This window comes from Lachnoclostridium phytofermentans ISDg (genome assembly GCF_000018685.1).
In the GTDB taxonomy this organism is placed as follows: domain Bacteria; phylum Bacillota; class Clostridia; order Lachnospirales; family Lachnospiraceae; genus Lachnoclostridium; species Lachnoclostridium phytofermentans.
The window spans coordinates 565343-623013 of record NC_010001.1; the positions used below are offsets into that span (position 1 = coordinate 565343).

The window sequence follows — 57671 nt, forward strand, 5'->3', positions numbered from 1 at the left end:
TTTTGAGCCAATACAGGAACTTGCAGAACAGTTTGGTACACTGCAGTCTGCCATGGCTTCCGCGGAGAAGATATTTACTATATTGGATGAACCGATAATTGTAAAGAATCCTGAGAATCCGACTTTGGTGGAAGAAATCAAAGGGCGCATCGAGTTTGAGCATGTTTGGTTTGCGTACGAAGGGGAGAACTGGATTCTCAAAGATGTTAGCTTTGTAATTGAACCTGGGCAAAGTGTAGCCTTTGTTGGTGCAACGGGTGCAGGAAAATCTTCTATTTTAAACTTAATCGGAAGATATTATGACATTCAACAAGGACGTATTCTTGTAGATGGCATAGATATCAAGGAGTTAAAAACAGAAGATTTGCGTAAGGCGATTGGACAAGTACAGCAGGATGTGTTTATCTTTACTGGCGATGTTATGAGTAATATTCGTTTGAAGAGCGACACGATAACGGAAGAGGAGGCGATTAAAGCTGCAAAGTATGTAAACGCAGATCACTTTATTGAGAACTTAAATAACACTTATTATGAAGCAGTTACGGAACGAGGAGCAACATTTTCCGCAGGTCAGCGTCAGTTGCTATCCTTTGCAAGAACGCTAGCCTATAATCCTTCGATCTTAGTTATGGACGAAGCAACCGCAAATATTGATACGGAAACAGAACAATTAATCCAAGAAGCATTAGAAAAATTAATGCAAGGAAGAACAACTATTATGGTCGCCCATCGCTTATCAACCATACAGCATGCGAATAAAATTATCGTAATGCATAAGGGAGAGCTAAGAGAAATGGGAACTCATCAAGAGTTATTAGAGAATAATGGTATTTATAAGAAATTATATGAGTTACAATTAGCAGGAGAGCATTAAAGCAAGTAAAAGTTGAAAAGGCTTTGCTTGTTTGAAGAAGAAAGAGACTTCTTTAGAGGTTTACTAGGGAAGTCTCTTTTTTATATTCATCTCAAAAACGGAATCGTATCCTTAGAAAAGGTTTTCAATGCCTGAAGGTATAGAAAAAGGATCTAAAAGTGATAATAGTATAACTATAAGTAGAAAACATATAAAGAGGTAAAATTTTATTACCTCTTTATCTAAATAGAAAGAGATAACAAAGGAGTGATGTTATGTTACAACATAGAATTTTAAACGAGGAAGAAATTAGTAAAGTTTATGAGGAGCATTTAATAAAGGATTTTCCGCCCGAAGAATTAAAGCCCTTATCATTACTACTAAGCTTAAAAAAACAAGGAATCTATTGTTGTTATGGTTTGTATGATAATGAGGAATTTGTAGCTTATGCTTTTTTTGCAAAACCTGAAACGATTGATTATTTATTGCTTGATTATCTTGCTGTCTGTAAAAATCATCGTTCCAAACAGTATGGAAGCAAATTCTTGAAATTACTACAAAAGGAATTAAAAGAATACCAAGGAATTCTATTTGAAGTTGAGAGTGGTGCTGATGCAAAGAATGAAAAAGAGAAACAGATTTGTGAACGTAGGATTGCTTTTTATCTGCGAAATGGTCTGACAAAAACCAAAATTAATGTGAAGCTCTTTGGAGTGGATATGATTTTGTTATATTTAGAAATTCAAGGAACACCAAGTGAAAAAATATTAAGCGAATCATTAAATCATATTTATGATCTCGTATTTGGAGAAGAAACACACCGTAGAGAAATTTTTTGTAAGATAGTTGAAGAGTAAAGAGGGTATTATAAAAGTAGCTTTTCTTACCAAAAGCCTTGGCGAAACGTGGGAATAAACTTAGGAAAACACTGGAATACCTTGTAATTGTAGAATTCTTCCGATATACTTAGCGTATCCTTATTGTCGACAAATTGGGATAGAATAAAGACAATCTATGAAGATGAGAACAGAAACGTTATAAGATGTTTGCAAAAATCAGCAGGCGCTTAATAACGCATGGAGGTTAGCATGAGTAAAAAACTGCTTCTTATTTCTGTGTTAGCATTGTTCTTGACTGCATGCGGCAATACGAAAGAGACTAGCAAGGAAATTTCGGATGCCCTACAATCAAAAGATGCAGAGATAATAAACAATTTGGATGAAACGAATCAACAAGTAACTAATTCACCAGAGAATCAGAACATAAACGAATCTGATAACGATAAACTAACTCAAAATCTTCCGGGTGAAAATCAGGACGTACCATCAATACAAAATCAACAAGATGGTAGCGAAGGAAATTTATCCGATAAAGTTACAACATACGATAATTCACAAACAGACAACTCTACTAATTCACGAACAGATAACCCCCAAAACAAAGATTCCTCTACGGGAAATACAGGAGATCAATCACCTTCCATAGGTAATGATTCCTCTAACAAGGACGATAACGAGGCTTCTACAGTACCTACCGGCGTACCTAAGACCCCTGAGGTGACAAGTACACCGACCAAGGCACCAGACATAGTGCCAATCCATACACCGGTACCAACTAGAACTCCTATTATTACACCAACTAGAATTCCAACCCCAACCAAAACACCACAACCTACTAAGGTACCAACGGTTACAGTAGCACCGACGAAAGTACCCGTGGCTACACCGTCACCAACGAAGGTGCCAGCTCCAACGAAGACTCCTACGGTAACCCCACCATCGAATGTGAGTGGTGCAGACAGTATTTCGGTTCGTGGGAAGACGATATCCATTGGAGATAGTAAAAGTGATGTAGTAAGTGCTTTTGGTTCACCAAACCGAACAGATGATACGGAATATAATTATGATTTTATGGTTTATAATGATAATTATAAAAAGTTTATGATGATTGCGATTGCAGATAGCAAAGTAGTTGGATGGTATACTGATTCAACAGATTTTTCCTATCAAGGACTTAGCACATCCTCCAAGGTTTCTTCCATTAATTCTGTCTTTGGAAAAAGTTCGTCACTAAGCGATACAATTTCTATTTCAGATAGTGGAAATAAAATAACCTTCTTTATGGATAGCATTGGAGATGGTACCATTGATGGTATTTCAGTATTTGATAACAGTGTGTCCAAAGGAAGTACAAGTAAAACTGTACTAAAAGCTTGGGAAAAAGAAATCCTCGACTTAACGAACTCTTTCCGAGCTCGCAATGGCTTAAGTGCCTTAAGTTGGTCAGATGCTGCGGGGACTTCAGCAAGATTACACAGTGAAGATATGGCAAAGAACAATTACTTTAATCACACTGGACTTGATGGCTCCTCACCTGGGGATCGAATGAAAGCACAAGGTATTAGTTATCGAAGCAATGGAGAGAATATTATCGGCGGATATGGTAATGCGCTGTTTTCCTCCAATGGTTGGATGAACTCTAGTGGACATAGATCAAATATGTTAAATAAAGGTTTTACGTATCTTGGAGTAGGATATGCATTAGGCGGTTCCTACGGAAATTATGCAACACAGAACTTTTATTCTAATTAATAAGTATTGAGTTAGTTTAGCGATCGATAAATTAAATAATGAGCTATTCAAGTTCTAATAATAGCAAATCTTTTTGGGGTGTCACGCGAATGATGTGGCACCCCAACTTTTATCATGGGAAGGTAAGGCCTACTAAGTGCTTTTTCTTATTGAATAGTTTTGTGTTGTAATTGACCAAAGCAGACGAGCTCCCATATAACATTGTGTTCTAATTTAACTTTAACTTAACAGGTTGCATTGTAAATGGTAAAATATATAAAAATTATGTTGTCGGAGGAGAGTATGAAGAAACAAATCGCTATTGTAACTGGAGCTAGTGGTGGAATAGGAAAAGAATTTGAGAAGGAGTTATTAAAAGAAGAGCTGGGATAGGGAAAGAGGAGGTGCCGTATGAAAATTACAGCATTGATTGAAAATATTTCGAAAGGAGGCTTATTAAATGAGCACGGGTTGTGTGTGCATATTGCATATGAAGGAAAGAACTACTTATTAGATACCGGAGCGTCTGACCTGTTTATAAAGAATGCAGAAGCTTTAAATATTAATCTAGAAGAGGTAGATGCAGGAATATTATCTCATGCGCATAGGGACCATTCTGGTGGGTATGAGGCTTTTTTTAAGTACAATCAGAAAGCCAAGGTTTATCTAAGGAAAGAATCAAGGGAACAATATTATATCAAAAAATTGTGTATTAAAAAGTACATTGGTATTCCAGATGATATCTTAATAAAATATCCGAAACGCTTTACTTATGTAACAGGGGATTACAGAATAGATAAGGGCGTATCTTTAATAGCTCATAAAACAAATGACATGGAAAAGCGCGGAAAGGCAATGAATATGTTCCGCAAGGTAGATGGTCATTTTCAGTTAGATGATTTTTCACATGAGCAGAGTCTTGTTTTTGAAGCTGAGAAAGGGCTTGTGATACTAAATAGCTGTAGTCATGGTGGAATAGAAAATATTATTAAAGAAGTAAAAGAGTCTTATCCTAATCGAGAGATACTAGCTGTAATAGGAGGATTTCATCTAATGGGGCTACTTGGTACTAGCACGATGCGTCTTAGTGAGGGTGAAGTTAGGAAGCTTGGGAAAGATCTTTTAGATTCAGGCGTAAAAAATATCTATACCTGTCATTGTACTGGTAATAAGGCATTTGCATTATTAAAAGAAGAGTTAGGGGACCGTTTGCATTATTTTCAGACTGGTGACTGTTTGGAATTTTAATAGTCTTAGAGTAATGGAAAGTTATTTTATGAAATTTGGATTCCTGTTATGAAAAAGGCAGCAGTAAAACGACAAAAAACTAAAAAATGTCATTGACAGTAACGATTTTTTGTTATATAATATAAAAGCTTTGATACAGAAAAGAAAGTATCGAGCATAGCAAGTAGAGTATCCACTCTCACCCCAAGCAATAGGCGAACGGGTTACAATTTTCTTAAGTACACAATGATAGAACTAGGTTCTAAGATAGATTGTGTCGTTTATGAGATTTGAAAGTGGATAGCGTGCTATTCACTTTTTTTGTATGTTAAGGAAAAAAATAAACCGTAACAATTGTTATAATCCTATGGAGGTGCAGAACTATTAGCGAATTAATGATTAATGAGCAAATCAGAGACAGAGAAGTTCGTCTGGTTGGAGAAGACGGAGAGCAACTTGGTGTTATGTCAGCAAAAGACGCATTGAAGATGGCGCAGGACGCAAATCTTGACTTAGTAAAGATTGCTCCGACAGCAAAGCCACCAGTATGCAAGATTGTTGATTACGGTAAATACCGCTATGAGCTTGCTAGAAAAGAAAAAGAAGCCAAGAAGAAGCAAAAAGTGACTGACGTGAAAGAAATCCGTTTAACGCCGAATATCGATGACAATGATTTGAACACAAAAGCCAATCAAGCAAGAAAGTTCATCACCAAGGGGGATAAAGTTAAGGTATCTCTACGCTTCCGTGGAAGAGAGATGGCCCACATTAACTCCAGTAAGCAAATTCTCGACAGTTTCTTCGAGAAGCTTCAAGATGTTGCAGTTGTCGAGAAACCAGCGAAAATGGAAGGCAGAAGCATATTTATGTTTTTGACTGAAAAACGATAGAACAGTAGGAACACATAGTGTAACCCTATTGTCATTATAAAATCAAAGGTTAGTGCATTATGTGCAACCTAATTTTAAGGAGGAAATATCATGCCTAAATTAAAGACAAGCAAAGCTGCAGCTAAGCGTTTTAAGGTAACCGGTACAGGTAAATTAAAGAGAATGAAAGCTGGAAAACAGCATATCTTGACTAAGAAGTCCCAAAAAACAAAGAGAAATCTTAGAAAAGCAACAATGATGGATCCAAGTAACGAAAAGAACATGAAGAAGATTTTACCATATCTCTAAGATTAGGTAACAAGGAGGGAATAGACGATGGCAAGAATTAAAGGCGGCTTAAACGCTAAGAAGAAGCATAATAAAGTATTAAAGCTTGCAAAAGGTTACAGAGGTGCCAGAAGTAAGCAGTATAGAGTAGCAAAGCAGTCCGTTATGAGAGCTTTAACTTCCGCTTTCGCAGGACGTAAAGAGAGAAAGAGACAGTTCAGACAGTTATGGATCGCTAGAATCAATGCAGCTGCAAGAATGAATGGTCTTTCTTACAGCAAATTCATGTACGGCTTAAAGTTAGCTGAAGTTTCTGTTAATAGAAAAATGTTAGCTGAACTTGCTGTAAATGATGCAGAAGGCTTCAAGGCTTTAGTTGAAGTTGCAAAATCTAAATTAGCTTAATAACACTTCGGTGATTTTATAGGTAGGAGCATTTACAAGATAACTTTAAAAGTTATGTTGTAAATGCTTCTTCTTTTTTATTATAAAATTGAGCACCTTTCTTTTTATATGGCTATTTGTCAAATATTGGGGTAGAATACACGGAATCCTGCTACATTTAGACTAAATATTTATTTATTGCAAATACCTAAAACCTTTCTTGCTTCTCAATATTCTCAATATTATTACAAAAACTAGTAATAGTATTTACATAAATTGACTTTACTACAATAAAATAGTATATTATTTCTGTAGCGTATAATAAAAAATTGAAGTGAGGAGAGTCTATGTATTGTCAACATTGTGGGAAATTCACAGAGAATGTCGATGGTGTATGTGAATCGTGCCGTGATACTCTAGAGGTAACAAAAGAGCTAGTGGAAGAATCGCGGGATTTAACGGAAAATACACAAGATTCCAAAGCAATTTTGGGAGAAAATCAAAACGGAGAAAAAACATTAGAAGGAAAGATAACTTCTAACCGAGAGTCTTTCTTAGAAACGAAAGAGTTTATTCTAGAAGAAAAAACAGATGAAAATGGCTTGGAGCAAAAGGGGGAGAAGGATGATACTGGTGGCCTTAAGAAGGAACTCCCTCCAAGATTAAAAAAGATTCAGAAGATAGGAACTGATAAGTGGAATGATTTCATTGAGAACACTGGAAAAGAGATGATTACAGTGTCGACAATAAAGGAATCGACTTTTTTTCTTGTTTTAACTTTATGTGTATCAATGCTATTATCGGTTGTTATAATGTTGATAGCTAATACAATCTTTAAGAATCAAATCAATTCAATCTGGGGGCAGATGGTAGGATCATACATGGGAAAATCACAGGGTGGTTTCCTAACCGCGTATAGGCTTTTCCGTATGTCTTATTTGCATTCCTTGAAATTAACGGCTTCGGCAATCGGCGTAAGAACAGTAATGCATATGAATGTGCATCTATTGATATTAGCCTTGATTCCATTTGTTTCAATACTGATCTCATGGAAACTATTGAGCCACCAAAAGATAAGGGCTTCTTTAAAATTTATATTCTCTGATGACACTGTTTTTAATAAAAGAAAAGTACTTCCAATAACGTTAAATGTGAGCTTTACGTTAGCTATACTTTTCTTTATCACATCGTTTATCCCGTCAAATTTGATTAAGAATGAATTATTATCATTAAAATTATCCTATGGTGCGTTTAGTTCGATAGTTGGAACGATACTGATCACGCTTTTGTTTTGTTATCTTATTACTGGTATATTAAAATTAAGAGAGGGTAAAAAATCAACAAGTAGCATTTTGTGGTGTCTACGACAGTATTATATGAAGTACAGCATTGGTGTTATAGTTGTATCTATCCTTCTTATGTTAATTGCCTTAATACGCTCCAACATGTGGAAGCAAATAGGGGCTTTTTTGCTCGCTCTACCGAATATAATCCTAATCTTAGCGAATGCATTATCCTTCGGAGGATTACAAACGATTAACTCAGGAGATGTTTATAATTTAAGAAGTTCTCTGAGCGGATTTCAAGTTGCATGTTCCGTTATTTTAGCATTAACATGGTGTATCTTTCTTTGGTATGTTCTTTATCAGATTTATCTAAAGTTAGAAAAGTCGAATGCAAAGGATTACATAAAAAATGTAGGAATCATATCTGGAATCACTCTGGTGATTCAATCGGTGTTTTATTATCTTTCAAAAGTGGAAATTTCTCTACGTGCATTGGGAGAGGCAGAGGTAGGAACTGCGATTAAGACAAATATCTTCCTTAGTTTATTTGTACTCGCTCTAATTTCCGCTGGTGCTGCAGCTTGTGCTTATTATTTCCCAAATTTACTTTATAAAAAAGGTAGTAAGGAGGAAGTGCTCTTATTAGGCTCATGGAAGCGCCTTGATATGGCGGTATTAATAGCGCTTTCAATCTTTGTATCTATTACATTTCTTAGCATGACTAAGGTTCTGAACCGCTCAGTTGAAAGCAGTTCAATTATTGGAGGAAACAATAGCTCCGTAAAAGAATCCTACTCGATGGTCCATCTGGATGAAATTAGGGTTTTTAATGGTGGAATTGTATTTCGTGATTATGATAAGATGTACACTTACCAAAAAGAAAAAGTAAAAAAAATTAACTTTGATGAGTATTTAACTTCTTATTATAGTAATACCGAATATTATTACTCTAAAACCTCAGACCGTATATTGAAAGTGAATCAAAACGATGCAATGTTAGTAGATAGTAAGGGAAAAGAGTTATACAAGCAAAAAGTTAACTTTGATCGATTACTTTCTGCCACCAAAGAGTTTGATAAATTGCTGTTTTTAGTTGATGATGAAATTACGTTATATAGTAAAAAAGAAAGCAACTTTAGTATTTTAGACGGCATTACATACTATGAATACAGCGATTTTTATTTTGATGATTCAGAAGAATATATCTATCTTGTGGGCAATTCTATTAGTCGCTACGACCTGAAGTCAAAAAAGCTTGAAGTAGTGAAGGAACAAACACCAGAATATATATTAGATTCCGAAGAAAAATTAACAGCTAAGTTGTATATATTTAAGGAAGGTAAATTAGTTCCACCGGTTGGAGATAGCAACAAAAAATATTATGTTAAGGATATGATAAGAGAGTATCAAACATACAGCGTCATCATAGAAAATGGAAAGGATAGCCCTGTTTCCCTTCCAGATATGGTTTCAGCAGAAGCTATCGATACAGAGGGCACCAAGTTTTTGGTTACCTTTACAGAGTATGGAGATTACTATTTATATGATGCGGCTAAAGCAGAATTGACGAATATCTCTACTCAGATTCGCTATCTAACATCAAACGGAAAAGTTGAGGCGTAAAGATGAAAGAATTAATTCTTTCATCCGAAGATTTGTGCTATGCACAAAGTTTCCATACTTTGAAAGGGGCTGATTATTAATATGAAAAAAATACAACTTTTTTTAGTTTCTCTATTCTGTATGCTTGTGCTTTCTGCCTGTGGTGCTGAAATCACGACAACAACGAATTTAAATAAAGACGGTTCCGGAGAGCTTATCGTAACTGCAGTAGCTTCCTCTTCGGATGAGAAGTACCTTAATGGCGGTTATGAGGCATTAAATCAATTATTATTGGAGAAGGCGCCAGAAGGATTGGAGTTATCTGTTGTTTATGATGAAACCAATTCTAATTATACATATTCTTATAAAATAGGATTTCAGGATGCAAATGATTATAACAATAAGATAGCAGCACTTTTTGGGACGCAAGGACTAGCTGAATTTTCGGATACCACCGATAATTTAACTCATACAACGAAATATCAGGATTTGACGGATAAGGCACTTTTTATTGATTGGGCTCTAAATGCAATCGATGAATCAGGAATATGCAGTTATGCTTCCTCTGAAATCTATTCTTGGGGGTACCGCTATTTAAATTACAATGGAGAAGAAGTAAATTACGGATATAAAGACCCTTCGATGAAGAAGACTACAACAGTAGGTGTTTTAAAGGTTAAGTGTTTTTCTGAGTATGATATTTATTCAGATGCCACAAAGACGATAGAAATTTATCTTAACACTTCGGATCTTGTAGGAATAGAGGAAGAAGACATACTTTCCTACTTTCGTAAATTTGATCAAGATGTTGAATACAATGCTACAGCAGGTACAATTATTTATCGATTCGATAGTTTAGAGAAAATCAATCAGTTTTTATTATCTGTAATGAATTCAGATGGAGAAACTAATATAACGGAATCACCAGTTAAGTTATCAATAACCGATTCCTCTATTTTTTCGTTCACCTTTGAATTAGAGGAATATTATAACTTGGGAAATCTCTTTAAAACATTAAGAATGGATACCGATTATATCGATGTTTATTTATCGATTCCAGAAGATCTTGCGTATGGATGGTACCATTTTACTTCCTATAAAGATGCCAGTGAAGTAGCTGATGCAAAATACAATTTTCAAGGTGCATGTTATTACGATAGTTCATTTAACAGTAGCTTTAAAGTAAATCAGTCCGTTACGGTTAAGAATATAGATGTTAAGTGTATTCTTGAAAATGATATGTCGGGAAAGCTAACTACCGAGTTTTCTTTTCTGCCAAATGGTTGTAATATTGATGAGGCCAAATGTAAGGAATTTTATAAAGACCTAGGACAGGAGTTAACTTATCGAGAGCAAGGAGACACTGTAGTTGTTGCCTTTACGAAAAATTTTCATAAAGGAGAGAGTTATATCGATAAATCCAATGTCATTCAACTAAAAGAGTCTTCCTTGTCAAACCGAAAAACTAAGATCTATACACTTGATCATGTATTTATGCTATCGGGATTAGTTCCTATGAAAGATTGTGAAGTGAATTACAAAATCATGGTTCCGGATTCCTTAAAAGTAACTTTCTTGCATTCGAATGACGATATTCTTACAGGAAAAAAGATTGAAAAGATTCAAAAAAATGGATATTATACAGAGAGCTTATCCACCTATCGAGGAACCGTATCAGTTTCGGTAGCAATAGAAAAAACGAATGTATTATATTATGTTATTGTAATTGCGATAGTTGTAGCAGCAGTGGCTGGTGTTGCAATTACTACTGTTATTATAATTAAAAATAAAAAAGGACTAAAAAGAGAAGCGGCTACTACAAGTGATACTGCGCCTACTAATGAAGTTGCACCTACTGATGAAGCTACTCCTACAAATGAAGTTGCACCTACTGATGAAGCTACTCCTACAAATGAAGTTGCACCTACTGATGAAGCTACTCCTACAAATGAAGTTGCACCTACTGATGAAGCTACTCCTACAAATGAAGTTTCACCTACTCATGAAGCTACAACTATGAATGAAACTGCAACATCGAATGAAGCTGCACCTACGAAGGAAGCGGCAGTTACGAGTGATACTGCAACTACATATGAAACTGTAATTCCTAATGAAACTGTAGCTGCGAAAGATACTGCTAATAATCCGTAAAGTGAATTTAAGGAACTACATAGAATAAATCTCATCCATATTATAAGTAAAAGATGGAAAGTTCCTTGAAAGAGAAAACAGAATAGATTTATAAAATCAGCGAGAATATCTTGATATTATATTAAGAAGCAAATATGCTTCCAATGAAATCAAGCAGTGTTCTCGCTTTTTAATGATTCTAATAGAATTCTAACTTGCAAGAAATGGGGTGCTGTAATAATATGATTACAGAAGAAGATAGTTCGTGTAGGGTGAAAGAAAATAGATTTTATGAAGTTTTTGCCTGAATAAAATAGTGAGGAGGAATGTTATGCGGTATCGGATATCGAATGTATTATGGGGCTTATTTTGGATGTCTCTTGGTGTTATAATCGCGGGTAATGTATTTCAATGGTGGGATATATCTTTATTTTTCCCTGGATGGTGGACCTTATTTTTGATAGTACCTTGTAGTATTTCAATTATTCGCAATGGATTTGGGGGATTTTCTCTCATTGGTCTTGTAGTTGGTATTATGCTACTATTAAATAGTCAAGGAATTTTCTTGGCAGATACCGTACGTAAGCTTATTGTTCCGGTTGTTTTAATTATTATTGGGCTTAATATTTTAATGCGTTCTGCATTTAATGGAAGTAGCAAAGTGAAGATTCCGATACCAAAGGAATGTAGCTATGCGGCAACTTTTAGTGGTAATACGGTACAATTTCCAAACCAACGATTTGAAGGAGCTGAACTAAACTCTATCTTCGGAGGCGTTAGACTAGATTTAAGAAGTGCGATTATTGAGGAAAATGTTTGTATTGATGCAACCTCAATCTTTGGTGGTATTGATATATTTGTACCAGAGAATGTTCGTGTTAAGGTATCTTCTAGTTCCTTCTTTGGCGGAGTAAGTAATCACCGTAGACGTATATCGGGAGAAGTTCCGACAATCTATATTAATGCAACTTGTATGTTTGGAGGTGTAGATATCCGATGAGTCCTTTTCAAAAAATTATCAAATATTTTGCTATGGGGTTTGCTGCATTTCTTATGGTAGGCATTTTAACAAGCATTGTTGCTGTAGTTTCTGGATTGGGTTCCGGAATCGATACTTATGAAATTAATAAAAATTACGTTAGTTTTACAAAGGATTTTGATAATGTTAAAAATCTTAATTTCTCTAATGGCGATAAGAAACTTACTCTAGTAAGTGGTGATACAGATAAGGTTATTGTTGAAGCAAAAAATGTACCAGATTCCCTAGAGGTAAAGGTTACCTCTGATGGTACGTTAACAATTAAGGATAGGGATAGATTCCATATTTCATGGATAATTGGGTGGTCAGGGAATTGGAATAGTGATATGGAAATCATTGTGACAGTACCTCGCGATTTTACTGTTGGTAAAGTTGAGCTTGATAGTGGGTCTGCTAACATGGAGGTTAATGATTTAACCGCTGATAATATGATTATTGATGGTGGATCTGGTAGCTTCATAGGACGTAATCTATCTGCTAAGAAGGCAAATATAAGTTTAGGCTCTGGTTCAACTAGGCTAGATTATGTGAAATTCGAAAAAGGTAAGATGGATTGTGGCTCTGGCGATGTAAAAATAGAGAATGCAATTTTTAGAGATGTAGATTTTGACGGAGGTTCAGGTTCCATCTCTTATTCTGGTCAGTTATCTGGCAAGACGTCCCTTAATTGTGGAAGTGGCAGAATATCTTTTGAATTAGAGGGAAAACGTGAAGATTATAACATTAACTCAGATAGTGGTTCTGGAGGTATTTGGATTGATGGAACGAGAGCAGATAACTATAAAGAGCGTAATAGTGATGTAAACAATGAAATAAAAATTGATGGTGGTTCTGGACGTGTTTTAATTAATTTCTATAGTGAATAACATCTATTGCAGTTGGTATGTTAATTCCTAAGGATAAGTATGAGAAGGCAAGTGGAATGGATTCTTTCAGCCGTAATTTAGTTACAGTTTCATCACCTATGTTAGCAGCTGTAATATTATCTACGTTTGGTATGGGTGGGATTATATTAATTGATCTTATTTCATTTCTTTTTGCAGTGATTGTTTTGATTTTCTTTATACCAATCAAAGAAGAAAGAGCAGTTAGCGTAAAAAAGAAAGAACCTTTTTTTGCTGGATTTCAGGAAGGAATTGATTTCCTAAAGAAACACAAAATATTATTTTATAACAGAACCATGGAAAGAAAAGAACCAAATTGTTGATAAGTAGCAAAGAAAAATTCCAAATTGTTGACAAGTAACAGAATATAAAGATAAACTAAAATATTGTTAAGGAATCTTAATGAATTTTATAACTGTCTTAAATTATTGTATAATCTAAGGGGGAAAGAGTTTCTATACTTTTCCGCATTAGGTATATTCAATTTTTTAAGACAGTTTTTTTACGTTAAGGAAAAGTTTGAAAGCGTTTTCTGGTGTCTAAACTATCCATGAGGATGCTCTAATTTGTTTTAAGGTTTTTTCACATCTTGTGAACAAATTCATACCAAGATTGCTTTTTTATGGATATCATGATAAAATACGCGTACACAGTAGCGAAAGAAGGTTTGATTTATGAGCAAATATAATTTTGATAAATGGATAGAACGAGCAGGTACCAATTGTGTCAAATATGATTTTGCAAAGGAATCGGGATATTCTGGTGAGGAGTTGTCACTTTGGGTAGCAGATATGGATTTTGAGACTGTACCAGAAATCACAGAGGCCTTAGTGGAACGTGCAAAGCATGGAATCTATGGATACACCATGCCAAAAGAAGATTATTGGAATACTGTTATCTCTTATATGGAAAAAGAACATAATTACAAAACAAAAATAGAGTGGTATGTAAATGCACCTGGAATAGTTTTCGCCATAGCGCTTGCGATACGTGCACTAACCAAAGAGGGAGATTCTGTCATAATACAGAGACCTGTATATCATCCATTTACAAGGATGGTGGAAGCAAACAACAGGAAATTAATTAATTCTCCTTTAAAAGAAGTAATGCTAAATGGTTCTATACATTATGAGATGGACTTAATAGATTTTGAAGAAAAAATTAAGCGACATAATGTAAAATTATTTATTCTATGTAATCCACATAATCCAGTAGGACGAGTATGGACGAAGGACGAATTAATTGCGATAGGTGAAATCTGCAGAAGAAATGGCGTAGTCGTTGTTTCCGATGAGATTCATTTTGATTTTGTATATCCAGGTTTTACACATACCTGTTTCGCATCGATTAGTAAAGAATTTGAGGACATGACGATTACATGTACTTCACCAACAAAAACGTTTAACTTAGCTGGGCTTCAAATCTCAAATGTTATAATTGAAAATCAAGAGATTCGTGAAAAGGTGAGCGAGGAGATTAAAAAAAGTGGATATGATGAGCCAAATATCTTTGGAATGGTTGCTTGCAAAGCCGCTTATGAGTTTGGGAAACCATGGTTAGAGGAGCTAAATGAGTATCTACTAGGAAATCTTAAATTTGTGAGAGAGTTTGTGAAGGAACATTTACCTAAGATATCTTTGATAGAGCCTGAGGGCACTTATCTTACTTGGCTTGACTTTAGGGCGTATCAATTAACAAAGGATGAGCTTGAGCAAAAGATTGTAAAAGAAGCAAAGCTAAGATTGAATGCAGGTTCGATGTTTGGAGAAGAAGGAGAAGGATTTGCAAGAGTTAACATAGCAACTCCTAGAGCGTATCTAGAAAAGGCGATGAAACAATTAGAGCAAGCTTTTGTCGATTTAAGGTAAAAACATCGAAAACAGAAGCAGATTTAACAAAACATCAATACAAACTTAATGGATAGTTCAAAATTAGGTGTTATACTATGGGTCAAAGTCCTTAGGTTAGGGGCCAGTTCGGGAGAGATTTTTTGGAATATACCTGAAAAAAGGATTGATATAAGAAGCGAGAGTAAGTAAATAACAGTTAGTAATGTATGAATAAACGGAGGTTTCAATATGAAGAAAGAGAGAGAGAAATCATTCCTATGGAATCATAAGTTAAAGTGCATCATAGCGCTTTTTACTTTCATGGTAGTATTTGCTATTACAGGGTGTAGTGATAAAAAGAATAAGCAGACCTCAGTAGATGATACACTTATTACTCCAGAGGCAAATAACAATATAACGACTACGCCACTGCCAACACCAGTAGCGATGACTCCAGCGCCTGGGATTACATTAACTCCAACTCCAGAGGTGACAGTTACACCAACGCCAACGAAGACACCACTTGGTGACATTTCAGAGGAAGAAGCTCAGAAACTTGTTTTGGCAAAACTAGATACTTCAAAGTATAGTATAGATTTGTCGGACGATCACCTAAGTATTGATGGTGAAACCTACTATGTTTATGTTGTGTCAGATTCTAATGGTATCCTAGAGCCAGCGATTATTGTTAACAAGAAGAGCAGAAATCTATATAGCTATGATGTTAATGGGAATGTAACCCCATTTACAAAGTTCCCATTAGATAACGTAGAAAGTGTAAATCAAAATGAAGATACAATAACACAAGCAGAGGCTTTGGAGCAGTTAAAGAAGGTCAAAAAGGAGAAACTTGGCTTGGTAAATACTCTATCTCATTATAATGTGGTTGCAGATACTTGGACTACCGTGGTTGCCGGAGAAGATTGCTATTGTTTCAATGTGTTTGAAGGCCGTGCAGAGAATCAATTGGTAGGTATGTATTACGTTTCTGTTTCCGGAGAGAACATTTACCGTTTCGAAGAGGAAAGTTCAGATTTTATTAAAATAAATTAATCAGGGGAGTCAAATAAACTTCCTTAGTATACGAGAACAGTTCGAGTTAGTTTTATACATGAACTGTTCTCGTTTTTTCCATACGGTTTTTTGTAAATTAATGATATACAAGTCTTAATATAATAAATGTTATACAGTTTCTTGCATAATTGATGAGGTCTTCGTAAATTAGATGATAAATAGGTTTCGTAAAATCCATGATATAGGCTTTCATAAAACTGATAATGAGGTCTTCGTAAATTAGATGAAATAGGTTATCGTAAAATCCATGATATAGGTTTTCAAAAATTGATTATGAGGTCTTCGTAAACAGATAAATATAGGCTATCGTGAAATCAGTAATATACAGATTTCCTTAAAATTGTTGATTGTTGAAAAGATTGTCACAAAATGTTATAATTGTTGGAATAATGATGTGGTAAAAAGGCATGGGGTGAAACGATGAAAGAGAAGATTGAGCAATTAGCAAAGGGTGTATTTATCTATAACTTACCTGAGGTTATCCTCTCAGAAGAATCGCTAGAACTTTATGTGGAGTGTGGGAGTATTTATCGTGGGTCCTTTACGATTCAAAATAATCAAAATACTAGGATGAAAGGTGTCTTATACTCCTCCAATCAAAACTTACATATCGAAAACGATCGGTTTATTGGCGAAGTTTCAACGATAGAATATTATTTTACAGCTGAGTATCTGGAGACTCTGACAAGCTATGAGGAGACGATTCATATTATTTCAGATTGCGGTGAATTTGTACTACCTGTTATCATACATATTACATCACCAAGTTGTGAATCTTCGGTAGGAAAGATAAAGAACTTATTTGAGTTTGCAGGGCTTGCACAGACAAATTGGGAAGAAGCAAAAGAAGTTTTTCAATCAGAGAAGTTCGGACAGGTGATTGCTTATTATGACAATCAATATCTATTACTCTACCAAGCACTTAAAAAGAGCAGTTCTGCCAGTCAGGCACTCGAAGAATTCTTAATCGCTACCCACAAAAAGGTACCAGCTTCCTATCAAGTAGATAAAACAGAACTTCAATATGAGGCAGGTTCTTATAACTTCATGGATAAGTTACTTATCAAAAAAGAGGGATGGGGACATTCTGAGGTCATTATAAAATCAGATGCTAAATTCCTTCAACCGCAAATGAATACATTACGTATGGAGAGTTTTGCAGATGGTGAGGCAGAGCTTAATTTTGTTGTACAAACGGAGGGAATGAAGGAAGGATTACATTATGGTAATATTACTATTGATGTTGCCTTACAGAGATTTGTAATAAAGGTTTCCGTTCATTGTAGAAGACAAAACGTTGTTAGGCGAATAACCTTACAAAAAGAGAAGTCTTGTTATGTAAAACTAACGAAAAACTATTTGGATTTTCGTTTGGACAGGATATCCTTATCCAAATATGTGAGTGATGCAGAGAGTATTTTACTTACTTTACTATCTGGAGAAAAAGAAAGTATTTTTTATGAGTTGTTCCACCTTCATCTTAAATTAATTTCTGGGAAAGAAGGAATGGTGACATCAACCTTTGAGGCACTGGAACAAAAGGAAGAAGAACTTAAGAAGACAGAACCAGTAGCATATGGAATTTATCTATATTTAAAAACATTAAGAAAAAAATCAAATCAGGATGCACTTAGTGTATTTCAAGAAGTAATGGAGTTATCGGAACAATATCCAAAGGAATTATTCCTATTTTGGTGTCAGCTATACTTGAATAAGTCCTATACTTCAAATCCTGCACAGAAATTAAAAGACTTGAAGGATCGATTCCAGCAAGGAATTCATAGCCCAATCTTATATTACGAAGCAGCTCTCTTACTTCGTGAAGATACCCTTTTGTTACGAGAGTTAGACTCCTTTGAATTACAGGTGATATCTTTTGCACTTAGAAATCATTTTTTAAAGAAAGAAACTGCAACTACAGTAGCATATTTGGCGAGTAAGTGTAAAGTTCCTCATAGGCATCTTCTTCGTATTTTGGATGAGATTTATGAACAATATGGATTAAAGGATGCTCTTTATGCGATCATTAGTATATTGATTCGTGGGCATAAAAGAGAGACTCGTTATCATCGCTATTATAGGCTTGGAATGGAAAAGCAATTAAGAATTACTGAACTTCCAGAGTATTATATCTATAGTATGGGGGAGGAGTATCAAGAGATACATCCTGCGGTAATATCTTATTTTACTTATGAGAATAAACTTCCGGATAGAAAAAGAGCTTTTTACTATGCTTGTTTACTGACGAAGCATAGAGAAAATATGACTATCATGGAACACCACCGTGTGGAAATGTTGCAGTTTTTAAAACGTCAGTTATTTGCTGGTGTGTTTCATCGCCATTTGACAGTTATAGCAGATGCATTACTTCCTGATACATCAGTGGATACAGAGCTTGCAGAATTAATACCTAAAATTTCGTTTGTTCATGAGGTGGTATGTGAAAATCCAAAGATTAAGAGCGTAGCCATTGTGCACAAGGAATTGCAGGAGGAATGCATTGTTCCATTAACAGAAGGACAAGCATTTATTAATCTTTATACAGAGCAAGCACAGATTTTCTTTATCGACCATAAAGAGCAACGTTATTACACATTGGCGTCTTATACCTTGAAGAAATTAACTCATTTGACACCGCTACTAGAAAACTGTTATGCAATAAATCCGGATCAGGCAGAATTAATTATATATTTATCAGAAAAAGATCAATTTTATCAAAAGTTTGATGAGTACACAATTGAGTTAAGAAAGAGAATAGTGCAGCAGTCAACCTTAACGAAGGAATATCGAAGGGAGTTTGTTCAAACCCTAATTCATTATTATTATGATAATTTTGAAGGAGAGATTTTAGAAAGCTATTTAAAAAATATTGATTTAAAGGTATTCGAACAACAAAGCCGTTATAAAATGATTGAATTTATGATACTTCGTGAAATGTATCCGTTAGCACTCCGAGCAATGGAGGAGCTAGGTTATGAGGGAGTAGAAATAAAAAGACTTCAAAGGTTATGCAATCATCTATTAGCAAGTCCTGATGAAGTATCGAGGTATCAAGAGATCTTATTACAGATTGCTTTTTATTTATTTACAAAGGGTTATTACGAGGAAGTAACTCTCTCTTATTTAGTGAAATATTTCTATGGCACAACAGCACAGATGTATGACTTATGGAAAATGGCGAAGGAGAAAAGTATTGATACTTTAGATTTAGAGGAGCGTCTACTTGGACAAATGCTGTTTGCAGAAAGTTATCTTGGAAATGCCATTCAGGTATTTTTATCTTTTTATAATAAAGGTTGCAATCGAAAGTTAACTCGTGCATTTATATCCTTCTACAGCTATAAATATCTGCTGCGAGACCGTGTTACGGAACCAGAATTGTTTGAGGTCATTCGTAAGGAGCTAAATTATGAGGAGAATGACGTAGCGCTACGAGCTTTATTAAAACACTACTCTACGAAGGAACAATTAACGGATGACGAAGTGAAATTTATTGATTATCATTTGAGTAGATTAGTTCAAAAGGGAGTAGTACTGCCATTTTTTAAAGAGTTTAAGAGAAATATGAGAATTCCACAGCATATGTACGATAAATGTTATGTGGAATATCATACAAATCCTAAAAATCGCGTTGTGATACACTACTCTTATGGATATGAGAGCGGAGAGAAAGATTTTGCCGTAGAAGAGATGCAAAATCAGTGTTATGGTATCTTCGTTAAGGAATTTATATTGTTTTATAACGAGGAACTACAATATTATATTACGGAGATTACAGAACAAGGGGAAGAAGTAACGGAAAGTAAAACGATTATTGGAACAATGGAAGAAGAGGCATCCGGAGAAGATTGTTATATTCAATTAAATCATATTATGGAGGCCAAAGAGTTAAAGGATGATGCAACGGTACTTCGACTATTAGATAATTATGTAAAGCAAAAGTTTACAATTGACACTTTATTTAAAGCAATTGATTAAAGAAAGGAGGAAACCATGGGGGAGAATAAGCAATTATTAATTGGCTTCGAAATCACGAATGAAACATCACAAATTTATTATTATCAAGCGCAGACTGGTGATGCAGTTCCGATTTTTTTAACACAAAATCAATCGAATCCATTGTTTCCTACCTGCTTAGCAGTAAAGGAATCTAACAAGGAATGGATGATTGGTGAAGAAGCAATACGTATCTCGAGCCTTGGAGGATCATTTTTAATAGAAAATTTACTAGAAAATTTGGAACATCAGGAAAGCATAACGATTTACGGGGCAATCTTTACCCCGGTAATGCTATTAACTAAATTTTTTAAAAAAGCATTCATGGTAGTAAGGCAGCAGTTCCTAAATAGTAGTATACAAGAACTAGTGATTACCGTACCTAATCTTACTCCTAACATGACAGAGATGATTTATCTTAGTTTAGAAGAATTAGGGCTTTTGAGGGATAGAGTTCATATTATAAGTCAAGTGCAAAGCTATATGTATTATGTTCTAAGCCAGAAGCCAGAGATTTGGATGCATGATGTTTCTTTGTTTACTTACGATGAGACTGGGTTGTTTTATTATAATCTTACAGTAAATAGAAGGATGCAGCCTTTTACTGTAATAGTGGATCTCATGGATTTAAGCAATGAGCTGACACATGAAATTTTTGAACAAGAACCAATAGAGCGGATTTTGTATCGTCTTGAAAAACTTATGAACCAAGTATTATATAGGCGTTTAACAAGTGCTGTGTTTGTAACTGGGAGAGGGTTCGAGGGAAACTGGGTTCGAGATGTGTTAGTTCGTTTAAGCAGTTCCCGTCGAGTATTTTTAGGGCAGAACCTGTATGCAAAGGGGGCTTGTTTAGCTGCGAAAGGTTTTCTTGACGATAGCTTTCAAAATTATTTATTCTTAAATGACGAGATGATTACATCAAACATTTCTTTACGACTTTATGAAAATGCAAAAGAAGTAGATTTTTGTTTGGTAAAAGCAGGGATTCCGTGGCGGAAAGCCAATAATACGGTGACAGTAATACTTGATCAGACCAAGGAATTAGCATTTATAGTAACAAATCTTTTAAATAGGGAACCACTTTATGAGGTGTTATCCCTAGATGGGTTAATGGAAAGAGAGAATAAGACGATCAGGCTTTCGGTTACAGTTCACTTTATTGATCGAGAGACCGCGATAGTAACAGTTCGTGATGTTGGATTTGGCGTATTTTATGAAACAAATTATCGTATTTGGGAGCAAACGCTTACCTTATAGTAATGTGAAAGAAAAACGCTTTCACAGGGTGGTTTGTGTTTCACACAAAATTGGCAGACTTTTGAAGAATGGAGATTATTATGGGAAAATTAATTCTTTGTGCAGGAAGAACAGCCGAGAAACCATATTGTTTCAAGCTAACAGGTACTCCCGTCTATACGATTGAAGAGCTATGCTACTATATCTATCATAATTTGGAATCTGTTAGTGAGGAACTATTTAACCAAGAGTTAATTGACTTTATTGGGGAGGATTTAGGACTTAAGGAGAGGGCGAACTTCCTAGAAGAATTACTAAGAAAGAAGTCAGGGATTAAGGATCTAGTCGTTAGTATTCTTTGTAGCTGTGACCTATATGATAAAACTGAAATTAATCAATTATTAGCGGAAATTGATATTTTATTTCGATTAACCCCTATACAAAGGAAAAAAAGACAAGCGGATTTTTGCTTATCCCATCATAAGTATAAAGAGGCAATGAAAGAGTACTTGGCAATTCTTAATAGCAGGGAGTTTACGGATTTAACCAGTGAGGAATATGGAGATATCCTACATAATATGGGGGTATTAGAAGCGAGAACAGGGGCTTTTACGGTAGCCGCAGATAAGTTTCGTGGGGCTTACGAGCGTAATCACAATGAAAAATCACTAAAGCAATATCTTTATGCGTTAAAGTGCAGTAAACAGGAGACTTTGTATGAAAGAGAAGTCAAAATTCTTGTAGGTAATCGTGAATTGCTAATGCAAATGGAGGAGGAGCTTTATCATGCGTGGGATGCATCAGAATATACAGGCCTTTATGCAGAGGTAGTTAGGCTCTCAGAATTAAAAGAAAACGGAAAATACACAGAGTTCTATGAACGTTTAAATGAACTTGTAAAGCAGTTAAAAATAGAATATCGCAAGGATAGCATATAGAAAAGAGGAATGGTATGGGTTTATTTTCATCTCGAAAGAAGAATAAAGAAGACAAACGTATAAATAACACAGACTTTGTTCAAATGTCAGTGGAGGAGGCACTAGAAAAACTTTCTGGCTCTTCCGTGGCTCAAACTCCATTTAACATTGAGGAGGAGAATCTTTCTTTTTTAGAGAAGAAGAGAAGGAAAAAAGAGCAAGCGAAAAATAAGAAAAGCAATAATGTAGAAGGAAAAGGCATAAATCCATATCAAGGGGAAATTAAAGAGGAAAACATTAACGATGTAATTAAGGGGCATAAAAGCCAGATACTTGAGTTGACTGCTCAGTTGGAAGAAACGAAACAGGAATATGAAGCAGTAACCTCATATCTATCTGATATACAAAAAATTGAGCAAATTCCGGATGGCCAAAAAAAGCCTTATTTGGACGCTGCAAATAAAATTATAAATTTTGAAAAAGAAAGAAAAAAATATTTAAATATAGATCGTAAGCTATCAGAAGCTCAGTTTGCGGAGATGAATAGACTAGAAGATGATATTAAAAGGGAGCTTCCAAAGCTAAAGGATCAAGAGCATTATCAACAGCTTATTAAAGAAGATTTACGTCAGCTTGAAGGAGAAAAAGGTGTATTAAATTACGATAGAGAGCAGGCAATATCGAAGGTAAAATTTTTAAAACAATTAGCAATCGGGGGATTTGTAATGATTCTATTATTATTTGCTGGATTGTTTTTATTGGATAATGCAGTAGAGGCGGATTTGTCATTACCAATTCTTATGACTGTTTTTTTGGGAGTGATTTTAGTTGCATATATTATCTATGATACAAGAAGATGTTCCTACAAGCAAAAGATGGCGGAACTTAAGCTAAATCGTGCGGTTTCATTAATTAATAAAGTGAAGCTTAAGTATGTAAATTGTACAGCGATGCTTGACTATTCCTATGAGAAATATCATACCACTGGACATCAGGAACTTATGGCTAGGTACCAGTTGTTTTTAAAAGAGAGAGAAGAATTAGAGCGATTAGAACAAAATACCGAGTTGTTAGGTTATTACCAAGAAGAGCTAGTGATAGAACTTAGAAAACATGGGATTGACGATGCAGAAGTCTGGGGATATCAAGCAGAAGCCTTACTTGATAAAAAAGAAATGGTTGAGGTTCGACACCGCTTAAACGGTCGTAGACAAAAGCTTCGTGAGCATATTGATTTATGTGCTAAACAATTGGATTTAGTACGTAATTCACTGGAGGGTATCCGTACAAGAAATCCGGAATATGAAAGTGAAATGGTGTAGGGGATAAGATTTATTAAAAATGAAATAATATAGTAGTAAAATTTTTAGAATAGTAAGTATAGTAAATGATTTAGTGATGAAATAATTAACATTAAATAAGAACTTATGAAAGAAAATTAAAAGAACTTATAAAAGGTAGTAAGTACCTTCTATAAGTTCTTTTTGTTGGTATTTATAGGTGCAGCTTGCATCAGCATATTCTTATGATAAGTGAATTGGTTTTCCAATTCACTTATTTAAGTAGTCATAGACTGTGAGATTGTTCTACTAGTTTGATTAGTCTGTGAGCTTGTTCTAATAGTTGGATTAGATGCAGTTGCTTGATTAACTTTCGAGTTGTTTGGAACATAGTTCATAATAGCAGTATTTGATAATTGGTAGATAAGAGTTGCCATCTCATTACTTTTAATATTATAGTCGCATTGAATCCAATGTTGAATTACACTTAGACTTCCCATGATTACGTAATTATAAATATATTCTGATATGTCAGGAGGGCAGTTTAGCATGACAGCAGCTTTTAGGTGAGCTAATATATCCTTCATGAATTTAGTCTGGAAGGATAGGTTTTCCTGTGGACGAAGTAAGGTATTAAATATCATAGAGTTATCTTTTATATAATCTAAAAATGTGATTAGATAGGGAAGTGAATCTTGATTAGAGTCCACTTTCCCAAGAAATATTTTTGCATTATCTAATACTTCATTCTCTAATTCAGCCAACAACGAAACAGGATCAGTATAGTAAAGATAGAAGGTAGAACGATTAATTCCTGCATTTTCGCAGAGTTCTTTTATTGTGATTTTTTCTACTGGTTTTTCATGCATTATTTGGATAAGGCTATTCTTTAATAGCATTTTTGACAACTTCACTCTTTGGTTATTTTTCTCTGCCATGTAGGAATCCTCCATACAATAAAAATAATTTCTGCTCGCAATACGACATATGAAACGTGTTTGTCGAGCTAACAACAGATGAAGCTAAACTGATGGTTGTTAATCCAACACAGTGTAGATATGATAAAGGTAAGAAAATAGAAAAACTTGCTAATTAATTCTATGTTATTCATGATAGTAGAAATAGATGGAACTGTCAACGGGGATAACAAACCCTATTTAAAGTTCGAGAAGCTCTTTTTCTTTAATACACGTGCCAGAGCACGCAGAAAGGAGTTACTATGAGAAAGACGAGAATCTTATTAACAGGGGCTACTGGAACCATGGGATATTCCGTTCTTAAAGAATTGGTTAATGAACTAGATAAATTTGAGCTTATACTTCTGGTTCGTGATACGGATAATAAGAAAGAGTTAATTCAGCCCTACAAAAAGTTAAGTGGTGTAACTATATATTGGGGAGACCTAACAAATTATAAGGATGTATTTGAATGTGTGAGGCATGCAGATATCATCCTACATGTTGCAGCCTTTGTTTCACCTGCTGCAGACTATTATCCGTTACTTGCTATGAAAACGAACTATGGCTCTACTAAAAATATTTTAACTGCAATACGAGAGCAAGGTCGGATGGAGAAAGTAAAACTTGTGTATATAGGCACGGTTGCAGAGACGGGGGATCGAATACCGCCAATTCATTGGGGAAGAGTAGGGGATCCGATAAAGCCAAGTATCTTTGATTACTATGCGGTATCTAAGGTAGCAGCAGAACGTATTGTAATTGAGTCAGGATTAACATACTGGGTTAGCCTTAGGCAAACTGGGATTATGGGGCCAGCAATGAGTAAGATAAATGACCCAATCTTATTTCATAATGGGCTTGATAATGTTTTGGAGTATGTATCCGATCGTGATTCTGGGAGATTACTACGAAATCTTTGTTCGCTGGATTACGAAGAGGAATTAAGTCCAGAGTTTTGGAATCACATTTACAATATTGGTGGTGGTGAGAGCTGCCGTGTTGATACCTACTCAATGTTTGAAGATATATTCGGCGCTATCGGAATCAAGGATTTAGACTATGTGATTAGCCCAAGATGGTTTGCTACAAAGAACTTTCACGGACAATATTATTTGGATTCAGATAAGCTTGAGGAATTTCTTCATTTTCGTCAAGATTCCATGCAGTATTTTTATGAAGAGTATATTAAGAATTTAGGAGTAACTGCTTCTTTATCAAAGGTCATCTGTAAGATTCCAGGTGGTCAGAAGATAATGGGAAGTATCTTAAAAAAAGTATTTCTTAAGATGGCAAGAACAGAACATGGAACGGTACATTTTGTAGAAAATAATATGGAGAATCAGATTTCTGCTTATTGGGGGAGTAAGGATAAGTGGAAGCAGTTACCAACATCGATTCATGACCTTGAAAGACCAAAGGATTGGAACCGAGTAATTGTATTAGATCATGGATATGAGGAAGAAAAACCAGAAAACAAGCTAGATCTTAGCGATATAAAAGAAGCTGCTGTCTTTCGTGGTGGTAAAGTAAATTCTATAAGCATGCAAGTAGGAGACTTAAGAACACCGCTTACACTTACATGCGCTTTTGGGCATACTTTTGAGGCAAGTCCTAGACTTATTTTAGAAGGTGGTCATTGGTGTCCTGTGTGTGAAAGAGAAAGCTGGAATTATGGAAGGAGGGCAAAGATAGATCCGTTCTTTGCTCAAGTGTGGGATCCGCTTCATGAGGGTGAGGCGTCATTTATGGAGTATAAAAAAGAAGTGAATGAGCTTATGGTTTAAAACCAAATACCCAGTAGAATATCACTCAAAAGAGACGTGATTGTTCTACTGGGTTTCTGCTTTAGCTTTTAAGGGGATCGGATTATTATGTCCCTTTATTTATTTTATTCAATAGATTTATAACACCAATACCAATCCTTACATTCTAAACCTTCACCCGTTGGATTGCTTTCTCTTTCTACCAATTGTTCATATGTGGCAGGAGCAGGAACCATAGCTGGTTCGCCAGGTTGCCAACACGCAGGTGTAACGACATTGAATTCATCTGTAGTCTGAAGTGCTTGTAATAGACGAAGAATTTCAGAGATACAACGTCCATTGGTGAGAGGGTAGATTAAGATTGCCCGAATTATTTGTTTAGGATCGATAAAAAATACGTTACGTACAGTTTGAGTGGTACTTACATCGGGAGCGAGCATTCCGTATAAACGTGCAATATCACCGGAACGATCCGCTATTACCGGGAATGGAACCTGGACTCCGGTATTTAGGTAAATGCTATTCACCCAAGCAAGATGCGAGGGATTACTATCAATACTAAGCCCAACCAGATTAGCATTTAGTTTATCAAATTCTGGAGCATTCTGGGCGAATGCGAGAAATTCAGAAGTGCAAACAGGTGTAAAATCTCCAGGATGTGAAAACAAAACAACCCAACGCCCTTTAAAATCGGACATTTTTAACGGTCCAAAAGTAGTAACAGCTGTGAAATCTGGTGCAGTCATACCGATACTAAGATGATTAATTTCCAAGGAAGTGCCTCCAAAGAATAGCTTATCAGTAATATGATATGCAGGGGAGGGGAAGCCGTTACTAGAAGATTTGACATTAATTTACATTAGGGCTATTATGATTATAATAGTAATATTTCCGTAATTTGATTGTGTTTATTATTTGATTAGGCTTCTAACAAAAAAACAAATAATATTAATTTTAGAAAGGAATCAAAATAATGCCCTTTTTTGAATGGAAACAAGAGCTTTATAGTATTCTGTGTCTTATAGTAAACCCAATAGTCTGCTGTACTATTTTCTTTTTGGTTCGCCCTAAAAGAATCTGGTTTTCACCATTAGTAATATTATGTGTTTTCTGGATAATAACTGCAATTTTCTTTCCATATTTAATTAAGGATTTATTCGGAACAGACTACGATTTTACTACAATATATTGGCTTATATTCTTTAGCCCTTTTCAAATTGTCTCAGCTTTATTTTTTACTGGGATTACATATATTATTATCAAAATGCGAAGTAGATGAAGCCGCTATAAATACGTTTTTCGATATTCCCGTGGTGTTGTATTTACAAGCTGTAAAAACACGCGATTAAATGAACGCTGTGTTGCAAATCCGCATTCATAAGCTATTTCGGTGATGGACTTTTCTGTATTTTGTAATAAATGTTTTGCATAGTTAACTCTCAACTCCATCACATAATGAGTTAAGGTACAATGAACTCGTTCAGAAAACAACCGTGATACATAGGAAGGATTAAAACCTAAATGAGAAGCTAGATCCTCCAGAGAAAACTGCTCTAAGTAATGCTCGTCAACATACAGTAATATGGATGGAAGGATATCTTCATAAGTGGAAGTTGCTTTTTCTGTGAAGGTCGTATTTTTTAGGATAAGTGAGAAAATAACGGAGAGGTAGCTTATCATGAGTTCTTGATTTCGATCATTTTCCCATTCCTCTAATAGCATCCTAACAAAGGGTGTTATTTTTTTTGTTTGGTCCATTTGTAGAAATGGAGTAGTAAACTCTTTTTGAAAATAAGGCTTAAACAGTGGAAGTGTACTTGGAGACAGAATACAGAGAATGTATTCACAGTATTCCTTAGTTTCATACGAATGTATTGTATTTGGTAATGCTATCATTATGTCAGATTCTTCTAGAAGTAAGGTCTGCCCATTACAGGTTGCTTCAACAACTCCTTTTTGACAAATAAGAATCTCGATTTCTTTATGTAGATGAGGAGGAAAGGTCATATTAGTACCTTGATATAAATTAAAAGTTCGTGACTTATTTTCATAAAACAGCTTCACTGTAGGTCCTCCATGTATCGTCGTTCACGTAAAATAGCTCTATTATTCATTCCTCATGAAGCGTCATTGATTATTCATGATAAGGAAAAGTTGGCGAAGTAAACTTTATTTTTCATTATACATAAAAAGTTTAGGAGTTACAATATCTTATAGGTAAAAATATGACTACTTTATCTAAGCTATTTTCTTTTCATCAATACCTTTCATTGCTATACTAAGAATTATCAAAGGTGCCAATGTATTTTTCATTGGAAAGTAAAGCAACTATCATTATTAATGCACGAAAGTGCAGAAAATGAGATATCTTGATTTGTAGGATACAGAAGGGAGTTATGATGAAAAAAGTATTAATGGTTCAAGGTGGATGGGACGGACATGAACCGGTGTTAGTAAGCCAGGTATTTCAGAAAATGTTAGAAAAGGAAGGTTCTTCGGTAGAAGTACATGATACACTGGAATGCCTTTCGGATGCTGAGAAGTTAAAAAGTTATGACTTGATTGTTCCAATTTGGACGATGGGAACAATTCCATCAAATTATGTACATAATGTGTCAGTTGCAGTTGCTTCTGGTACAGGACTTGCAGGATGTCATGGAGGGATGTGTGATGCGTTCCGTAATGAAGTAGAGTGGCAGTTTATGACGGGTGCTCAGTGGGTAGCTCATCCAGGGAATGATGGAGTAGAGTATATGGTACATGTGTCAAATGATGACTACTTTACGAAAGGACTTTCTGATTTTAAAGTTTGTTCCGAACAATATTATATTCATATTGATCCTGCAATCAAAATTTATGCGACTACCACATTTCCTGTTGTGGATGGACCACATGCTTCCAATGGGAATGTAGAAATTCCTGTTGTATATACCAAGATGTGGGGAGAAGGAAAAGTATTCTATACATCACTCGGACATCATGCAGATATTTTTGACATTCCTGAAGCGTATGAGATTATGAGACGTGGATTTCTTTATGCAGTGAGATAATAATACAAAATTAAGATTAATACAAACTTTTGCCTATAGAATGTAAGCTCAGAAAAACTTATAAGAATTGGGGGATCTCATGGAGAAAGTTAATGTTGCAGTTATTGGATGCGGTAACATTAGTGATATTTATATGCAAAATATCACTAATCTATTTGTGAATTTAAATCTTTATGCAGTTTGTGACTTAGAGGTAGAGAAAGCGAAGGCAGCAGCAGAAAAATTTCAGATAGAGAATGTGCTAACCTATGATGAAATAATGCAATCACCAGAAATAACGGTTATTTTAAATCTAACCACACCAAAGAGCCATTACTCCATATGTAAAGATGCGTTATTAGCAGGAAAACATGTCTATGTGGAAAAACCTCTTTCCTTAAAATTAGAAGAAGGAAAGGAGTTAGTTTCCTTAGCGAAAGAAAAGAAACGTTTGCTTGGTTGTGCACCAGATACCTTTTTAGGAGCAGGTATTCAAACTTGTATTAAAGCAATTAACGATGGCTACATAGGAGAGGTGATAGGAGCTACTGCTTTTATGATGTGCCATGGCCATGAAAGCTGGCATCCAGATCCAGAATTTTATTATCAAATAGGTGGTGGTCCGATGTTTGATATGGGACCTTACTATTTGACAGCTCTTGTTTCTATGATAGGACCGGTAAAAGAAGTTGTCGGAATGAATTCGATTTCGTTTCCAACAAGAACAATTACCAGTGAGAAAAAGTTTGGAGAGATAGTTCCAGTAGAAGTTCCAACCCATGTCACCGGATTGCTTCGATTTGAAAATGGAGCCATTGGTAATATAATTACAAGCTTTGATGTTTGGGGTTCAACGTTGCCAAGAATAGAGGTTTATGGTACCAGAGGAAGCTTGATAGTACCTGATCCGAATTGTTTTGACGGAGAAGTTCTTATCAAACAGTATTTTTCAAAATCCTTTGAAGCTTTTCCGTTAAGCAGTATCTATAATATGAATAGCCGTGGAGCAGGATTATCAGAGATGGCAAATTGTATAATAAATCAGACAGATAACAACCGTGCCAGTGGAGAATTAGCATGCCACGTTTTAGAAATTATGCATGCATTGCATACTAGTCAAGAGACAAAATCTTTTGTAGAGTTATCGACATGCTGTGAATCTCCAAGGCCATTGGAAATGAATTTGATTAAGGGAAGTATATCATAGTGGCAACGAGGTTATGAGCAAATAGCGTTAGCGGATTGCGAATATCCGCTTTGACATAATGAGCCTAATGGTTAGGATTCAAAGTAAAGTATCAAAAAGCAAGATATCAAAAAGCAAGATATCAAAAAGCAAGATATCAAAAAGCAAGATATCAAAAAGCAAGATATCAAAAAGCAAGATATCAAAAAGCAAGATATTATAAAGCAAGATATAATAGAGTACGTTATTGAATAATATATGAATAAAAAGATAGAGTTAAAAGGGAGAATTTTGATAGGATTTATGGAGAATCTACCTTTTAACTCTTTTCTTATTGGCTTGCTTTTTGATTCAGATACAAGTTATAATAAGCCTATAATTATAAATGTAGTTATAGGGATTTAAAGAGAAAAAGAAGCGTAGGATTTTACTAATTGAACAAGGATTCTTCAATTAGCACTTTACGCTGGTAACCTAAGATATTATGAAAAAGATTAAGATACTTTTAACATGTTGATTAATATGTATGCATACACACATAGATTGGAGTTATTATGAAAGTAACCTATATTTATCACAGCTGCTTTACAGTGGAAGAAAAGGATGTTGTATTAATATTTGACTATTTTAAAGGGGACTTACCTAAGTTTGATAGCGAAAAGAAAATATATGTTTTTTCCAGTCATAAGCATGCGGATCATTTCAGTAGAATAATATTTGACCTTGTGAAAGGTTATAAGAATATTTCATTTTTGTTATCCAATGATATAAAAATGAATGAAAAATACATGGAGCGGGTTCAAATTCCAGAAGAAGCAAGAGATAAAATACAAAATTTACGTAAGAATGAAACTTATCAAATAACAGAAGATCTGAAGGTTGAAACATTAACCTCTACGGATCAAGGAGTAGCTTTTGTGGTTACCTTATTTGGCAAGACAATTTACTTTGCAGGCGATTTAAATTGGTGGACCTGGAAAGGAGAAACGGAAGAAGAATATCAGGATATGACAAAGCGATTCCTCACAGAAATTGAAAAATTAAAGGGTCGTCATCTTGATTTGGCATTTTTACCGCTGGATGGTAGACAGGAAGAGAGATTTTATCTTGGATTTGACCATGTTATGCGGGAAGCTGAAGTTATCAATGCATTTCCAATGCATTACTGGGAAAAACCAGATGTAATACAGAGACTAAAGGAAATGGAAGTTTCGAAAGATTATCGAGATAGGATTTTCGATGTAATGGAACCAGGGCAAGTGTTTGAGTGTTAACAGATCAATACATGTAATCTTTCTATATCAATTAGATTTATCAGGTAAGTCTAAAGTAGGTTTAAATTTTCCAAAGAATAATAAAACTGATTTTAAGATTGAACGTCACAAAATTAATATACCTACACTTAAATGGGTTAGACTTAAAGAATTTGGATATATCAAGGCCAATGCAAACGTCATTAGTGGTACGGTCACAGAACAAGCAGGAAAATATTATATCTCAATTGTTTGTGAAATAGAAGAAGTTAAGAACTCCTTGCCTAAAGCAGAGCCATTAGGACTAGATTTAGGAATAAAAGCTTTTGTCATTTTTAGTAATGAAATAGTTAAGAAGAACATCAATAAGACTTCAAGAGTAAAGAAATTAGAAAAGAAGTTAAAACGTGAACAAGTAAGGCTTTCAAGGAAATATGAATGTCTTAAAAAACAAAATAAAATTGGAAAAGGAGAAACCACTAGACAGAATATTCATAAGCAAATAGTCAGAGTACAAAGACTTCATCAAAGATTAGCGAACATTCGCACTGATTACATTAATAAATGTGTGTCTGAAATAGTTGGACAAAAACCAAGTTCAATAACTATTGAAGATTTGAATGTAAAAGGAATGATGAAAAATCGCCACTTATCAAAAGCAGTTGCTGGGCAAAAGTTTTATAAGTTCAGAACAAAAATTACCAACAAGTGTAAACAAAACGATATTGAACTTAGAATAGTAGATAGATGGTATCCATCTTCTAAGCTCTGCTCATGTTGTGGAAATGTCAAAAAAGACTTAAAACTTTCTGACAGAATTTATGTTTGTAAAGAGTGTGGTTTAGTAATTGATAGGGATTTACAAGCTAGTATTAATCTTAGAGAAGCAAAAACTTACAAGATAGCATAATTACTGTAAGTATGTACCCAAGGCTATTTGGGGAATTTACGCCCTCGGAGTGTTATAGCAAATGAGAGTAGTGTATTATAACCAATCACCAAATCAGACACGTTAAACAGGGAATAATCTCGATATGGGTAGATTTGTCCATATTTTGAGTGGCAGATAAGGATTATATGAATTTCAAATTTGCACATAATAATTTTAACGTATTAAATTTAGAAAAATCACTAACATTTTATGAGGAAGCACTAGGATTAAAGGAAGTTAAAAGACATGAATCGAAAGACTTTACTTTAGTTTATCTAGGAGATGGAAGTACTACACATTGCCTTGAGTTAACTTACCTTCATGATCGTACGGAAGCTTATAACTTGGGAGAAAATGAATTCCATTTGGCATTTGTTGTAGATGATTACGAAGCAGCTTTAAAGAAGCATAAAGAAATGGACTGTGTGATTTATGAAAACGAAGCAATGCGCATTTACTTTATTGTAGATCCTGATGGTTATTGGTTAGAGGTTGTTCCAGGAAAATAATAGTTATTTCCATCTATTCTCGAAGTAGACTATGCTTTTATATTTCTCATCATGTTAATCACTATTCGAAAGTGAAAATTTATACAATGGATTCCCACTTGCAGTAATGAATCAAGGATTTTCTTGTTCAATAAAGTGTTATAGCAACTGAGATTACACATGATGAAGATAATTAAAAGTTAAATGGAGTATAGCAATGAAAAAAATATTGGAGTTATTATTTCCATAATGATATTGTGTACTGCAGGTTATGTTATACAACGGAATAATAGAGCACATGAAGATATTGAAGTTATTCATATGGAAGTTGATAGGGTAGTTTATCATAATTTAACAGAATTGATGAATGCTTCAGATTTGGTAGTCATAGGTGAGTATTGTCAGGATACAGAACAATTAATAGAATATTCTTTTAGTAATGAATTTAATAAGAATGTTATTACCGATATGATCTCTACAATTTCATATCGGTAGGAAAAGTATTAAAAGGGAATACGAGTGGCAATACTATTAAAATATCACAGCGATATGGTATCGATGAAAATCAAGATAAGTTGATTACATTTAGTGATATGACACCAATGAACAAAGGTGAACAATGGATTTTCTTTTTGTCATATGATGAAATAAATGAAACATATTGGTGCACCGGTGATTATACTGGAAGACATCCTGTTCCAAATGAAAAGATCATTTCTATTTGTGATGATGCTTCTTCGTTAATCAAGGAACGAAATGAAATCTTAAATACAAAAGAAAGAATTTCTGATTCTCAACTAGAAAGTAGTAATGAGTATGTCTATACTGATTTGAATGGGATAAATTATTGTTTGCAGACAAATGAAGAAGCAGAAAAAGTAATTTCTATGGATAACAAGATATTAGCATGTAAAAATAAATTAAAAGCTTCTAATTTTGGATTATTTAGACAAAATCTAATTAACATTGAATTATATTGTGATATACTAAACGAGCTTAATGTTCATTAGAATATAAAATGAAAAAGCCTTGACAATTTTTAAAAGTTTGCATATGATAAGAAATATAAAAATATAGGATAAATGTAGTGATGGAGAGGATTACATAAGTAACCTTGTCAGAGATAACAATCCATTGGCTGTGAGGTTGTTTCAAGTAGTGCTTATCGAAGGTAGCTCCGGAACAGTGTTTCTGAAACTTTAAGTAGCGTGTAGGAAATGCCGGGAAGTCCCGTTATAGACGAGCGTTTTATATGAAATGCGAAAAAGGTGAATATTAGAAAAATTCTTACTGTCACAATTGGCGACAAGATAAGAAATGTTTCTTTTCACAAATTAAGGTGGTACCACGGTTCTTCGTCCTTATCGGCGAGGGACCTTTTTTTGTGCAATTGAAAAGTTTTGTTAGTTGAATTTTTTCACAAGAAACCACCAAAGGATACTTTTAGAGTAACTTTATGAACAACTAAATATTGAGTTTAATCTATTTATTAGAAAATTCAGTTTAATTTTTTAAGATAAGAAAGGAGATTCTTATGCAGAAAGAGTTAGCAAAGACCTATGATCCTAAGGACATAGAAGGCAGATTGTATGAGAAATGGCTGGAGAAAAAATATTTCCATGCCGAAGTTGATAAGACCAAAAAACCATTTACGATTGTGATTCCACCACCAAACATTACTGGACAGCTTCACATGGGTCATGCACTAGATAATACGATGCAAGATATCTTAATTCGTTTTAAGAGAATGCAAGGATTTAATGCACTTTGGCAACCAGGTACAGACCATGCTTCCATTGCAACAGAAGTAAAAATTATCGAGGCTTTAAAGAAGGAAGGCATCGATAAAGACCAGCTTGGCCGTGAAGGCTTCTTAAAGAGAGCATGGGAATGGAAAGACGAATACGGCGGACGTATCATCGGACAGCTTAAAAAACTTGGTTCCTCCTGTGACTGGGATAGAGAAAGATTTACAATGGACGAAGGCTGCTCCAAAGCAGTTGAGGAAGTATTCGTAAAGATGTATGAAAAGGGAATGATTTATAAAGGTTCCCGTATTATCAACTGGTGTCCAGTTTGTCATACTTCTATTTCTGATGCTGAGGTTGAGTATGAAGATCAGGCAGGACATTTCTGGCATATTAAATATCCAGTAGTAGGTACTGACGAATATCTTTGTTTTGCAACCACTAGACCTGAAACTATGCTTGGTGATACCGCAGTTGCAGTTCATCCAGAAGATGGGCGCTACATGCACCTTATTGGCAAGAAGGTAAAGCTTCCTTTTGTTGACCGTGAGATTCCAATCATCGGAGATAGCTATGTTGAGAAGGATTTCGGAACAGGCGTTGTTAAGATTACACCAGCACATGACCCAAATGACTTCGAGGTTGGTAAGAGAAATAACCTTCCAGAAATCAATATCATGAATGATGATGCTACGATTAATGCAAATGGTGGCAAGTTTGAAGGTATGGATCGCTATGCAGCAAGAAAGCAAATTGTAAAAGAATTAGACGAGATGGGCTTACTTGTGAAAGTAGAGGATTATTCTCATAATGTAGGTACTCATGATCGTTGTAACACAACCATAGAGCCATTAATCAAGCAGCAGTGGTTTGTTAAGATGGATGAATTAATTAAGCCAGCAGTAGAGGCTGTAAAGAATAAAGATATCGAATTAGTTCCAGAACGTATGGAAAAAGTATACTTTAACTGGACTGACAATATTCGTGACTGGTGTATCAGCCGTCAGTTATGGTGGGGACATCGTATTCCAGCTTATTATTGTGATAAGTGTGGTAAGGTTGTTGTTTCTAAGACAACTCCAACCACTTGTGAATGTGGCCATGACCACTTTACACAGGACCCAGATACTCTTGATACTTGGTTTAGTTCTGCGTTATGGCCATTTTCAACCCTTGGCTGGCCTGAAAAAACAGAAGATTTAGAGTATTTCTATCCAACTGATGTCTTAGTAACTGGTTACGACATTATCTTCTTCTGGGTTATCCGTATGATTTTCTCAGGATACGAGCAAATGAACGAAAAGCCATTTAAAACTGTATTATTCCATGGTTTAGTTCGTGACTCTCAAGGTAGAAAGATGAGTAAATCTCTTGGAAATGGTATTGATCCATTAGAGATTATCGAACAGTATGGTGCAGATGCGCTTCGTTTTATGTTAATCACTGGAAATGCAACTGGTAATGATATGCGTTTCTATATGGAACGTGTGGAAGCAGCAAGAAACTTTGCTAATAAGGTATGGAATGCTTCCCGTTTCATCATGATGAATATGCAACAGATGGAAGAAGCAGGAATGGATGCTAAGGTTGATTCTGTGGATATGTCTACTTTAACGGATGCTGATAAGTGGATTATTTCTAAGGTAAATACATTAACGAAGGATGTAACAGAACATCTTGAAAAGTTTGATCTTGGTATTGCGGCACAGAAAGTTTACGATTTCATTTGGGAAGAGTTCTGTGACTGGTATATTGAGATGGTAAAACCAAGATTATATGGTGATGATCAAGCAACAAAGACTGCAGCAATCTATACATTAAGAACTGTATTAGATTCTGCACTTAAATTACTTCATCCTTACATGCCATTTATTACAGAGGAAATCTTCTGTACTTTAAAGGAAATGGAAGGAAGACTCTCCGCGGATGAGTCCGTCATGATTTCCAAGTGGCCAGAGTATAAAGAAGAATTTAACTTTGCTAAGGAAGAGGAAGCTGTTGAGATTATCAAGGAGGCTGTTAAGGCAATTCGTAATGCTCGTACAGAGATGAATGTACCACCAAGCAGAAAAGCTAAGGTAATCGTAGTTTCTGATAGCGAGAAGGTTAGAGAAATCTTTGCTAACAGTAAAGTATTCTTTGCTTCCTTAGGCTATGCAAGTGAAATCGTTATCCAAAGCGATAAGAATGGAATTGATTCTGATGCGGTTTCGATTGTTACTGCAACAGCTACTATTTATATTCCGTTTGCTGATCTTGTTGATATTGAGAAGGAAATCGAGCGTCTTAGCAAAGAAAAAGACCGTTTAGCTGGTGAGTTAAAGCGTGTTAATGGTATGCTTGCTAATCCAAACTTCGTAAGCAAAGCGCCAGAAGCGAAATTAGCGGAGGAAAGAGCGAAGTTGGAGAAATATGCTTCCATGATGGCTCAGGTAGAGGAGCGTTTAGCTCATTTTAAGAAATAATATTTCCCCTTTACGGTAAAATAGAAATTAGGCATCAGAGTTTTACGAAACATTCGTAAAAACTCTGATGCTTTTTTCTATCTTTACCGATATTCATATTGTATTTTATGAAAGTACTTGGGGGTGCTATTCATGAGTGATTGGTCAAGACCAACCAAAGAATTAATGTACAAGAAGACAAAAGTGGATCTTCGCTATGATAAAATGGAAGCATATATTACTCTTTATGCTCCAGTAGGTAAAGATCGATACACGAAAGAGATGATTTATGAAATACTTCGATTCCATCATGTTATATATGGAATCGACGAAGAAGTAGTTAACAAGCTTTGCGAGAAACCTTGCTATGGGAAAGAGATACTAATAGCAAAGGGAAAGGAGGAAGTTGACGGAAAGGACGGTTATTTTGTCTATTTTTTTGATACCAGAGTTGATACAAAACCAAGAATCCTAGAAGATGGTTCAGTGGATTATTTTGCTATGACCAGAATTGTTACTGTTTCTCAGGGAGAAATTATAGTAAGATATCATAAAGCTATTCAAGGAAGCAATGGTATTGATGTATGCGGAAGCATTCGGTATGGGAATATAGGTAGAGATCTTCCGCCGTTAAAAGGAAAAGGATTTAAATTATCAGATGATCGCCTTATTTATACAGCACTTATTACGGGCAAAATTGAAGTTTCAGAAGGCCGAATCACAATAAGTAATGTACTGGAGATTAAAGAAAATATTGATTATCTACAAGGAGATATTTATTTTAAAGGAGATCTGATGATATACGGTGATATATCTTCAGGTAAAGTAGTGGAATCAGAAGGAAGTATTGTGGTTCGAGGACATGTAGAAGGTGCAACCATTCGAGCAGGTAAAAATGTTATCTTAGAAAATGGGATGCAAGGAGCTGGGAAAGGTAGTATAACTTGCGGAGGCTCTATCTCTGGTAAATTCTTTGAACAAGTAGAGATGAAGGCAAAAGAAAATATTACAGCCAATACGATTATGAACTGCACTATGACTGCAGGCAATGAAATCATAGTAACAGGAAGAAGAGGAATATTGCTTGGAGGGAGTGCGTATGCAGGAAGAAAAATAACTGCATCAATTATTGGAAATCATACTCACATTAATACAGAATTAGTTGTTGGAGTACGTAGGTCTTTTCATAGAAAATTCGCATATCTTGAAAGAAAAATCAGTGAGTTAAAAGAGCGTCTTTCACAGGTAGAGGCTGCAATTGCCATGATAAATGAACGAGAACTTCCGGATGTCATTAGTCCATTACGAGATCAAAAGATGAGGTTATTAAGAACGAAGATTAATATTAATTCAGAGATAGCAGAGATGGTGGATGAGTGGAGTGACTTAATGGACTTTATAAAGAATAGTAAAAGTGCCAAAATTATTGTCAACAAGATGATTTATCCAGGTTGTAAACTTGCTATTAATGGTTTATCCATGGGAATTAAACAGGAAATTGTTTCATCTTATTTCCTAAGAAATGGTGACGATATCGATATGATTCCTTTCATATAATACGATTGCTGTAATATTTTGCGATGAAAATAGATTGCATTCATGGACAAGTATACTATAATAAAGAAAAAGTGGGAAAATTCTTTTATTTTCACATTTGAAACATGTCTGCTTCGTAGTCTGGATATTTACGCTTGCTTAGTAGTTGGAATATTTATGTCTGCTTAGTAGTTGGAATATTTATGTTTGCTTATAGTTGGAATATTTATGTTTGCTTAGTAGTTGGAATATTTACGTTTACTTAGTACTTGGATTATTCATGTTTTCTTAGTAGGCTCGAAGTTTGTGCCGAGGATTACGCAGGCACAAACTTTTATGTGAAAGAACGTTGTTATTTCACATTTTCCCCAATGCATTCTACATCTGTAAACAGATGTAATGCTGCTATAAATAAAAAGTGTGAAAATAGCTTTTTATTTTTATACTAACACTTGATTTTTCGCGTTCTTGTCTGTATGATAGTACTATAATGCAGAAATTGTATGCATTAGATGAAAGTCAATGTTCTATTGAAAAGAGGTATCCTATGATTAATTTTGATGAAGAAATAGCAAAATTTCAGCCGAGTCTTGAAGTAGATCAAGCGGAAGAGGCAATTTTTAATAATGACTTAACGGATATCACAGACATGATAGAATCTATTCTAAATGAGAAAAAAGGATAGAGGATTTTATACGAACGTGACAGAAAGTCATTAGCTGGACGAGCAAGAAGAGTTGCTGCCAGGAAACAAGCGGACCATGGGGGGAATACGATGAATTGTCCAAAGTGCGGCAATGTGGTCGCAGTTCGAAGAAACAGATGTGAATTTTGCGGGAAAGATTTAACGATCGTAAGAAAAACTGACCGATTATCCAATACTTATTATAATCGTGGTTTAGAAAAAGCAAAGGTTAGAGACTTGACCGGAGCTATAATCATGTTAAAGAAAAGCTTGGAGATGAATAAGAGAAATACCAATGCTAGAAATCTCCTCGGACTTGTGTTCTTTGAGATGGGAGAAACAGTAGCCGCATTAAGTGAATGGGTTATTAGTAAACATTTCCAGGCAAAAGACAACGATGCCGATGTCTATATTGGTGCAGTGCAGGCGAATCCAACGAAATTGGATTCGATGAATCAAGCTATAAAAAAGTATAATATTGCATTAGATTCCGCAAAGCAAGGTAGCGATGATCTGGCAATTATTCAACTAAAAAAAGTTATCAATTTAAATCCGCACTTTATTCGTGCACTTCAATTATTAGCATTGATTTATATGAAGAATAATGAATTTGAACGTGCAAGAAGGTGCTTAGTTAAAGCAAATAAGATAGATTTAGCGAATACTACTACATTACGTTACTTAAGCGAGTTAAATCAGTTGGTAAGCGGTGGAGAAACTACCTCTACACCATATTGGAGTGATGGAGAAGTAAATCCAGATCCGCTAGGTAAACCATTATCTCCAATTTCATCTTATAGGGAAGAAAAGCCGAATGTATGGCTCTTTATTAATCTTATCTTAGGTGTTGTTATTGGTGTTTCTGTACTCTTTTTCTTAATTGTTCCAACTGTAAAGAAAAATGCGCAGAGTGAATATTTGCAAAAACAACGTGATTTTGATAGCGATCTTTTAGTATATCGTACCAAACTTACTTCTAGTGAAAAAGAAGTGGAAGATTTAAAAGCAAAACTTGCAGACAAGCAGAAGGAATTAGATAATATTGATATTCCAGAATACGATAAAACAATGTACGATAGTATTTTAAGTGCAGTATATCGTTATATGGAATTAGAATCAACCAATAGTTTAACACCGGAAAATACGATGGAAGTTGCTGATTTATTATCGAAAGTGGATCCTTCTAAGATGGAAAATCAAGATGCCGTTAAATTATTTGAAATGGTAAAGGAAAAGGTATCTCCGATTGCAGCTAAAGAAGCATATCAGCAAGGGAGAGCGGCATTTGAAAAGAAAGATTATGAAAAAGCATTAACATTGTTAACGCAGGCTTATTCTTTTGGTGATCCAGATGACAATACACTATATTATTTAGGTAAGACGGAACAAGAGTTAGGTCAGTACGAGGAAGCAAAAGCGTATTATAACCAGATGCTAGAAAGTTTTCCAAATTCTTCGCTGGCTAAGTATGCAAAGCAACGTGTAAATGATTTAGAATAAGAAAGAAACGATTGGCAACTGATTATTTGGTTGCATACAGATAAAAGATTTAAAAAGACATTTCGGAACGGAGTGTCTTTTTTTCTGAGTACGAGATGTAAAAAAATTACAAATATGGAAAGGAACGATTTTATGTATGAACTCTAAGGACGAATTTATGTGGTTGGATTATCAAAAAGTAGGTTGTGCAGATTTTGAAATTCGGAAGTCTACGCTCATTATTCATATGAAGGAGGATTTAGATCACCATAGTGCCATTTTTATCAGGGAGCAAGCGGACAAGCTGATTGAACAAAAAAATGTGAAAAATGTTATATTTGATTTTAATAAAGTATCCTTTATGGACAGTTCTGGCATTGGTGTGATTATGGGACGCTATAAGAAATTGCTTCATGTTGGGGGCGGTACCCTTGCTGTAATTGGGGTTTCTGACCGAATTGACCGAATTTTAAGACTCTCTGGTTTATATAAGATTATGAACCGTTACCAGGATATGCAGGAAGCATTAAATTGTATGTAATTTTCCGATGTCGCAAGCATTGTGATAATACTTATGGAGGTGTAAATAAATGGAACAAAACTTACAGAATAAGGAAATGAGGGATATCATAGAGATGGAATGTGACAATGAGATGGTGTTAGAATTTGATGCTCTTTCAAAAAATGAAAGCTTCGCTCGTACTGTTGTTGCAGCTTTTGCAGCTCAGTTAAACCCGACAATAGAAGAGCTTGCAGATATTAAAACTGCGGTGTCTGAGGCAGTTACTAATTGTATTATCCATGGTTATGATAACAAAAAAGGAAAGATTAAACTTTACTGTGCGATAACGGGCATTGAATTAGTGATAGAAGTTTCAGATTATGGCGTTGGTATAGAAAATATACCCCTTGCCATGGAGCCTATGTTTACTTCTCGTCCAGAATTAGAACGCTCCGGCATGGGATTTTCCTTTATGGATGCCTTTATGGACGAGCTAACTGTGAATTCTACGGTTTCAATTGGGACAACAGTCCGTATGAAAAAAAGAATCAGTACTACATAAAATCTTTTGCCGTTATGGTAGAAGGGAGGTCATTTGTGGACACACTGGATTTAATACGTTTGTCTAAACAGGGAGATAAAGTAGCGAGAGACCGTGTAGTAACTGAAAATGTTGGATTGGTTTGGAGCATCGTCCGTAGGTTTATGGGACGAGGTCATGAAGCGGAAGATTTATTTCAAATTGGAAGCATTGGGCTTATGAAGGCAATTGATAAATTTGATTTAAGTTATGATGTAAAATTTTCAACCTATGCGGTTCCTATGATAACAGGAGAGATAAAGAGATTTCTTCGAGATGACGGTATGATAAAAGTAAGCAGATCTCTAAAAGAAACTGCCGGGAAGATACGACTAATGAGGGAAACCTTGGAGTCAAAGAATGGTAGGGAACCAACCATTGAGGAAATCGGAGAGGCCTTAGAGCTAGCAAAGGAAGAAGTAGTTATGGCTCTTGAATCAGGTGCTGAGGTAGAGTCACTCTATAAGACAATTTATCAAGGAGATGGCAATGCAATTTTCTTAATTGATAAAATAGAACAAACCGATGATGCAAGCGATGAAATGATTGATCATATGGCATTAAGAGAAGTGATGGATTCTCTTGATGAAAAAGAAAAGGATATCATTCGCTTACGTTATTTTAAAGACAAGACTCAAACCGAAATTGCAAAACAGTTAGGAATTTCTCAAGTACAGGTATCTAGGTTGGAGAGAAAAATATTAAGAACAATGAGAGAACGTATGCTAGGATAGGTGGAAAAGTTTGCTTACTATCTGTGTTTGGTATATCTTTGTGATATTTAAAGAAACTATATTTAAAAACAAAATATAGTTAAGTGATTGAAAGACATATTTTTTCAGTTTTAAATCAATTTTAAGAAGTGTTCGCTAGATACTTTTTAAAAGCTTTCAGAAGTAACTATTTACCAGCATATTATTAATAGAAAATGAAATAATAGTAACAGTTCACTTGGAAAAAGGAGGCTGTTGCAAATCGTGATTGGAATACAATAGAACTTAAAATTTGTTCTGTTGTGATACCTTTTAGAGCGGTTTGCAACAGCCTATTTTCTTGAACAATGTAAAAATTCGCTTAGACATCTGGTTAGGAGGAATAGCAATGAAAGCGAAAAAAATATGTGTTATGTCACTAATCGTACTTGCGGTAGTAATCGTTGTTGGGTGTGTATGCTATTATACCAAGAATACAAAGCAGGTATTTGAAGGGACATTTATCTGCATAGACAAATTGATTGGAGGTCTTTATGGCAAACGATAAGAATAAGGTTTCAGCATCCCAGGTTGCGAATGAAAAAGATCAGCAAGAACGTGACAAACTTTATAATCAGTATGTGAAACAGGTGACTCCAAAGCATAGTTGGTTTACTAATATGTGCAAAGCATTTGTATCTGGCGGTATTATCTGTGCGATTGGTCAGGGGTTTATTAATTTTTATTCTTCTTATGGAGCTGAAAAGGAATTAGCAGGTGCTTATACAACGATGTCATTGGTCTTGTTATCCATCATTTTTACAGGGTTTAACTGGTACCAAAAGATCGCTAAATTTGCTGGTGCAGGTATTTTAGTACCGATTACTGGATTTGCAAATTCAGTAGCTGCCCCAGCCATCGAATTTAAGAAAGAGGGACAGGTGTTTGGTATAGGATGTAAGATATTTACAATAGCAGGTCCTGTGATTCTTTATGGTATATTCTCTTCCTGGCTATTAGGGTTAGTATACTATATCTTTACAATGTTTCAGAAATAAAATGTTATACAATTTTATAGTGCTGGACTACGCCCACTATAAAAATGTATAGAAAGAAAGGACAGACTATGACTCAAACGACAGCCAAACAATCAAAGATGGTAGGGAAACAAAGCGTACAATTTTCAAATCCACCCGCTATTATTGGATGTGCCTCCGTTGCTGGACAAAAAGAGGGCGAGGGGCCATTGGGTGCATTTTTTGATGTAATAGAAGAAGATCCTATGTTTGGGCAAAAAACGTGGGAAGAAGCGGAGAGTAAGATGCTTGGAATGGCAGTAGATGTTGCAATTCACAATGCAGGACTAAAAAAATCAGACATACGTTACTTAGTTGGTGGAGACTTGTTGGGACAGTTAATTGCTACCAGCTTTGGTATTGAGAACTTTGAAATACCACTTATAGGTGTTTATGGTGCATGTTCCACTATGGGAGAATCAATTGTGGTTGCCTCAATGATTATTGATGGTGGATTTGCTGACAGAACTCTAGCAATCACATCAAGCCATTTTGCTGGGGCTGAAAAACAATTCCGATTTCCTCTCGCCTATGGTAATCAAAGGCCTAAGGCAGCATCTTGGACAGTAACAGGAAGCGGTGCTGTTATATTAGGTCATGAACCGGAAAAAGATAGTGAATTTGCAAAACAATTTTCTCCGGTAATGATAAAAGTGAAGGGTATTACAATTGGTAAAATTGTTGATTATGGAATAAAAGACTCTTTAAATATGGGTGCTTGCATGGCACCAGCAGCATGTGAAACGATTGCGCAAAATTTAAAGGATTTTAGTATTCAGCCAGACTACTATGATCGTATTATAACCGGTGATCTAGGTATGATTGGTAAGGATATTCTAATCGATTTACTAAAGGAAAAGGGATATGACATAAGTAGCAATCATATGGATTGTGGTATTGAAATCTTTGATTCTGAGGCTCAGGATACTCATGCCGGTGGTAGTGGTTGTGGTTGTAGTGCAATTACTTTGACAGGATATATTTTGCAGAAGTTAAGAAAACGGGATTGGAATAGGGTCTTATTTGTACCAACTGGTGCACTTCTTTCTACGGTAAGCTATAACGAGGGACAGAGTGTTCCTGGAATCGCACATGCAGTGATGTTGGAATCTTGCTAGGAAGGAGTATACATGGATTATTTAATTTCATTTTTAGTCGGTGGTGCAATCTGTGCAATCGTACAAGTTGTGATGGACAATACCAAATTAATGCCTGGACGTATTATGGTTATACTTGTGTGTTTGGGTGCGCTCTTAGGAGCAATTGGAGTTTATCAACCTTTTGCAGAATGGGCGAAGGCAGGAGCCTCCGTACCTTTACTCGGATTTGGTAGCGTTTTATTTAAAGGTATTAAAGAAGGCGTTGATAAAGAAGGATTTATCGGATTATTCAAAGGAGGCTTTACTTCTTCCGCTGTTGGAATTTCATCAGCACTTATTTTTGGATATATTGCTTCGTTAATTTTTAATCCTAAGATGAAAGAATAAGAAAGAATAAGAATGATAAATCAATAATAAAACATCCTTTGTGAAATGAGTTACTTCTCGAAGGATGTTTTTATTAACAAAGAAATTTCTTGAATTACATATCAATAAAAAAATCTCTGCTAAAGATTCACAGGCAAATGCAAGTTAGTTATCATGTAAATACGGCGTATCTGTGTAGTGAGAGATTCAATTGTGGAACACTATGTTTTCAGCATATATATAAAAAAAGTCAGTTTTTAAACATTGTATCATCATGTAGTGAATTTACGAACACTCTAATATAAAATAATATATAAATTATAGTAAAAAATATGAATTTAAATTATAAGATTGAAAAAGTAGTTTTTATTGAAAACTCGTGCGTGTTTTATGCAATATATAGCTACACTCAACAAATTATGAAAGATGTTTCTAACTCCATGTGTACAAGAAAGGAGGAAATCAATTAGGCATATGGATAAATATTAATGAATCTGAAAGGAAAAGGAATAGGCATGCAGACTATCATTCGACAAATCAAAGGAAGAATTATATTAGATAATGCAAACCACTGTCATATCTATAATTGTGAAGTATATGATGTCGGAATGGAAGGGATTCATCTAAGAGATAATAGCTCCAGTAATATTGTTGATATGTGTACCATAACCGATACAGGAAAGGTTAACACTGGTTATAGTGGTGCAAACTATGCAGATAGCTTCATTGATGTCAAAGGGAATAATGCTATTATTCGTAACAATACCTGTAATCGCAATAATAATTCTAATATTGTTGATGCTTTTCAAGGCAGTGAACAATTATCTGGTTGGGGCAAAAATAATGACTTTTACAGTAATACGGTGAATTTGGATCAGTCGTCTGGTTATGTTTTAAAAATTACCGGAAATACCACTGCAAAAGCATCAAACAATACACGTATTCCAGCGGGGAATATGTATAGCGGGAATATTACACAGTATTAATGTCTTATAAAATATCCATTATAAGGTGACGTAGGAAATGTTGAAATCTAAAAAAATCGGATCCTTAGAATCTTGATAAATCAGGGATGGAAATAAGAAAGAATAGACTAAAAAATACCAAGAGGAAAGTAATAATTTATATGTTCCCTTGTGGTAGACAGCTAAAATAATAAAACTGTTTATCACAAGGTGGAGCATATTAATTACCTTCCTCTTGGCGTTTTTTTTGATTAGTTCTGAAAAATCCTTTGATTATATTTTTATTATGTTTAGTAAACCATCCAAAAAATCAATATAAAACAGTGTAATTATTAACAGATAACTGGGTTTAGTAAACCGATCAGAGTGAAAATAGTCAGATATTGAACAAGAAGTAATCAGATTGTGAATTATGCTATCTAAAATACTGTGATAAGATACGAATATAAGAAAAACGGTTTAGTAAACATAAGGAGAAATGAAGATGGCAGTATATAAAGAACTAGACAGCAAATATGAAGTATTGGTAGAAGGTAAATCCGGTAGAAGGATAAAAGGCTATGATGGCTCATTAATGATGGTTGAAGTTTATTTTGAGAACCACTATATTTCAGAAAAACACACACATGAACATGAACAAATGACCTATTGTTTGGAAGGAACATTTGAGTTTTACATAGGTGATAAGGTGGAAAGAATCAGTGCGGGTGATACAATTTATTTCCCTTCAAACATAGAACATCATTGTGCAGTAATAACGGAAACAGGAAGGTTATTAGATGTTTTCACTCCGATACGCAAAGATTTTATACAGGAATAACCAGCATAAGAGATGTCTTAGGAAAGAGGTTATCGAGTGGATCAAACAAAAATAACGATTACAAATGTAGCAGAATTTGCTGGGGTATCGAAATCATTGGTGTCTAGTTACTTAAACGGACGATTTGACAACATGTCGGAAGCAACAAGAAAACGAATTGAAGAAACAATTCAAAGTCTTGGTTATGAACCCAAGGAGCAGTATCGGAACTTTAAGAAAAGAGAAAGGGGAATTATAGGTCTGATACTACCTGATATCACGGATCCATTTTACTCCCTTTGTAGTAAGGCAATAGCGGATGGTGCACTGAATCATGATTATATGGTTTTGTTTGCAAACAGTGATAATAACGTCGGTGTAGAAAATACCTATCTTGATAAGTTTTCAGAATGTACTGACGGAATTATTATTGCTACAGTCGGTAGGAATGATCAGCAGATTATGCAATTAAAGGATAAAGTTCCTGTAGTGCTCTTAGATCGCCGAATGAAAGAAGGAATGTTTGACGGAGTTTCTTCAAATAATTACGAGTCTACCATGGACATGATGAAATACTTAATTAGTCTTGGTTATGAAGCTTTTGGTTTTTTCGTTGAAGAATTAGTAGAAGGCATGTCAAGAGTGATTCGTTACCAATCCTATATGGACTTTATAAAGGAGCATAATCTTTATGATGCATCTTTCATCTATAATGTAAATTTATACGATGAAATGACGATGATTAGCAACCTGATCGAGTTCAGAGAACAAACCAAAGGGAAAAAGGCTGTTATTATATGTGCGAATGGAAAGACATTGTTGCATGTCATCACTGGGGTAGATGCCTTAAAGATAAATGTACCAAATGATATCGGTATCTGTGGTTATGATGATTTTGAAGCAGCAGCACTCATTCACAGTGGAATTACTACGATAAATCAGCCAACATATGATATTGGTTATGCTTGTGTTAAACAATTGGTGAAACGTATCAATCAAAATGGGGATTACACACCAAAAGAAATCAATTTGCGCTCCAAATTGGTAATTCGGGGATCGGTATAGAAAGGAGAACAAATGAAAGATAAGAGGAAAAAAATTGCGACAAGGAAAACACCGTTTGCAAAAGGTTATATAAGAAGTATTAAGAAAGATTGGAGACTATGGTTATTAATTATTCCATTGCTACTATGGCTATATTTCTTTGCATATCGGCCAATGTATGGAATTTATATTGCATTTCTAAAGTATAGTCCGTTTAAAGGAATAGAAGGTAGCGCATTTATCGGTCTTGAGAACTTTAGAAATCTAATGTTTGGACCATCCAGTGAATACTTCTGGAGAGCTTTTAAAAATACAATCCTGATTAGTACCTATGGATTGGCGTTCTCATTTCCTATGCCGATTATTTTCGCGCTTTTATTACATGAAGTTAAAAGCAATAAAAGTCGTAAGTTAGTGCAAACAATAACCTATGCACCGCATTTTATATCAGAAGTTATTGTCTGTAGTTTAGTTCTCACAATGTTATCCTTAAATACAGGACTTTTTAACGTATTACTTGAGAAACTCTTTGCGCTGTTTGGACAGGAGTTTACCCCGATTCATTTTATGGCTAAATCGGAGTATTTCCGTAGTATTTATACTATTTCTGGAATTTGGAAGGAAGTTGGTTTTAGCTCAATTGTATTTTTCGCTGCCTTATGTGGAATTCCAAATGAGCTGTATGAAGCAGCCAAAGTAGATGGTGCTACCAGATTACGCCAGATATGGAGTATTAGTATTCCCGGTATCTTACCGACGATTGTTATTATGTTAATTATCCGTGTCGGCAATATCTTAAATGTTGGCTATGAAAAAGTATTACTCTTATATAATCCAGGTATTTATGACCGAGCAGATATCTTAAGTACCTACATTTATAGACTTGGTGTGCAAAATAATCCGAACTATGGTGTTTCTACTGCTGCCAGCTTGATTAATTCTTTAATCGGTTTTGCGATGGTAATCATGGCGAATAGGATAGCAAAGAAATTCTCTCAAACATCATTATGGTAGGAGGTAATCAAATGGAGCGAGTTAGAAAAAAGAAAATGAAACAATCACTAGGGGATAAAACATTTGATTTTGTTAAAAATTTCATCCTTATAGTACTGACAATTGCCTGTTTGTATCCGCTGATCTATGTATTTTCATGCTCGATTAGTTCAGGTTCCGCAGTAGACTCAGGAAAGGTCTTACTATTCCCAAAGGATATTAACTTTGAATCATATAAACAGGTGCTGACAGACAAACAATTCTGGGTCTCTTATGGAAATACGTTTTACTATACCATCTTTGGCTCCCTGTTTAGCATGCTTGTGAGTGCGCCAGCGGCATATGTCTTGTCAAAGAAGAGATTTCGAGCAAGAAAAGTGATTAATATATTACTATCTTTTACAATGTGGTTTTCACCTGGATTTATTCCATTATATTTAAATTATTCCGAACTTGGTGTTACCAACAATCGATTTATGATATTAATTTCTTTTGGTATTCAAGCATTTAATATTATACTTTTAAGAAATTATTTTGAGAGCATACCGGAGGAGATGGAAGAGTCTGCTAATGTGGATGGCTCAAATGATTTTATAACCTTTGTAAAGATATATCTACCGTTATCCAAAGCTTCCATGGCGACGGTTTGGATGTATTATGCAATGTCAAGATGGAATGGGTATTTCTGGTCTACTATCTTAATAAAGGATATGAAAAAAATTCCATTACAGGTTTATCTAAAACAAAAGATTATCGATCAATCTTTAGTATCTGAGTTTGCTAATACAATTGCTGGGCAGAAGTATTCTTATAATACGATTATATACGCCCTAGTGGCATGTTCCATTGTACCAGTATTGATTATATATCCATTCATTCAAAGATATTTCGTAAAAGGTGTCATGGTAGGAGGTGTAAAGGGTTAATGGCAGTGAGTATCTGTTTGATACTGCTTTGAATGAGAAGTGATATTAATATATTATAAAAGGAGAGGGAATTATGAGATTAAAAAAAGTAATGTGTGTAACATTAGCAGCGGCAATGTTAATGGGTAGTCTTGCCGGCTGTGCAAAAAAGGATAATAAAGTGGACAATCCATCCGTAACACAGCCTGCAACAGATGAGAATAATAAAGGCAGTGATGATAACAAAGAAAATACTGATGCTCCAGTGGCTAATGCAGAGCCAGTAGAATTAAAGATTCACTTTCACTCCAATAATAAATATACCTTATTAGATGAGAACGGAAAGTTATTACCAGTATTTGCTTTGGCTGGGGAGAAGACTAATTCTATCGTGGAAAGTACTGCAAATCCTGTAGCACAGAATTCAATCGAAGAATTTCAGTTACAGGCAGCTGAGAAATTTCCAGCAGATATCTACGGTGGAACCTCCTTACGATCTTCTATTACTTCTTATGCATACCAGGGAGCTTTTCTACCTTTAAATGACTTAATTGATCAGTATGCACCAAACCTCAAGAAGTTCCTTGATGAGAATCCAGATGTAAAAGCTGCTCATACTGCTGCAGACGGCAATATCTATATGTTAAATTATTGTCCGGATGGTGATGTTGCAAGAGTTTATTTTATTCGTACTGATTGGTTAGACAAATTAGGCCTTAGTATGCCAACAACATTCGAAGAGTTGGAAAATGTATTATATGCATTTAAAAACAACGATCCTAACGGAAATGGTTTGAAAGATGAAGTTCCGGTATTTAATGATAAATGGGAAGAATTAATACGATTAGCTAATCTTTGGGGTGCAAGAGTATATGGCTTTGATACTTTTACAGAGCGTGTTGTATTAGATTCTAATGATAAATTCTATCAAGCATGGACAGCACCTGAGTTTAAAGAGGCATTAATTGGATTAAATAAGTGGTACAAAGATGGAATTATTGATCAGGAAGCATTTACAAGAAAACAGAATACCGCACGTCAGACACTTTGGGCAAAAGAAAATACTGGCGGTATGACACATGAATTCTTTGCATCAACATCAGCATTTAACTATAATACAGAAGTATTGGCAGCAGTACCTGATTTTAAACTGGAAGCTTTCCTTCCTGTCAATAAGAATGGTGCAGGATTTGAAGAGCATCAAAGAGCGATAGCAAAACAAGATGGATGGGCAATTTCTGCAAGTACAAAGAATGCAGAAGCAGCAATTCGTTATATGGATTGGTTCTACTCAGAAGAAGGTAGAAGAGCGATTAACTTCGGTATTGAAGGTGAATCTTATACGATGGTAAACGGTGTTCCTACATTTACAGAAGATGTTTTAAAGCAAGGTAACGTAAATACTTACTTACAAAGTGCTTATGGTGCTCAGCTTCCAATTGGTTATAAGCAAAATTATGATTATGAAGATCAATGGGTAACCAAAGAGGGTAGAGATGCTAATGAGCTTTATTCTGCCAATAAAGCAAGTGTTTATACTGTACCAACTACTCCAGTTCTAAGCTTTACAGAAGAAGAAACAGCAATGTATGATCAATGTCTTACTGCTATAAATGAATACCAAAATGAGATGGTAACTGCATTTATTACTGGAAAGACTGATATCGAATCTAACTGGGATGCATATATAGCAAAATGTAAGGAATTAGGAGTAGATACTTTAGTAGAACTATATGAAACAGCTTATGCAAGATATAAAGCAATCAAATAGTAGAGTAGAGAAGTAAAAAATTAATATCGGGTAGTTTAAAACTATTTTGAAAGGAGATGCTGCAAAATTACTATGCAAATAGATTTTTGCGGCATCTTATACTATACCGGGAAATATGAACTGGAAGAAAATCCCTAATGACAGTGCAGAAATGAGGTAACGTATGACAAAATTAATCGAGCCCAAAAGTTCAATCTTAACAATAGGATATCATCCGGAGAATGAAAAAATTCTGGAAAATCCACCTAGATTTACGTGGATGCCAGAGAGTGAAAAGGACATTTTATATCGAATCCAGGTATCAAAAAATGATACGTTTGATCCGGATTCCACATTGACTATACATCATATCCCATATAATTTTTATACATTAGACAAAGAGCTTGAACCCGGTGATTATTACTGGAGATATACCATAGATCAAGAGGAGTGTTCTTATAGTAAGGTCCGTAAGTTATCAATATCGGATGGTTTAGTAGTTACACCACTTGTCAGTAGAGAAAAAAGATATGATAACGTGGATATGTCGCACCCACGTATCTGGCTAAATAAAGAGAAAATAGACATGTTTCGCGAGGAATTAGAGAAAAATCCTAATTATTGTGGATTCCAGATTTTTCTTGAAAGGTCAGTATTAATACATGTAAATTCAGAATTTGTGGCAGAGCCTCCTTTTTATCCAGGAAATATTAGAGTGGTAGAGTTATGGAGAAAGAATTATCAAGAATGCCAGAGAGGGTTAGAGTACATAAGATCCTTAAGTGTTGCGGGTGTATTGCTTGAAAATAGTGAATATATTGAGAAAGCAAAACTTGCTTTGCTTAAACTGGCCTCGTGGGATACCAATGGTTCTACAGCAAGAGATTATAATGATGAATGTTCATTTCGTGTTGCCTATGCCTTAGCTTTTGGTTACGACTGGCTGTATTCCTTCTTAACAAAACAGGAAAGGAGTATCATTCTTGAATCTTTGAGTGTACGAACCAGGCAAGTGGCAACTCACATCATCAAAGATTCCAGAATTCATCTTTCCCTTTATGACAGCCATGCGGTTCGATCGCTTTCTTCTGTACTGACTCCATGCTGTATAGCAATGCTTGGAGAATCTGCAGAAGCTAAGGAATGGCTTGATTATACCATTGAATACTTTAACACCATTTATACGCCATGGGGAGGCGAAGATGGCGGTTGGGCAGAAGGCGGACTTTACTGGACGACCGGAATGGCGTTTGTTTCAGAAGCACTAAATACAATTAAGAGCTTTTTAAACATTGATATCTATAAACGTCCGTTTTTCCAAAAAACTGGAGATTTTCCGCTTTATTGTATGCCTGTCGATACTTATCGTGCAAGTTTTTGTGATCAATCAAATCTGGGAAAATATCCCGGACATAAGACTGCCTATAATATCAGACAATTTGCAGGGGTGACTGGGAATCAAAATTACCAATGGTATTATGAGCAGGTACTAGAGAGGGAAAAGGAAATAGATCAGGACTTTTTTAATAAGGGATGGTGGGATTTTTATTTTGATGATATGGTATATCGCCATGACTACAAAGACACAACACTGAAAGAGGAAAAACTGGAACGAGTAAAATGGTTCAAAGATATCGGATGGGTAGCAATCAATAAAGATATGAAAGACCCAAAGGAACATATCTTTTTATTAACTAAGAGCAGTCCTTACGGTTCTGTCAGCCATAGTCATGGAGATCAGAATTCCTTTGTGCTATTCGCTTATGGAGAACCGCTAATTATTAAAAGCGGATACTACATTGGTTTTAATACGACGATGCACCGAAATTTTCGAAGACAGACACTTTCTCATAACTCTATTCTCATTAACGGCAAAGGTCAGTATGCCGGGATGGATAAGGCAAAACAACTTAGCGCAAAGGGGCATATTTGCGAAGTCAAAGAAAGTGACAACTTAGTTTATATCAAAGAAGATGCAACGGCGGCATACCAGCTGACAGCACCTGAGCTAACAAAATACACAAGAGAAATTTATTTTGTGGACGATTCTTACTTTATTCTTGTTGACACAGTAGAGTCAGAAGATAAATCGGATGTAGAATGGCTGCTTCATAGCCTAAGTAAATTTCAAATCGAGGAAGAAACAATCGAAGTAAATGGAAAGATGGCAGGAATGACAGCAAAAATCGTATATTGTTCCAGCAATATTGAATCGATAACTCAAAGCGATATTTTTACCGAAGTCGATGAAAAGGAAACGGATGGGCTTGACAACCAATGGCATCTGACTATGAAAACAGGGAAAGCAAAGAAACATATTATTGTATCAGTAATTGTCCCATATAAGATGGAGCAGAAAAAATTAGTAAATAGCGTAAGAGATGATCAGGGAATGGATATTTATTTATATTTTAGTTATGAAGGTAAGACATTTTCCCTATGTATTGATGGCACTAAGCGGAATGAGTAAGAACATGAAGGAGTAGGGTATGTATTTCGAATATCAAAACTATTTAAAAAATAATGAGAATTATCATGATATGCTAACTGCAATGAAGCAGGAAACCGAATATTTTATGGAACGTTTTAAGGACGATCCTAGGTTTTTAAGCGGTTGGGGGCATGGGTACTTTTGTAACGAGGATGGAGGCAGATTGATTTATGATATCAATAAGCCCTATGAGCATAAATGTTCTATCTGTGGAAAGGTATACAGTGAGTTTATCTACGACTCTTACTTCATTACGATGTTTCGTAACGACGCGGTAGTAACAGCAATGAAGGCTGCTCTGTTATATGCTGTCTATGCAGAAGAAAAATACCTTACGTTTGTCAAGACGATTGTTGGTTTTTACGCTGATAACTACGAACACTTTGCGGTACATGCGAAAGAGAAAATCAACTGTAATTTAAATGAGGATGTCGGCGGTGCTGGAAAAATCATGCCACAAGGACTTAATGAAGCAATCGTAGCAATCCGGTTTATCATTGCATTGGAATTAGTAAAGGATTCTTTGGATACTACGTGGATACAAGAAGTAAATGAAAAGCTATTTGCACCCATGGTTAAATTGCTGCTCCCTCAGAAGATGCACATTCATAATATTCCGGTATGGATCAACAGTGCAATCGGAAGTATGGGGTTATTCTTTCAAGAAGAGGAATGGGTGAAGGAGGCAACAAAGAACCCATATCATGTTTATGAGCAGATTAGAAAAGGGGTTACCGACAGCGGTTTCTGGTATGAGGGCTCCATTCATTACAATTTTTTCGCCTTGGAAGGTTTGATGAGCTTTTTAGTGTTTGCAAAAGCTTATCATTTGGAAATCCCAGCTGATATTAATGAGACAGTCTTTCATATGTTGGAAGCTGCTTATGAATATGCTTTTGATAACGACCTCTTTCCGAATCCTAGCGATGGATGGCCGAATATATCATTAAAAACATATTCCTATATCTATTTCATGGGTTATAAAGTATTTGGTGAAAAGGTTCTTCCTTTTATAAAGCATATTGAAAATACTCCGGGAGAGAGAGGAAAGCTTCCGTTATCAGAGCCTTACTATTATAAGAATAAGATATCTCTGGAACGTATACTTTTTGGACCGGATATTATGGAGCTTAAGGCAGAGGAAATTAAATCAAGGGGATCCAAGAATTTTAGTGGCTCCAACTGTGCGATTCTGCGGAATAATGAGTTTAATGTATTTTTAAAATACGGACATCAAACAAAAAGCCATGCGCATCCAGATAAGATGAATATTGAAATCATGGTTGGAGGTAAGGTTTTAACAAAGGACTTATCAAATTCAGGCTATGCCTCAAAATTATGCAATGGCTGGCATAGAACCATTGCAGCTCATAATACCTGTGTTGTCAATGGAATGTCAACGGATATTACAAAAAGCGGTGAGGTGACACAATTTTCTGACAACCTTATTGAGGCTAAAGCAATGGCATATGAAGGCGTTATGTACACCAGAAAATTTGAGCTAAGAGATGAAACACTATTGGATTCTTTTTTAGTGAGTTGTGAGAAATCTAGCGTCATTGATTGGTTTTTCCATTTTGAAACACCAATTGAGACAGAGCAGTTAAAATTAAAAGAGGTTAATTTATTTACGGAATATCCTTATGTGACTAAGGTATCGGAGATAGAAACAGAGGAGAAAACTCTTATTTTAAAGAATGATTTGGTAACTATGCAGCTGATTTTGGAAGAAGGGGTAAAGGTATATTTCACAAAAACCTACAATAATCCTGCCAACACCATGAGAGATACAATTATTTTAAGAAAAGAAGGTAAGGAAGCCAGATTTCAGAATGTAATAACAAAATTAAAGAACGGGCTGAATTAACCGCACAGTAGGAATAGTTTTAATATGAAGGAGGAGAAAGATGAGTACATCATTTTCATTAGAAGGTAAAATCGCACTGGTAACCGGTGCATGTTATGGTATTGGGTTTGCAATTGCATCCGGATTTGCGAAGGCGGGGGCAACCATTGTTTTTAATGATATTAAGCAGGAATCAGTGGATAAGGGCCTCTTGGCGTACCAGGAAGCAGGAATTAAGGCATATGGATATGTATGTGATGTTACCAAAGAAGAACAGGTAACAGAAATGGTTGCTAAGATTGAGAAAGAAGTTGGAGTAATTGATATCTTAGTCAATAATGCTGGAATTATCAAAAGAATTCCAATGTGCGAAATGTCAGCAGAAGAGTTCCGCCAGGTAGTAGATGTGGATTTAAATGCACCATTTATTGTAGCAAAAGCAGTAATTCCAGGTATGATCAAAAAAGGGAATGGTAAAATTATCAACATTTGTTCTATGATGAGTGAATTGGGACGAGAGACTGTATCTGCATATGCAGCAGCAAAGGGTGGTTTAAAGATGCTCACTAAAAATATTGCTTCAGAGTACGGTGAGTTTAACATTCAGTGCAACGGTCTTGGACCTGGATATATTGCAACACCACAGACAGCTCCACTTCGTGAAGTTAGTGCGGATGGAAAGAGACATCCATTTGATCAGTTTATTCTAGCAAAGACACCGGCTGCTCGTTGGGGAGAGGCAGAAGATTTGGTAGGTCCAGCTGTGTTCCTGGCATCGGAAGCGTCCAATTTTGTCAATGGACATATCCTTTATGTGGACGGCGGAATCTTAGCGTATATTGGAAAGCAACCAGAATAATTGCAATAAGATTCAAAAAAGTAAAGGGAAATTAGTGGTGTCAAAATAGTTAAGAATGAATAGTGGCTAGTGTAAAAAAAGTTTTTCATGCACAATGGAAAGGGATGGTATTTAATATGAAGATAGCATTAATTAATGAAAATAGTCAGGCAGCAAAGAATGAAATGATAGCAAAGGCACTAACCGATGTGGTGACACCAATGGGCCATGAGGTATTTAATTATGGAATGTATGGAGCCGAAGATAAGGCACCGCTTACTTATGTACAGAACGGTATCCTTGCCGCAATATTATTGAATTCTGGTGCGGCAGATTATGTAATTACGGGCTGTGGAACCGGAGAGGGAGCTATGCTAGCTTGCAACTCTTTCCCAGGAGTTTTATGCGGACATGTTGTTGATCCGTCCGATGCTTATATGTTTGCACAAATCAATGATGGCAATGCCATTGCACTTCCTTTTGCAAAAGGATTTGGATGGGGTGCAGAACTTAATTTAACTTATATCTTTGAAAAGTTGTTCCAAGGAGAAAGTGGACAGGGCTATCCAAAAGATAGAGTTATTCCGGAACAAAGAAATAAAAAGATTTTAGATGAGGTAAAGAAAGTAACTCATGTAGATATGATTACAATTCTTAAAAATATTGATCAGGAATTATTAAAAGGGGCGATTGCCGGCGAGAAATTTGGAGAGTTTTTCTATGCCAACTGCAAAGATGACGAAATTAAAGCATTTA

At 35.3% G+C, this 57671-nt stretch carries 49 protein-coding genes, 1 pseudogene and 1 other annotated feature (2 of these 51 running past the window's edge); of the genes and pseudogenes, 47 read left to right on the top strand and 3 right to left on the bottom strand.

What is annotated here, in order from left to right; genetic code table 11:
* The 18 genes from CPHY_RS02455 to CPHY_RS02540 all read left to right on the top strand — a co-directional run.
* A protein-coding gene (locus CPHY_RS02455; protein ID WP_012198474.1) for an ABC transporter ATP-binding protein crosses the window boundary here: on the top strand, nucleotides 1–874 show its 3' portion. Its footprint begins 893 nt before the window's first position; only the last 874 of its 1767 coding nucleotides appear in the window; its start codon lies beyond the left edge, outside the window; it ends in the stop codon at nucleotides 872–874.
* A gap of 254 nt (nucleotides 875–1128) precedes the next feature.
* Nucleotides 1129–1710: a GNAT family N-acetyltransferase gene (locus CPHY_RS02460; protein WP_012198475.1), complete on the top strand. Its 582-nt coding sequence runs from the start codon at nucleotides 1129–1131 to the stop codon at nucleotides 1708–1710.
* 231 nt (nucleotides 1711–1941) lie between these two features.
* Nucleotides 1942–3444 (top strand): CAP domain-containing protein, encoded by a 1503-nt coding sequence (locus CPHY_RS22280; protein ID WP_012198476.1) that lies wholly within the window; start codon nucleotides 1942–1944, stop codon nucleotides 3442–3444.
* Nucleotides 3445–3834: 390 nt separating this feature from the next.
* Complete coding sequence (locus CPHY_RS02470; RefSeq protein WP_012198477.1) at nucleotides 3835–4671, top strand: MBL fold metallo-hydrolase; 837 nt, start codon at nucleotides 3835–3837, stop codon at nucleotides 4669–4671.
* 374 nt (nucleotides 4672–5045) lie between these two features.
* Nucleotides 5046–5540 carry a translation initiation factor IF-3 gene (infC, locus tag CPHY_RS02475; RefSeq protein WP_012198478.1) on the top strand — a complete coding sequence of 165 codons (495 nt, stop codon included), beginning with the start codon at nucleotides 5046–5048 and terminating at the stop codon, nucleotides 5538–5540.
* A 90-nt stretch (nucleotides 5541–5630) separates the two neighbouring features.
* Nucleotides 5631–5828, top strand: a complete 198-nt coding sequence (rpmI, locus tag CPHY_RS02480) for a 50S ribosomal protein L35 (protein WP_012198479.1) — start codon at nucleotides 5631–5633, stop codon at nucleotides 5826–5828.
* A 27-nt stretch (nucleotides 5829–5855) separates the two neighbouring features.
* Complete coding sequence (gene rplT / locus CPHY_RS02485; RefSeq protein WP_012198480.1) at nucleotides 5856–6212, top strand: 50S ribosomal protein L20; 357 nt, start codon at nucleotides 5856–5858, stop codon at nucleotides 6210–6212.
* Between the two features lie 326 nt (nucleotides 6213–6538).
* Complete coding sequence (locus CPHY_RS02490; RefSeq protein WP_012198481.1) at nucleotides 6539–9100, top strand: hypothetical protein; 2562 nt, start codon at nucleotides 6539–6541, stop codon at nucleotides 9098–9100.
* An 81-nt stretch (nucleotides 9101–9181) separates the two neighbouring features.
* Nucleotides 9182–11230: a RodZ family helix-turn-helix domain-containing protein gene (locus tag CPHY_RS20515; RefSeq protein ID WP_012198482.1), complete on the top strand. Its 2049-nt coding sequence runs from the start codon at nucleotides 9182–9184 to the stop codon at nucleotides 11228–11230.
* 310 nt (nucleotides 11231–11540) lie between these two features.
* Nucleotides 11541–12209, top strand: coding sequence for a LiaF transmembrane domain-containing protein (locus CPHY_RS02500; protein WP_012198483.1), 669 nt, complete (start codon nucleotides 11541–11543; stop codon nucleotides 12207–12209).
* A complete protein-coding gene (locus CPHY_RS02505) occupies nucleotides 12206–13114 on the top strand; it encodes a DUF4097 family beta strand repeat-containing protein (RefSeq protein WP_012198484.1) in 909 nt (302 codons plus the stop codon). The genes CPHY_RS02500 and CPHY_RS02505 overlap by 4 nt, the downstream gene beginning before the upstream one ends.
* 17 nt (nucleotides 13115–13131) lie before the next feature.
* Nucleotides 13132–13455: an MFS transporter gene (locus CPHY_RS02510; protein WP_012198485.1), complete on the top strand. Its 324-nt coding sequence runs from the start codon at nucleotides 13132–13134 to the stop codon at nucleotides 13453–13455.
* A gap of 351 nt (nucleotides 13456–13806) precedes the next feature.
* Entirely contained in the window at nucleotides 13807–15000 is a 1194-nt protein-coding gene (locus CPHY_RS02515) for a MalY/PatB family protein (RefSeq protein ID WP_012198486.1), read from the top strand.
* Nucleotides 15001–15210: 210 nt separating this feature from the next.
* The gene (locus CPHY_RS02520; protein WP_012198487.1) at nucleotides 15211–16014 is read left to right on the top strand and encodes a hypothetical protein; all 804 of its coding nucleotides are present in this window, start codon (nucleotides 15211–15213) and stop codon (nucleotides 16012–16014) included.
* A 441-nt stretch (nucleotides 16015–16455) separates the two neighbouring features.
* Nucleotides 16456–20013, top strand: a complete 3558-nt coding sequence (locus CPHY_RS02525; RefSeq protein ID WP_012198488.1) for a DUF5717 family protein — start codon at nucleotides 16456–16458, stop codon at nucleotides 20011–20013.
* 15 nt (nucleotides 20014–20028) lie between these two features.
* On the top strand, nucleotides 20029–21291 hold the full coding sequence (locus tag CPHY_RS02530; RefSeq protein ID WP_012198489.1) for a DUF5716 family protein: 1263 nt from the start codon (nucleotides 20029–20031) through the stop codon (nucleotides 21289–21291).
* Between the two features lie 80 nt (nucleotides 21292–21371).
* Nucleotides 21372–22208 carry a hypothetical protein gene (locus tag CPHY_RS02535; protein ID WP_012198490.1) on the top strand — a complete coding sequence of 279 codons (837 nt, stop codon included), beginning with the start codon at nucleotides 21372–21374 and terminating at the stop codon, nucleotides 22206–22208.
* Between the two features lie 14 nt (nucleotides 22209–22222).
* Nucleotides 22223–23509, top strand: a complete 1287-nt coding sequence (locus CPHY_RS02540; protein ID WP_012198491.1) for a hypothetical protein — start codon at nucleotides 22223–22225, stop codon at nucleotides 23507–23509.
* A gap of 236 nt (nucleotides 23510–23745) precedes the next feature.
* Here CPHY_RS02540 and CPHY_RS02545 read toward each other — a convergent pair whose 3' ends face one another.
* Nucleotides 23746–24405: a TetR/AcrR family transcriptional regulator gene (locus tag CPHY_RS02545; RefSeq protein ID WP_012198492.1), complete on the bottom strand. Its 660-nt coding sequence runs from the start codon at nucleotides 24403–24405 to the stop codon at nucleotides 23746–23748.
* 281 nt (nucleotides 24406–24686) lie between these two features.
* On the opposite strand from CPHY_RS02545, the gene CPHY_RS02550 reads away from it, so the two are divergent.
* Complete coding sequence (locus CPHY_RS02550; RefSeq protein ID WP_012198493.1) at nucleotides 24687–26210, top strand: NAD-dependent epimerase/dehydratase family protein; 1524 nt, start codon at nucleotides 24687–24689, stop codon at nucleotides 26208–26210.
* A 104-nt stretch (nucleotides 26211–26314) separates the two neighbouring features.
* Here CPHY_RS02550 and CPHY_RS02555 read toward each other — a convergent pair whose 3' ends face one another.
* Nucleotides 26315–26962 (bottom strand): peroxiredoxin, encoded by a 648-nt coding sequence (locus CPHY_RS02555; RefSeq protein WP_012198494.1) that lies wholly within the window; start codon nucleotides 26960–26962, stop codon nucleotides 26315–26317.
* 511 nt (nucleotides 26963–27473) lie between these two features.
* Nucleotides 27474–28253 (bottom strand): AraC family transcriptional regulator, encoded by a 780-nt coding sequence (locus tag CPHY_RS02565; RefSeq protein WP_012198495.1) that lies wholly within the window; start codon nucleotides 28251–28253, stop codon nucleotides 27474–27476.
* A gap of 332 nt (nucleotides 28254–28585) precedes the next feature.
* On the opposite strand from CPHY_RS02565, the gene CPHY_RS02570 reads away from it, so the two are divergent.
* The 28 genes and pseudogenes from CPHY_RS02570 to CPHY_RS02695 all read left to right on the top strand — a co-directional run.
* Nucleotides 28586–29239 (top strand): ThuA domain-containing protein, encoded by a 654-nt coding sequence (locus CPHY_RS02570; protein ID WP_198301330.1) that lies wholly within the window; start codon nucleotides 28586–28588, stop codon nucleotides 29237–29239.
* A gap of 79 nt (nucleotides 29240–29318) precedes the next feature.
* Nucleotides 29319–30425 (top strand): Gfo/Idh/MocA family protein, encoded by a 1107-nt coding sequence (locus CPHY_RS02575; RefSeq protein ID WP_012198497.1) that lies wholly within the window; start codon nucleotides 29319–29321, stop codon nucleotides 30423–30425.
* Between the two features lie 533 nt (nucleotides 30426–30958).
* On the top strand, nucleotides 30959–31678 hold the full coding sequence (locus tag CPHY_RS02580; protein ID WP_012198498.1) for an MBL fold metallo-hydrolase: 720 nt from the start codon (nucleotides 30959–30961) through the stop codon (nucleotides 31676–31678).
* Nucleotides 31679–31721: 43 nt separating this feature from the next.
* A pseudogene (locus tag CPHY_RS02585) lies at nucleotides 31722–32567 on the top strand (RNA-guided endonuclease InsQ/TnpB family protein); the annotation flags it as partial.
* A 167-nt stretch (nucleotides 32568–32734) separates the two neighbouring features.
* Nucleotides 32735–33097: a VOC family protein gene (locus CPHY_RS02590; protein WP_012198500.1), complete on the top strand. Its 363-nt coding sequence runs from the start codon at nucleotides 32735–32737 to the stop codon at nucleotides 33095–33097.
* 228 nt (nucleotides 33098–33325) lie between these two features.
* Nucleotides 33326–33571, top strand: a complete 246-nt coding sequence (locus tag CPHY_RS02595) for a hypothetical protein (protein ID WP_157668642.1) — start codon at nucleotides 33326–33328, stop codon at nucleotides 33569–33571.
* An 80-nt stretch (nucleotides 33572–33651) separates the two neighbouring features.
* Nucleotides 33652–34086, top strand: a complete 435-nt coding sequence (locus CPHY_RS02600; RefSeq protein ID WP_041703115.1) for a hypothetical protein — start codon at nucleotides 33652–33654, stop codon at nucleotides 34084–34086.
* A gap of 68 nt (nucleotides 34087–34154) precedes the next feature.
* Nucleotides 34155–34442: a binding site (T-box leader), on the top strand.
* Nucleotides 34443–34610: 168 nt separating this feature from the next.
* Nucleotides 34611–37289 carry a valine--tRNA ligase gene (locus CPHY_RS02605; protein ID WP_012198503.1) on the top strand — a complete coding sequence of 893 codons (2679 nt, stop codon included), beginning with the start codon at nucleotides 34611–34613 and terminating at the stop codon, nucleotides 37287–37289.
* A 132-nt stretch (nucleotides 37290–37421) separates the two neighbouring features.
* Nucleotides 37422–38825 carry a DUF342 domain-containing protein gene (locus tag CPHY_RS02610; protein WP_012198504.1) on the top strand — a complete coding sequence of 468 codons (1404 nt, stop codon included), beginning with the start codon at nucleotides 37422–37424 and terminating at the stop codon, nucleotides 38823–38825.
* A gap of 469 nt (nucleotides 38826–39294) precedes the next feature.
* On the top strand, nucleotides 39295–39489 hold the full coding sequence (locus CPHY_RS21570; RefSeq protein ID WP_157668643.1) for a hypothetical protein: 195 nt from the start codon (nucleotides 39295–39297) through the stop codon (nucleotides 39487–39489).
* Between the two features lie 90 nt (nucleotides 39490–39579).
* Nucleotides 39580–40989: a tetratricopeptide repeat protein gene (locus tag CPHY_RS02615; protein ID WP_012198506.1), complete on the top strand. Its 1410-nt coding sequence runs from the start codon at nucleotides 39580–39582 to the stop codon at nucleotides 40987–40989.
* Between the two features lie 157 nt (nucleotides 40990–41146).
* A complete protein-coding gene (gene spoIIAA, locus CPHY_RS02620; RefSeq protein ID WP_041703116.1) occupies nucleotides 41147–41509 on the top strand; it encodes an anti-sigma F factor antagonist in 363 nt (120 codons plus the stop codon).
* Between the two features lie 94 nt (nucleotides 41510–41603).
* Nucleotides 41604–42032 (top strand): anti-sigma F factor, encoded by a 429-nt coding sequence (spoIIAB, locus tag CPHY_RS02625; protein WP_041703863.1) that lies wholly within the window; start codon nucleotides 41604–41606, stop codon nucleotides 42030–42032.
* 14 nt (nucleotides 42033–42046) lie between these two features.
* Nucleotides 42047–42784, top strand: coding sequence for an RNA polymerase sporulation sigma factor SigF (sigF, locus tag CPHY_RS02630; RefSeq protein WP_041703118.1), 738 nt, complete (start codon nucleotides 42047–42049; stop codon nucleotides 42782–42784).
* Between the two features lie 367 nt (nucleotides 42785–43151).
* Entirely contained in the window at nucleotides 43152–43310 is a 159-nt protein-coding gene (locus tag CPHY_RS21575) for a hypothetical protein (RefSeq protein WP_157668644.1), read from the top strand.
* Nucleotides 43297–43800 (top strand): stage V sporulation protein AC, encoded by a 504-nt coding sequence (spoVAC, locus tag CPHY_RS02635; protein ID WP_012198510.1) that lies wholly within the window; start codon nucleotides 43297–43299, stop codon nucleotides 43798–43800. Before CPHY_RS21575 ends, spoVAC begins: the two co-directional genes overlap by 14 nt.
* Before the next feature lie 68 nt (nucleotides 43801–43868).
* A complete protein-coding gene (spoVAD, locus tag CPHY_RS02640; RefSeq protein WP_012198511.1) occupies nucleotides 43869–44936 on the top strand; it encodes a stage V sporulation protein AD in 1068 nt (355 codons plus the stop codon).
* Between the two features lie 12 nt (nucleotides 44937–44948).
* Nucleotides 44949–45305 (top strand): stage V sporulation protein AE, encoded by a 357-nt coding sequence (gene spoVAE, locus CPHY_RS02645; RefSeq protein ID WP_012198512.1) that lies wholly within the window; start codon nucleotides 44949–44951, stop codon nucleotides 45303–45305.
* 467 nt (nucleotides 45306–45772) lie between these two features.
* Nucleotides 45773–46270 carry a hypothetical protein gene (locus tag CPHY_RS02650; RefSeq protein WP_049762281.1) on the top strand — a complete coding sequence of 166 codons (498 nt, stop codon included), beginning with the start codon at nucleotides 45773–45775 and terminating at the stop codon, nucleotides 46268–46270.
* Nucleotides 46271–46733: 463 nt separating this feature from the next.
* The gene (locus tag CPHY_RS02655) at nucleotides 46734–47069 is read left to right on the top strand and encodes a cupin domain-containing protein (RefSeq protein ID WP_012198514.1); all 336 of its coding nucleotides are present in this window, start codon (nucleotides 46734–46736) and stop codon (nucleotides 47067–47069) included.
* Nucleotides 47070–47105: 36 nt separating this feature from the next.
* A complete protein-coding gene (locus CPHY_RS02660) occupies nucleotides 47106–48113 on the top strand; it encodes a LacI family DNA-binding transcriptional regulator (RefSeq protein WP_012198515.1) in 1008 nt (335 codons plus the stop codon).
* Between the two features lie 12 nt (nucleotides 48114–48125).
* Nucleotides 48126–49106 (top strand): ABC transporter permease, encoded by a 981-nt coding sequence (locus CPHY_RS02665; protein ID WP_012198516.1) that lies wholly within the window; start codon nucleotides 48126–48128, stop codon nucleotides 49104–49106.
* A gap of 11 nt (nucleotides 49107–49117) precedes the next feature.
* Nucleotides 49118–50011, top strand: coding sequence for a carbohydrate ABC transporter permease (locus tag CPHY_RS02670; protein WP_012198517.1), 894 nt, complete (start codon nucleotides 49118–49120; stop codon nucleotides 50009–50011).
* A gap of 73 nt (nucleotides 50012–50084) precedes the next feature.
* The gene (locus CPHY_RS02675; protein ID WP_012198518.1) at nucleotides 50085–51761 is read left to right on the top strand and encodes an extracellular solute-binding protein; all 1677 of its coding nucleotides are present in this window, start codon (nucleotides 50085–50087) and stop codon (nucleotides 51759–51761) included.
* Nucleotides 51762–51924: 163 nt separating this feature from the next.
* A complete protein-coding gene (locus tag CPHY_RS02680; protein WP_012198519.1) occupies nucleotides 51925–54210 on the top strand; it encodes a heparinase II/III domain-containing protein in 2286 nt (761 codons plus the stop codon).
* 19 nt (nucleotides 54211–54229) lie between these two features.
* Nucleotides 54230–56098, top strand: a complete 1869-nt coding sequence (locus CPHY_RS02685) for a heparinase II/III domain-containing protein (RefSeq protein WP_012198520.1) — start codon at nucleotides 54230–54232, stop codon at nucleotides 56096–56098.
* Nucleotides 56099–56138: 40 nt separating this feature from the next.
* Entirely contained in the window at nucleotides 56139–56936 is a 798-nt protein-coding gene (locus tag CPHY_RS02690; protein WP_012198521.1) for a gluconate 5-dehydrogenase, read from the top strand.
* A gap of 116 nt (nucleotides 56937–57052) precedes the next feature.
* A protein-coding gene (locus tag CPHY_RS02695) for an RpiB/LacA/LacB family sugar-phosphate isomerase (RefSeq protein ID WP_012198522.1) crosses the window boundary here: on the top strand, nucleotides 57053–57671 show its 5' portion. The gene runs 17 nt beyond the window's last position; the window shows 619 of its 636 coding nt (coding positions 1–619); its start codon is at nucleotides 57053–57055; the stop codon falls past the right edge of the window.

Excerpts from the sequence above, each read along its gene's own strand:
- CPHY_RS02460 (WP_012198475.1), top strand. The coding sequence starts at position 1,129 with ATGTTACAACATAGAATTTTAAACGAGGAAGAAATTAGTAAAGTTTAT.
- CPHY_RS22280 (WP_012198476.1), top strand. The coding sequence starts at position 1,942 with ATGAGTAAAAAACTGCTTCTTATTTCTGTGTTAGCATTGTTCTTGACT.
- CPHY_RS02470 (WP_012198477.1), top strand. The coding sequence starts at position 3,835 with ATGAAAATTACAGCATTGATTGAAAATATTTCGAAAGGAGGCTTATTA.
- infC (WP_012198478.1), top strand. The coding sequence starts at position 5,046 with ATGATTAATGAGCAAATCAGAGACAGAGAAGTTCGTCTGGTTGGAGAA.
- rpmI (WP_012198479.1), top strand. The coding sequence starts at position 5,631 with ATGCCTAAATTAAAGACAAGCAAAGCTGCAGCTAAGCGTTTTAAGGTA.
- rplT (WP_012198480.1), top strand. The coding sequence starts at position 5,856 with ATGGCAAGAATTAAAGGCGGCTTAAACGCTAAGAAGAAGCATAATAAA.
- CPHY_RS02490 (WP_012198481.1), top strand. The coding sequence starts at position 6,539 with ATGTATTGTCAACATTGTGGGAAATTCACAGAGAATGTCGATGGTGTA.
- CPHY_RS20515 (WP_012198482.1), top strand. The coding sequence starts at position 9,182 with ATGAAAAAAATACAACTTTTTTTAGTTTCTCTATTCTGTATGCTTGTG.
- CPHY_RS02500 (WP_012198483.1), top strand. The coding sequence starts at position 11,541 with ATGCGGTATCGGATATCGAATGTATTATGGGGCTTATTTTGGATGTCT.
- CPHY_RS02505 (WP_012198484.1), top strand. The coding sequence starts at position 12,206 with ATGAGTCCTTTTCAAAAAATTATCAAATATTTTGCTATGGGGTTTGCT.
- CPHY_RS02510 (WP_012198485.1), top strand. The coding sequence starts at position 13,132 with ATGTTAATTCCTAAGGATAAGTATGAGAAGGCAAGTGGAATGGATTCT.
- CPHY_RS02515 (WP_012198486.1), top strand. The coding sequence starts at position 13,807 with ATGAGCAAATATAATTTTGATAAATGGATAGAACGAGCAGGTACCAAT.
- CPHY_RS02520 (WP_012198487.1), top strand. The coding sequence starts at position 15,211 with ATGAAGAAAGAGAGAGAGAAATCATTCCTATGGAATCATAAGTTAAAG.
- CPHY_RS02525 (WP_012198488.1), top strand. The coding sequence starts at position 16,456 with ATGAAAGAGAAGATTGAGCAATTAGCAAAGGGTGTATTTATCTATAAC.
- CPHY_RS02530 (WP_012198489.1), top strand. The coding sequence starts at position 20,029 with ATGGGGGAGAATAAGCAATTATTAATTGGCTTCGAAATCACGAATGAA.
- CPHY_RS02535 (WP_012198490.1), top strand. The coding sequence starts at position 21,372 with ATGGGAAAATTAATTCTTTGTGCAGGAAGAACAGCCGAGAAACCATAT.
- CPHY_RS02540 (WP_012198491.1), top strand. The coding sequence starts at position 22,223 with ATGGGTTTATTTTCATCTCGAAAGAAGAATAAAGAAGACAAACGTATA.
- CPHY_RS02545 (WP_012198492.1), bottom strand. The coding sequence starts at position 24,405 with ATGGCAGAGAAAAATAACCAAAGAGTGAAGTTGTCAAAAATGCTATTA.
- CPHY_RS02550 (WP_012198493.1), top strand. The coding sequence starts at position 24,687 with ATGAGAAAGACGAGAATCTTATTAACAGGGGCTACTGGAACCATGGGA.
- CPHY_RS02570 (WP_198301330.1), top strand. The coding sequence starts at position 28,586 with ATGATGAAAAAAGTATTAATGGTTCAAGGTGGATGGGACGGACATGAA.
- CPHY_RS02575 (WP_012198497.1), top strand. The coding sequence starts at position 29,319 with ATGGAGAAAGTTAATGTTGCAGTTATTGGATGCGGTAACATTAGTGAT.
- CPHY_RS02580 (WP_012198498.1), top strand. The coding sequence starts at position 30,959 with ATGAAAGTAACCTATATTTATCACAGCTGCTTTACAGTGGAAGAAAAG.
- CPHY_RS02590 (WP_012198500.1), top strand. The coding sequence starts at position 32,735 with ATGAATTTCAAATTTGCACATAATAATTTTAACGTATTAAATTTAGAA.
- CPHY_RS02595 (WP_157668642.1), top strand. The coding sequence starts at position 33,326 with ATGATATTGTGTACTGCAGGTTATGTTATACAACGGAATAATAGAGCA.
- CPHY_RS02605 (WP_012198503.1), top strand. The coding sequence starts at position 34,611 with ATGCAGAAAGAGTTAGCAAAGACCTATGATCCTAAGGACATAGAAGGC.
- CPHY_RS02610 (WP_012198504.1), top strand. The coding sequence starts at position 37,422 with ATGAGTGATTGGTCAAGACCAACCAAAGAATTAATGTACAAGAAGACA.
- CPHY_RS21570 (WP_157668643.1), top strand. The coding sequence starts at position 39,295 with ATGCAGAAATTGTATGCATTAGATGAAAGTCAATGTTCTATTGAAAAG.
- CPHY_RS02615 (WP_012198506.1), top strand. The coding sequence starts at position 39,580 with ATGAATTGTCCAAAGTGCGGCAATGTGGTCGCAGTTCGAAGAAACAGA.
- spoIIAA (WP_041703116.1), top strand. The coding sequence starts at position 41,147 with ATGTGGTTGGATTATCAAAAAGTAGGTTGTGCAGATTTTGAAATTCGG.
- spoIIAB (WP_041703863.1), top strand. The coding sequence starts at position 41,604 with ATGGAATGTGACAATGAGATGGTGTTAGAATTTGATGCTCTTTCAAAA.
- sigF (WP_041703118.1), top strand. The coding sequence starts at position 42,047 with ATGGTAGAAGGGAGGTCATTTGTGGACACACTGGATTTAATACGTTTG.
- CPHY_RS21575 (WP_157668644.1), top strand. The coding sequence starts at position 43,152 with ATGAAAGCGAAAAAAATATGTGTTATGTCACTAATCGTACTTGCGGTA.
- spoVAC (WP_012198510.1), top strand. The coding sequence starts at position 43,297 with ATGGCAAACGATAAGAATAAGGTTTCAGCATCCCAGGTTGCGAATGAA.
- spoVAD (WP_012198511.1), top strand. The coding sequence starts at position 43,869 with ATGACTCAAACGACAGCCAAACAATCAAAGATGGTAGGGAAACAAAGC.
- spoVAE (WP_012198512.1), top strand. The coding sequence starts at position 44,949 with ATGGATTATTTAATTTCATTTTTAGTCGGTGGTGCAATCTGTGCAATC.
- CPHY_RS02650 (WP_049762281.1), top strand. The coding sequence starts at position 45,773 with ATGAATCTGAAAGGAAAAGGAATAGGCATGCAGACTATCATTCGACAA.
- CPHY_RS02655 (WP_012198514.1), top strand. The coding sequence starts at position 46,734 with ATGGCAGTATATAAAGAACTAGACAGCAAATATGAAGTATTGGTAGAA.
- CPHY_RS02665 (WP_012198516.1), top strand. The coding sequence starts at position 48,126 with ATGAAAGATAAGAGGAAAAAAATTGCGACAAGGAAAACACCGTTTGCA.
- CPHY_RS02670 (WP_012198517.1), top strand. The coding sequence starts at position 49,118 with ATGGAGCGAGTTAGAAAAAAGAAAATGAAACAATCACTAGGGGATAAA.
- CPHY_RS02675 (WP_012198518.1), top strand. The coding sequence starts at position 50,085 with ATGAGATTAAAAAAAGTAATGTGTGTAACATTAGCAGCGGCAATGTTA.
- CPHY_RS02680 (WP_012198519.1), top strand. The coding sequence starts at position 51,925 with ATGACAAAATTAATCGAGCCCAAAAGTTCAATCTTAACAATAGGATAT.
- CPHY_RS02685 (WP_012198520.1), top strand. The coding sequence starts at position 54,230 with ATGTATTTCGAATATCAAAACTATTTAAAAAATAATGAGAATTATCAT.
- CPHY_RS02690 (WP_012198521.1), top strand. The coding sequence starts at position 56,139 with ATGAGTACATCATTTTCATTAGAAGGTAAAATCGCACTGGTAACCGGT.